The organism is Bacillus cereus group sp. MG4 (genome assembly GCF_040460055.1).
GTDB classification, from domain to species: domain Bacteria; phylum Bacillota; class Bacilli; order Bacillales; family Bacillaceae_G; genus Bacillus_A; species Bacillus_A wiedmannii.
Genome location: NZ_JARVGZ010000001.1, coordinates 173,015 through 230,685, shown reverse-complemented (window position 1 = coordinate 230,685; position 57,671 = coordinate 173,015). Strand labels below are relative to the sequence as shown.

Below are 57,671 nucleotides of genomic sequence, written 5' to 3'. Positions count from 1 at the left end.
AGCACTATTGAATATCATCTATAAACTTATATTAACGAATACAAATAAAAAGATTGATGTGAATTTCACATCAATCCTTATTATTATTGTTGTTTCTCATATACATGATAATAGTACGTATACGGATTCTTTTCATCCGTTAAACCTTTTTCAACAAAAACTTCTTTCCAATTTGTCATATCCATTTCTGGAAAGAATGTATCACCTTCAAATGCGTAGTGGATTTTTGTTATATATAACTTGTCTACGTAAGGTAAAAAGAGATCATAAATTTGCGCTCCACCAAAAATAAAAATCTCCTCTTCATTTTTGCATAGTTCAAACACTTCCTCTACAGAATGTGCTACTTCACAACCTTCAACATGATACCCTTCATTACGAGTTACAATAATATTACGTCTTCCAGGGAGTGGTCTACCAATTGCTTCGTAGTTCTTTCTGCCCATAATAAGTGAATGGCCCATCGTTGTTTTCTTTACATACTGCAATTCACTTGGTAAACGCCAAGGTAAATTATTATCTTTGCCAATTACTCTATTCTCGTCCATTGCGACCATAAATGAAACAATCATTTTTTCATCTCCTCTACAATTATACTGCAACCGGTGCTTTAATTGCTGGGTGTGGATCATATCCTTCAATCGTTAAATCTTCCATTTCAAAATCGAATACAGATTTCACATCTGGATTTAATGTAAGTTTCGGGAATGGACGTGGTTCACGTGCCAATTGCTTTTCTACTTGTTCAAAATGATTCGTATAAATGTGTGCATCTCCAATTGTATGAACAAATTCTCCCACTTCAAGACTACATTCATGTGCAATTAAATGTGTTAGCAGTGAATAACTTGCAATGTTAAATGGAATTCCAAGGAATATGTCACCACTTCTTTGATATAGCTGACAAGAAAGTTTGCCATCTGCTACATAAAATTGGAATAGCGTATGACAAGGCGGTAATGCCATACTTGGTACATCTTCAGGATTCCAAGCAGAAACAATAAGGCGACGGGAGTCTGGCGTTTTTTTAATCATTTCAATTACATCTTTTAATTGATCAAGTGTCTCACCAGCTGTCGTTTTCCAAGCACGCCACTGCTTTCCGTATACGTCACCTAAATAACCATATTTATTTGAGAAATCATCATCTTCTAAAACGTTCTTTTTAAACAATTCCATTTGCTCATCGTACTGAACTTTAAATTCCTCATCTTGTTGTGAGCGAAGACCGAAATCAGTCATATCAGGACCAGTATACTCATCGCTTTCTACCCAGCTCTTAAATGCCCATTCATTCCAAATATTATTATTATGCTGCAATAAATAACGAATATTTGTATCACCTTTCATAAACCAAAGCAGTTCACTTGCTACAAGGCGAAAAGGCACTCTCTTTGTCGTTAATAAAGGAAAACCTTTACTTAGATCAAAACGCATTTGATATCCAAATACAGATACAGTGCCTGTCCCTGTACGATCTTCTTTCTTCGTACCATGCTCCATTACATGGCGGCATAAATTTAAGTATTCATATTCAGCATGTTTCATATGTAGTAAAACCTTCTTTCAATCTTATATGAAATTTATCATAACATGAAAAACAGTGAATTAAATAATCCTAATGAATAAAAATATATTTCTATATAAACAGAATTCTACTTCAATATATTTTTACAAAATGTAAATTTATAATCACCTGATCCTAAATCCCTTCCAACGTCATGTTCTGCTTTCCAATTTGTTTCGTCTATCCGTAATGTAGCACTTGTATTAGGTGGTACAGAAATATATAAAAAAGCTTGTTCCTTTTCTACCCGCCACTCAATCTTAATTTCTCCATAAGCTGTCTCACGTTTTACTTTAACCCATTCTATATTCGAATCAAAATGTGGTTGTACATAAAAATGTTTATATGCAGGTTTTGTCTCATCCATTTCTAATCCAACAATATATCGGTATATCCATTCAACGATAGAGCCATATGCGTAATGATTGTAAGAATTCATGCTATCATTCCAAAATGTTCCATCCTCTTTCACGCCATCCCAATGTTCCCAAATCGTTGTGGCACCTTTTTTCACTTGGTATAACCATGATGGATAATCTTCATAAAATAGAAGCTTACAAGCAAGGTCATGCCGGTTAAACTTGCTTAATATTAAATTCAAATACGGTGTTCCTATAAAACCTGTTGTTAAATGATTTTTATTTTCTTTTAATAACTCAATTAAGCGATTAAATACTTTCTCATTCACATCATCTTTCACTAGTTCAAAAAGAAGTACTAATATGTGGGCTGTTTGTGTATTTGAAATTAACCTACCATTTGGTGTAACGAATTCATTTTGAAATGCTTGAACAATATTCCCATGTAACTCTGCATATAATTTAGCATCTGTATTTTCACCTAAAATCTCAGCAATCCTTCGTAAAAGCGATGTAGAATAGGCATAATAAGCTGTCGCAATAAAATGCTTGTCTGTTCCGCCTTCATATACATCTGGTTTCGTATCTAATGCGAGCCAATCCCCTAAATGATAGCCTGTATCCCATAAATACTCGTTCTCACCTTGTGAACGTATGTAATCTATATACTTCTTCATACTGTCATATTGTTCTTTTAAAATCGATACATCTCCGTAATGTAAATAATGAACCCATGGGCATATAATTGCTGCATCGCCCCAACCACCAGAAGTATGTAAATCAAAATCCGCTCTTTTCCCAAAAGCATCTGGAATAACTAAAGGCACAGCTCCATTAACATTTTGATCTAATGATAAATCTTGGAGCCACTTTTTAAAGAACAATTGTACATTCATAATTTGCGTAGCTGTCCCAATGAACATTTGTGCATCTCCGGTCCATCCAAGTCGATCATCTCGCTGCGGACAATCTGTTGGCACATCAAAAAAGTTCCCTCTTTGAGACCATTCCACATTATGATGAAGTTGATTGATTAATGGATTAGACGTTTCAAATTCAGTCGCTTTTTCCATATCCGTATGTAATACAATCCCTTCAAAATCTGCTATTTGAGGCGGCTGGGTTAATCCACTTATTTTCACATACCTAAAGCCTTGATATGTAAAATGAGGTTCAAACGTTTCCTCTTCTTCTCCTTTTGCTATATACACTATTTTTTGTTTTGCCTTTCGGAGATTTCCGGTGTAAAAACTACCGTCTTTATTCAATATTTCAGCATGATGCAATTCTATCTTTTGGCCAATATAAACATGACGGACTGTAAATTGAACCCAACCTACCATATTTTGCCCCATATCAATGAGCCATTCGTGATTCGGTAGTTTTGAAATAGAAATCGGTTTAATAATTTTCATTTTACGAATTGCTTCGTTTTCTTGCGCAACAATTATTTGTTTGGAATGCTCAATTACTTCAACATCTTCTAGCCCTTGCCCACTTTCTTCTAGCCTAGCGTCGTAAACCTCCCCTTCATAAATTTCTGAATACAAAATTGGGCTTGGAGTTACCTTCCATGTTTCGTCTGTGACAATTTTTTCTTTCGTTCCATCTTCATACGTTATATGTACTTGAGCAATTATCACACGTCTTCTACCGTAATAATTACGTACATGATGCACGGTAAGTGGTCCCTTATACCAGCCATTACCTACCAGAACCGAAATAGTATTCTGCTCACCCTTTAATAAATGCGTTATATCATACGTTTGATACAGTACTCTCTTATCATAACTTGTCCATCCAGGGGTAAAATAACAATCTCCAATGCGCTCTCCATTTATAGAAGCCTCGTATAATCCTAAACTTGTGATATATAAACGCGCTTTTTTAACTACTTTTTTAATAGTAAAATTTTTATTAAAGGACATAACTTGCGCTCGTTCTTTTTTCGCAGCAATCCAGTTACCACTCCAATTGTCTTGCCCTTGTAACCCAGTCTCCCAAAATGCTACTTCTGACCAAGACGACTCTTCTTCATGATTATCCCATGCCTTCACTCGGTAAAAATAGCGTGTTTCCTTACTATATGAAAACGAATTGATTGGTATATATAAACTTTGATCTGTTTCTACCTTCTGCGAATCGAATACTATAGTTTTAAACTCTCTATCCTTCGCAACCTGCAATTGATACGCAAGTTGTTTTACATTTCGCTTACTCGACTCGAGTTGCCAACTAATTTTAACGACTTTCGAATCTATACCTATCGGATTATTTTTATTATCACAGAGCAATTTCTTTATTGTTAGCACACTTCTTCACCGTCTTTTCTAAATTTTAATTTAAATTAATTATAATAAAAATAAAATTCTAAATAAATAATAATTTCATTCATCCTTACAAAATTATTAACTTTCCATAATTAAAAAGGTTTTCATTTTCTATTACCGAAAGTATAGTGCGGTAGAACAAAAATTATATTTGGAGGTTAAAAGTATGTCTAAAATTGAAACTCCTGTTATGACTTCTTTACAAACAACGGTTGAAAAAATGATGCAGGATTTAAATGTTCCTGGTGCTGCTGTAGCTGTTATAAAAGACGGTGAAATGATTATTTCAGAAGGTTTCGGCTATCGTAATTTAGAGACAAAAGCCCCTGTTACACCGCGTACCTTGTTTGCAATTGGTTCCTCAACGAAAGCTTTTGGCACACTTTCATTAAGCTTATTAGCGCAGCAAAAAAAGTTTAATTGGGATGCTCCTGTCCAGTCTTATATACAAAACTTCTCTTTATCTGAACTACTTGCTAGCTCACAAGTTACCGGACGAGATTTAGCTTCTCATCGAACTGGCGTAAGCCGCCATGAGGCTCTTTGGTATAGCTCTTCCTTATCTCGAAAAGATCTCGTTGAAAAAATAAAGCATTTACCACTTGATGCACCGTTTCGGACTTCATTTCTATATAACAACTTAATGTATGCGACAATTAGCTATATTGTAGAAAACATCACAAATCAAACGTGGGAGCAATACGCTACAGAACATATTTTAGAACCTTTAAATATGAGACACACAAATTTCTCTGTTACAGATTCACAAACTACAGATGATTATGCTTTACCCTATATTGAAAATGAAGGTGAAATAAAAGAAGTTCCATTCCGTAACATCGATACAGTCGGCGCTGCTGGATGTATTAATTCTACAATTGAAGATATGGCAAATTGGGTACTTCTTCACTTAAACAATGGAAAATTTGGAGATCATGAATTAATCTCCTCTGAATTATTACAACAAATGTATACACCACACAATTCAATTCCAGATCAACCAGTTTTATCACTTCCTGAATCTCCATTAAATAGTTACGGCCTTGGTTGGTTTATTAGCGCTTATCGTGGTAATAAGGTGGTTCATCATGGCGGTAATATTGATGGATTTTCAGCGCTCGTTTCATTCATACCAAATGAAAACATAGGCCTTGTCATTTTAACAAATGCTGGAGGTACATTACTTCCTACTTACCTCGCTAATCAAATCTATGATGAACTACTTGAATTAGAATCCATTGATTGGCATAAACGTGCTATAGAAGATACTGAAAAAATGAAGGAAATGATGAAAGAAGCAACTGAATCACTTCCTGAACAAATTAAAGGAACTACACCTTCTCACAAGTTAGAGGATTATACTGGTACGTTTGAACATCCTGCATATGGAACATTACAAGTATATAAACGAGATGATTCGTTATTTGTACAATTTATGGAGATGGAAATTCAATTAGGGCATCATCACTACGACATTTTCTCTGCAGAAGTTGATTTATTCCAAATGAAGATGAATCTATTATTTGCATATGAAATGAATGTGAGTGGCGAATTCCCATCCCTTCAGTTACATGTGCCCGCTATGTTAAGTACTCAGCCGCTTACATTTAAGAAAATTAAATAAATATTTTAATAGAGGGATGATAACACATCCCTCTATTTCCTTTTAAATTCTTTATCCAAAAAAGGATAATACGTAAAGGATACAGAATTCTATTATCCAACTAATTAAATTATCAGGAGGAAAAGCCGTGTACGTAGAAATTTTTAAAGAAGTTGTTTCGATTACTCATCACGATTATTCAGGCTGTATAGATAAAGAAGGATGGGACGATCCAACTACTTATTTACAAATAGTTGATAAACTAGAGAGACAAGGAGAATTAACACCAGTAAAATTTACTGAAATTGTACGTGATTATTTACTAGACTTTAAAGATAATCATATGTTTTTCAAAATGTACTCTAACAATCAGCCTCTTAACAATGTTGGCTTCCAAGTGAAAAGATATGAAGACCGCCTTTTTATTACATCCACTTCACAAGAAATAAGAGTGAAAAAAGGACAATCTATTTTAGCATTAGATAATATGAAAATTCCTGAGCTATTATTAAAATATAAGAAGTATTTAAATGAATCTACATATGAACGTGAAAAATGGGATTATGTTTTATCAAAATCATCAAATTTTACACTTTTAGATGAAAATGGCGTAACCGAAACCATTACTTTACAAAAGTATACACAAATCGAATACACGCCTATTTATTCATTTAAACAGTATGATAAAGATACACTCTTAATTACTTTGACCGATTTCGCAAATACTGAAGCAATTAATAAATTATTAGACTCACACAAAGATGAGCTTAATTCTTTTCCTAACTTAATTATAGATGTGCGATTGAATCGTGGTGGTAGTGATGATGCATTTTTTAACCTACTCCCTTACTTATTCGAAGACAAAGAGATTTCCCTTATAGATTCTTCAGATACAATGCAATTAAATCATACAGAACGCAACTTTCATTTACGTATGAAAGACATCGAAATGGAAGATTATGATTCTTTAGACGAGCTTTCCAAATTATTCACTGATATATTTATTCAAAATTTTAAAAAGAATTATAAAAAAGGATTCGTTACATTTGAAACGTCTGGGTTACCAAAAGAACTTCAATCATTAAAAATACACGGACGAAAATCACCTAGTAGAGTAGTTATATTAACAGATGTTACATGCGGAAGTTCTGGTGATTCTTTTGTAGAAGTTGCAAAAAAATCATTGAAAGTAAAAGTAATAGGTCGTCCTACTGCGGGTTTAAATGACTATTCTAATTTAGCAGTAATGGAATGGGCTGATACATTCGCACTTTACTATCCTACTTCACGGCTTTCTATTATAGATAAAGGCGAAGGAATGTCTGGAATTGGTATACAACCACATATACATATCCCGTGGACTCCGGAACATATACAAGAAGATGTAGATGTAAAGTTAGCCTTACAACTGCTTCAAAACGAAGAATGGTAAAAAATAAAGGTAGATGTGAATCACACCTACCTTTTCTATTTCATATCAATCTTTTCTGGTTGAAACCAAATTGGCTTTAATAACTCAAAGTTTTTATGATCCTCTAAAACGATAGTAAGGCGTTCTAACGTATCATCTAACATATGTGGTGCTGCTCGTAATGACCAGACAACTGATGAGAAAACCGTCATACCAACATATACCGCATATAAATTCCAGAACTCCTCTGGTATTTTCCCATTAAAGTAGCCTTCTATTTGTCCGGTTGAATACGGAATACTAATGTCTCTTGCAAATAGTGCAATCTTTACGAAATCATGAAGTGGGTCGCCCCAGTCATAGCCATTAAAATCAACAACACCTACATATTTCCCATCTCGCACAATTATATTTTCTAAATGAAAATCATCGTGTTGAAATCGATTTGGGCGGTTCTTTAAATATTTTTCATTTTCATCTATAAACTTTATGATTTTATCATCATTTTTTATTTTTATTCCACATGTTTTATATGCCTCTACATATTTTTGGTGTTTTTTCATTGCTCTTTCATACCATGGAAGGATATCATTAGGAGCTTCATATGTATGCATTTTTGCTAGATCTTTTCCTGCCTCTATACCAATCTCATATTGTTCTTTTGGTGAATACGTAGGCAATAGTTTCTTCGCATCTTCCCCTTCTATATATGAGAAAATACTATATACACCTTCTTCTTCCAATATACCTATTTCAATCGGCCTTTGTGCCTGTACGTTACGTTTTACCATTTCATTTATAATTTGAAATTCTATTTTCCTTCTTTCATACTCTTGTATATCGCCAATTCGTAACAAATATTTTTCATTATCAATTGTCGTAACTATATATTTCTTATCAGGAGAGAAACCTTTAGAAATTTCTTCAATATTTGCTGCATCTTTTATTATTTGTATATTGTTTTGCCATGCTGTAATTGTTTTCACTTTTATTCCCCTTACATTTCTACATTTGGTCTATACGCTACTTCTCTATTAATAGCTTGTTATCTAGGCCCTAACGTCCTTACGATTTCCTCGTCTACTTCCTTAAAATATATTTCACTTTCTCCCGTACTATATGATACTATATTTACCTTTCTTCATCCAATTATGGAAAATAACATATCATAAAAAATGGACTCTTCTAATTTGCTACCCAAAATTCAATATGATGAATACCTGCTCGAAGTATATTCATATTAAGAATACGCCCCTTGTACTACTTGCACAATTTCCATCGGTGTATCGACCATATAATCTGGTGCATCTTTTTTCACTGTTTCAATAACATCATACCCCCAAGATACCCAAATTACGTTCACCCCAGCCTTTTTACATGCTGCTACATCTCGCTGTTCGTCACCAACGTATAACATATCTTTCTCTGTTATCTTTTTAGATTTTAAAAACCTTTTTATCATTTTATCTTTCCCGAACAAATTTTTTGAACAATACACTTCTTGAATATTTTCTATATCATTATTGTGTAAAAATGCCCGAATATGCTCTTCTGAGTTCGATGATATGACTGCAATTCCGTAACCTTTTTTATGTAGTTCATCTAATACATCCTTCATCCCATGGAACAAAATAAGATCTTTTATAGCAGGTTGATACAATTTATAAAACTCTAATGCTAATATCGGTAGTTTATACAGTGGTACATCGAGTTGTTTACATCGCTCTGACATCGTTAATTTACGTAAATACTCAATTTCTTCTTCCCTTACTGTTTTATACCCGTGCTTTTCAGCAAGTTGATTATAAATTGGTACAAATATATTTTGTGAATCTACTAATGTGCCATCAAAGTCAAAAACAATATACTTTTGCATTCCCATACTCCCTTTGCTTCTTTTATCTAAACCTATCTTATTCAACAACGTAGTTGTCTTACCCTTCTACAAAAATAAAAAAGAACAAGATATTCTCTTGTTCTTTTAAGAAAGCCATTTTGGCGGTACATTCGTATTCCAATAAATATTTCCTAACTCATGGTGTCCTGTGTACCCATCATCAAATCGATGATAGTGGAAATTAAAATAGTAACCATCTTGCGGTGGATGATCCCTTCTTACATGAAATCGCAATAAGTCATTTCCAGATTTCGTGTCATACACATGAAAAATCTTTTCATTATTTCCACCAGCTGGTCTTTGAGAAATCGCTAATGATTGTAATGACTCCTCTGGTACATCACTTGCAAGCTCAGCAATTGCCTCTTCAATTTTCGGTAATATTACATCTTTAAACTCATCTTCAATTACTGGACCAATTTTAGTGCCAAACTTTTGCATCGACTGCTTCTCTGCTTCTTGCATTGCGTACGTAATAAAGGTATCAGTGGTTAACCTGTCATTCGTTTCTTCATATGTATAGGACGTACTCTCCAAATTTTGTTGCCCAGCTGTGCTCGTAGGCTTGTCCGCAGCTTTGGCATTATCAAGCAATATGGAAGGAGGCGTCACTAAACCAAATGTAAATACGGTAATTAATGCGACTAAGGTTTTTCTAAACCAATTTGGCATGTATGTTCCCTCCCCTTTCAATCATTATGTTTTATATAACGGTTGTTCCTTCTATTATACAAAATGATTGTAATTTTTGCACTTTACAATTTTGTTAACGTTCACATATTTTTCACTTGAATATGAAATTGTAAGATTTCATACAATATAAGTACAACAACAATGAGGAGGCAATCAGATGACTTTAGATGTCATGTATTCCGCCGCAAGCATACTCGTTTTAGTATATTTTCTTTATCAATGTGTAACAGATTAAAAAAAGAGCCGTTTTTCGGCTCTTTTTCTATGGTAAAAATACAATCCAACCCATCCATATTATAAAAATAACCCCGGCAATTACAGCTGGTAATAAATAAAAATGAGAAAGGATAACTATTCCATACAAAAGGAGTACTGGAAGTAATAAATAACGATCTGCCTTCCATCTTAACAATAGTAATTTTCCTTCATCACAATATAAATGAAGAAACATTTTTTTCGTAAATTCATTCCAATAATCGCGCGCATAACGAGAAATTGCAACTAAAGTAAATGCAAGAATAATAGCTGCAATCCACCTTGGACTCATGATAATACTGACAGTGCTTATACATAGAATTTGAATATAGAATATTCGTGCACTACTTGTACGGAAAAATTCTTTTAAAAAGGATTCAACAATACGAGATTCCTTTTTCTTCCCTAAAAACTTTTTAGAACGTGGAAACATCCACGGTTTTTTATTCGAACTACTCGGTTTAGCTGTATGACCACCAACTTGCATAATCCCACTTGTCCAGCGCATACTTTCTTCTTTCTCTTTCTCAACTTCTTTAAAAAAGCAATTTTTATAATTCAATTTTTCTTTTATCAATGCGATAATTAGAAAAACTGCTAGACCGATACTTAGTATAGAATATAATGGATTTTTATAAATAAGAAACAGACTTACTCCAAAAAAGGTTAAACTTATAGAAAACATTACATTCTTTATAATCCATAGTAGCCATCGTTTCCCCACACGTACATGAATAAATCTCGTTAATAACGACAACAAAAATCGAAATATAGTAAAGAATAACCAAAATAATAAGACTTGTATCTTCGTCACTCCAATACTTTTCATCAATACTGGTAACATAGCAACTACTACTATTACATTCGTTATAGCTATTCGAATAAATGTATATGTCATGCCATACTGGATTAACTTTTGCATGTGAGCGGGATACGAAATTAAAAATAAACTATCCGCTTGTTCAAAAAATGAACGAACTCCTCTTGCATATGTAATCACATAAAATGCGAATAGACCTAATCCGAAATAAACTGTCTCTTCCATCGATAATTCTTCCGTCCATAGTGAACGATAATAAATTCCCATAAATATAAGTGCAGGAATAATAATATATAGCGCAACTGTCCAATCAGTTATAGAACGTATGGACTTCCATTTACGCCCCAGTTCATGGCGCAATCTTTTATAAAATTGTTGTTTAATCATGCTGTTCACGCCTTACGATTACATCAAAACAGTCTAATAATGAACTCTCTGGCATTTCCGCTAACGTTTGAATTGCCTCTAAATGGCCATCTGCAACTAATGTACCTTGCGAAATGAGTAAAAATCTTTCGCAAATTCTTTCAGCAGTATCTAATACGTGCGTACAAAGTAAAATTCCTGCCCCTCGTTCTTTTTCTTTATACAAATAATTTAAAAACTCTTTCGTAGCTACTGGATCTAAGCCGATAAAAGGTTCGTCAATGATATAAAAATCTGGCTCAGTTAAAAAAGCTAATATGAGCATCGCTTTTTGTTTCATCCCTTTTGAAAACTTTGATAAATACTCATGTTTATGTTTATCCATTCGAAACATATGTAATAACTCTTCCGCTTTCCTTTCCCAGCTTCCTACTTCGTTCTCGCGAGCAGCCATTAACAATTCAATATGTTCCCAGAGCGTCAAATAATCATAATATGTCGGATGTTCTGGTACATATGCATAAGGATTTTTCTTTTCACCGAATGATATTTCACCATTCATATTTACAAGTAAACCGAGCATCGTTTTAATCGTCGTACTTTTCCCGGCACCATTTGCGCCAATAAGAGCAACTAATTCACCTTTTTCAATAGAAAAAGCGATATCATGGATTGTTTTTTCTCCTATTTCATATCCGGCAGAGCGAATATTCACGTCTAACATACATTCCCCTTCTTTCCATTTCCAATACAATCAAGGAAAAGAATAACATATAACTATCTATATATCATTATAAAATATTTATTTTCGTAGCAGGAATACATATTTTTTTACAGAAATACTTTATGTTTGATTACATTTTATTGGAGTGGATAATATGTCTTTTCATATTCGTGAAGCTACGATAGACGATATAGATGCACTTTGTTCTTTAACCATAGAATTAAAAGGTTCCTCTATTTCTTATGAAGATATGAACAACCGATTGCAATTCGTACAAATGAGTCCTTTTGATTTTTTATATGTTTATGAGGAAGAAGAAACTATATGTGGATTACTTGGGTTTCGTATACGTGAAAATTTAGAAGATGTAACTCGTTATGGGGAAATTTCAATTATTAGCGTTGATTCTACAATACGACGAAAAGGCATTGGGCAAGTATTAATGGATTATGCTGAGCAATTAGCCAAGACACATAATTGTATCGGCACATGGCTAGTCAGTGGAACAAAAAGATTAGAAGCACATCCTTTTTACAAAAAATTAGGATATGAAGTGAATGGATATCGATTTGTGAAACATTTTTAAACTACTTATAAATGGAAAGGACTATAACTATGACAAACATTAAAGCAATATTCATTGATCGTGACGGTACAATTGGTGGCGACACTACAATACATTATCCAGGATTATTTACATTATTTCCTTTTACAAAAGCAGCCTTGCAAAAACTAAAAGCTCAAAATATAAAAATTTTCTCTTTCACAAATCAACCAGGTATTGCGGATGGGATAGCAACTGTAGAAGATTTTGCACAAGAATTAGAAGGTTTCGGTTTTGATGATATTTATGTATGTCCTCATAAGCACGGTGATGGTTGTGAGTGTCGTAAACCTAGTACAGGTATGCTATTGCAAGCAGCCGAAAAACATGGGCTTGATTTAACAAAATGCGCTGTAATTGGTGATCGCTGGACTGATATCGTTGCAGGAGCAACTGTACATGCGACGACGATATTAGTTCGAACAGGCGCTGGATATGATGCTTTACATACGTACCGAGACAAATGGGCACATATTGAGCCAAACTACATTGCAGAAAACTTTGAAGATGCTACAAATTGGGTTTTAAATCAACTATAATGCAAATTAAAAGAGACGCCTTCAAAATGAAAGCGCCTCTTTTAATCTAATATTTTTTAAAACGTTAATTCATAATGGAAATAACGATTATCTCTCAAATAGCCATTTTCAGCGTATAATCGCTGCGCTGATAAATTATCAATCTCTGTTTGTAATTTTACACCTTTTGCACCATTTTCTAAGGCAAATTCTTTAGCAGCTTCTAATAATTTTTTTCCTGTTCCTGCTCCGCGCTTAGCAGCTTGTACAAATAAATCATTTAAGATCCATAATTCTTTCATCGAAATAGAAGAAAATGATGGATATAATTGTGTGAATCCAATATATTCACCGTCTTCAACTGCCACGAAAATAACGGATTCTTTTCTCTCAATTCGATTTCGTAAAAATACTTTTGCTCCTTCTATATCGGAATCTTGTCTATAAAACGTACGATAGTTATTAAAAACTGATGCTAGTCCATCTAAATCTGCAATTGTTGCCTCATATATTCTCATTTTACTCCATTCCCCTTCCAATACTGTCTCATTATATCCGTTGCCCATTTAGGCTGTAGAATTTCTTCGTTCGGCATAAACTCTTTCATTATCGGCTTTATATCCAATATAGGTGTGCCATCAATAGCATCTAACCCCTCAACAATAATTGATTTACCTTCTCTTTTGATCACCTTTACAATTGTTGCTCCTATGCGATTCGGGCGATTTTTCCCGCGCTGTGCAAAAATGCCTACTTTAGGATAATCATTATTATTTCTAGGATGTCTAGCAACATATTGAATTTGTTCATCCGTTACTTTATGAAAATAAAAAACAACTTCAATATGAGAAAAATCTTCAATCCCTTGTATACTTTCCTCTGTATACATTTCAGTTAAATTAATATAGGATCTTACTTCTCCCCACTCATCATCTTTTATTTCCTTTCTTTCATTATGTACAAATGCGATTGGTTGAACTGAAAACATACGCATTCCCCCTTAAATGTAACCACTTACATTATAAAATATTTTCTGAATGTTTTCCAGATACACGAATTAAGTTTACATAATACATTTACAATCTACTTTCTAGAGCGACATTTATCGCTTCAATTGCGTGGATATAAGTCGTATCAAATATCGGAACTGCTACGTCTTCCTGCTTTATTAATAATCCTATTTCTGTACAACCTAATATGATTCCTTGTGCCCCTTCTTGTACTAGCTCTTCTATAACTCTTTTATAATACTCCCTAGATTGAGATGTTATCTTTCCTAAGCATAATTCTGTATATATTACTTCGTTTATTTTTTCTCTATTTTTTTCTGATGGTACTATGACTTTTATATCATTCTCTTCAATACGTGACTTATAGAAATCTTGCTCCATTGTATATTTAGTTCCAAGCAAACCAACCGTTTGAATATCTTTCCTTTTAATTTCTTTTGCAGTTGCATCTGCAATATGTAAAACTGGAATATGAATATTCTCCTTTATTTTCTCAACTACTTTATGCATTGTATTGGTGCAAATAATTATAAAATCTGCTCCTCCCCTTTGTAGCGAATATGCTGCATTCCCTAATACTTCTCCTGCTCCATTCCAATCTCCGTTAGACTGGAATCGTTCAATCTCTTCAAAGTCTACACTATTTATCATACATTTTGCTGAATGTAACCCTCCCAATCTCTCTTTTATTTCTTCATTTATGATTCGATAATATTCAGAAGTTGATTCCCAACTCATACCACCAATTAAACCTATTGTTTTCATTACACCAACACCCACCTTATACTGTTTTTTAAAACTAATCATAACATTTTATTATGTATATTATACATAATAAAACAAGACTTTACGTTTATAATATAAAGTCTTGTTTTAACTATTTCCAAGGAAATTTTATAAGAATATTCTGAAATTAATTATCAAATGTTTTTATAGAATCTTCATATTGATAATGAAAACATTCTCGATACAACTGTTTAATTTCATCATATGATGGCACACGTGGATTATTTGCTGGACTTCCACTTTCAATTGCATCTGATGCCATTTTAGAAATAGCTTTTTCAAATTCAACCTCACCAATTCCGTATTCTTTTAAATTTGGAATACGAAGATCAAAACAAAGTTTTTTTATTTCTCCCAGCGTGTAGTCGGCTACTTCTTCATCACAATAGGAATACAAATCTTTATTTATACAACGTCCAATTTCCGCTAGTCTTTCTACTGCACTTAATTCTACTTTTCCAAATGCTTTCATACCAATTTCAGAAAAATCAAAACCATCCGGATACCACTTCGGTATCATAATAGTAAAAACTTTATTCATTACACCTACTAAAATAAGTGGTATAAAAGCAATCACTTGCTGAACTCTTGTAATTTCAATACTTTTAAGCACCGGCATATCTTTTTGTTCTACTTGCAAAGAAGCTGCCATTTCAGTATCTCCATCGTTAAAACCAAAATACCCTTCTCCTGCCGCCTTCGCCTTCTTACGTCTACTCTCTAAATATAGTAATCCTAACGTCAGTACAAAAATTGCCCCTACAATACCAAGTACCGGTGCAGCATAAATGTCCGTTTTAAAAAATGTTGTAGGTATTACGTTTTGAATTTGTGGTGTTCCAGGTAGCGCATCCATCGTAAACGTGACGGCTCCAAGTACAATCGTTCCAGGGATTAAACGCTTCGGAATATTCGCTTGTCGAAACAGCTTAGCTGCGAACGGATATACAGCAAACACTACTACGTACACACTAACGCCACTATACGTTAAAATAGCACCCATTAATACAATCGCTAAAATCGTACGTTTTTCACCAACTAACTCTATAATTGTCTTTGCAATCGAGTCTGCAATTCCTGACATTTCTACTACTTTCCCAAATATTGCCCCAAGTAAAAATACAGGGAAATATAGTTTAATAAACCCTACCATTTTCTCCATAAAGATATTCGAAAAGAAAGGTAATACAAAACTAGGCTCTGTCAAAAATACCGCAAATAATGCAAATATCGGTGCAAATAAAATAACAGAAAACCCTCTATATGCTACAAACATAAGTAAACTAAGTGCTAATAATATAATAACTAGCTCCAATCATACCCCTCCTTTAAACAGAAAATTCAAACTTTTACAAATAAACTTCTACTAATCTTTTGATTCTGACATCCCTCCTCTTATTCATACAAACTTTTCATGCTAAAAATGTCTAATTATACATATTCGATTACATATGAAAAATCCCTTTAAGCAGAAACGATTTCATCGTCATACATTATAAAGGGATTGTTAGTCTCAATATTTACTTCTTTATCAAACTATTTTCTAAACAAAGATGATGTAGTTCGTTTACATCGTTTACTATATGAGTCGCACCAACTTCAGTCAATTCTGTTTCACTACCATAGCCATATAAAACGCCAATTGAAGCAATTTCATTATGATTTGCCCCTATTATATCGTGTTTCCTATCTCCAATCATAACAATTTCTTCTTTATTAAGTTCTTCATTTGTTTGTAAAATATGAGCAATGATTTCTTCTTTTTTTATTCTCGTACCATCTAAATTACTTCCAATTATACCTTCGAAATAATTCGTTAGTTGGAAATGATCTAGTACTTTTTTTGCAAATACAGTAGGTTTTGAAGTTGCTATAAATAAACGATTTCCGGTATCTTTTAATTGTTTTAAGAGATTTGGAATACCCTCGTAAACATTATTTTCTAACAATCCACGCTGCTTTACATACTCTCTGAAATAAAAGACAGCTCATTCAACTTCTCCTTCGTTCATATTGTATCTCTCTACGAATGATTGCTGAATGGGTGGACCAATAAATGAATCTAACTCGCTTACATGTAATTCTTCAATTCCAACCTTTTTTAATGCATATAATACTGAATTTATAATTCCTTCTTTCGGATCCGTCAATGTTCCATCTAAGTCAAATAGAAATGTTGTGTACACATTTAATCCCCCGCTCCTATTTACTTTACATATTATATAGAAGGCTTTTTCATGCCTACCTTTTACTATACTACCATTATTTATCTTTTCAAAAAATTACCTCTTCTATGTCACATACGTTCAGTTACAAAATGGAGTACATATGATAAAGTAAAAAAGTTATAATTATTTTAATAGAAACTGGTGAATCTAATGTCAATAACGTTAATTGTTATAATGGTTTTCACAATTGTTATTCACGCGGTTGAAACAAGCTCTTATAGTATTCGATTAGCTGGAGTGCGTTTAAAGAGAATTGCTGTTGCTTTGTCTGTCGTAGGCATGGTGTTACTTATTTCAAGAACATCTAACATGTTACAAGCCTTTTTAATCGGCGGGATTGTCGATGAGGCAAAACGAGACGCTTCCATTAATTTAGAACATATTATACGGCTCGTTCTATTATCTGCCTCTGTCGGTACATTGATTGCGATTATACTATATCCAACTTTGACCAAATTATTTGGATATGTCATTCAAAACTTTGAAACAGACGGTTCTTTCATTCGAATGATGAAAACAAATAACATTCAAAAATTAAAGTACACAAAAAAATACGTACGCTTTCCAAAATTAGAAATGATTCATAGACTACGTATCGGTGGTATTCCAAAACGTATTATGCTTATTAATATGTTTGCTACTGCAATTTATACAGCTGGTGTTCTTTCAGCCCTATATGCTTCTTTTTTACTTCCAGCTTACGCAACAAAAGCTACTACAGCTTCTGGCCTTATTAATGGTTTTGCTACTATTTTATTAACAGTGCTGCTCGATCCACGTATCGCTCTTTTAACAGAGCGAGCTCTTCAATCAGAAGAAGGTGCAGAAGTAATGAGTAAAATGTATGGTTGGCTAATGATTTCTAGACTTTTTGGTACGTTATTAGCACAACTGTTATTCATACCAGGTGCTTACTGGATCACATGGATTATTAAACTGATGAATTAGTCCTCTATAAAAATAGTAGGTGGGATAACAAATGACTATACAAACAGAGCAAGATATAATTCGATTAATTGAAAACGACGAATGGATGATGAACGTATTACAAATGGCAAAATCACTAGAGCTACCTGATTGGTGGATTTGTGCCGGGTTTGTTCGCTCTAAAATTTGGGATACTTTACATGACTACGAAATACGAACGGCCACACCAGATATTGATGTCATTTATTTCGATCAATTACATACAGATGATGTATATGAGCAATCACTAGAGAAAGCACTGGTAAATATGGATGCTTCTATACCTTGGTCGGTAAAAAATCAAGCTCGTATGCATGTAGTGAATAATATGCCACCGTATTCTTCTTCTGTTGATGCTATTTCTAAATTTCCTGAAACAGCAACCGCTTTAGGAGTTACGCTTGACGAACTAAACAACGTCATATTAACAGCCCCATGTGGTATTGAAGATGTTCTTTCCTTACAAGTGAGGCCAACAGCTCATTTTCTTGAAACAAAAGAACGTATACATATGTACAAAAACAGAGTTATTAAAAAGAATTGGCAAAGTAAATGGCCAAACATAACAATTACATATCCAGAAATTTAGAAAGGGTGCTTCTCATTTATAGAAGCACCCTTTTCTTCATTTCAAAAAATGCATGACTGTTTCTGCAAATCTATCTGCTTCTTCATAATGCGGTGTATGACCACTCTCTTCGAATACAATATACCCCCCATTTTGAGCATCTTTATTAAACGTTTCAATTTGTTTTTCACATGTTACTACATCATGTTTTCCTACAATTAATAACATTGGATTTTGTATATCTTTTATTTTTTGTAATAATGAAGTATGAACTGCTCCTTCTACCTTTAATCTATCAAAATGAATTTTGGAGCGATTTGAAAATACTTCCCACTCTTCATCACTATATAAACTCTCGTCTGTCACATCTTCCTTATAGTTGTAAATCTCCATTCTATTTTCTTCTAATTCATTGCTTAGTCTTATATAAGCATCTAGCAACTCTTCTGAAGTAGCATTGCTAGATGAATAAGTAAGGGACTCTTCTGCTACTTCTTCTTTTCCATACTTTTTTAATAAATGCCCTGTCTTTTGTAACAAAGCTTTACTTGTTAATGCAAAATCGAAAGTTGGCGCTTCAAATATGATTTTCTCTATTGAACTTGGATATATCGACGCATATAACAATGCTACATATCCACCGAAAGAATGTCCAATGACAGACCATTTCTCAATTTGTAATACTTTTTTTAGTTCCTCACAGTCTTCAATCAAATCATGTAATCCAAAAGCTTCGTCCTCAGTAATTTCTTCTGAGCGACAAACACCTCTTTGATCTATCATTATTACATATAAAGAATCTTTTAAACGTTCCGCTTGATGAAATGAAAAATCATAGCAACTTTCTCCTGGTCCACCATGCAAGTATAAGACTGGATTATTTTTAGGATTTCCATGCGTTTCAACGTATATCTTCTTCCCTCTAATATGCATGTATTTCCCAGTTTCTATCAAATTCGCCTTTATAATCATCACCTTCTTTTTTACTGAATATCATAACATTTAATGTTAAATAATTCCTATTACATTTAAAAAGACGATGATTATTGCAAGTGGCGCTACAAATCGAAGTAAAAACGCCCAACAAGTAAATACTTTCTTTCCATAATTTCCACCTACAAAAAACTCTGCTTCTAGCACCTTCTTTTCCATTTTGAATGAAACGAAAATACTAATAAATAGTGCTCCAAGTGGCATTAATATATTACTAGATAAGAAGTCTACTGCATCAAAAATATTCTTTCCGAAAATCGTAATATCACTCCATATTCCAAATGATAACGCGGATGGTATACCTACTAAGAAAATGCCGAAACCGATTATCCATGATAATTTCGTTCTCTTTTCTTGTTCACCATTTGCTAATGCTGAAACAACTGTCTCTAGTAGAGAAAATGCCGATGTTAATGTTGCAAATGTAAATAGTGCAAGAAATACTGTTAAGAACAACCCACCGAATGGAATTTGACTAAATACAGATGGTAATACGATAAATAGTAATCCAGGCCCTTCTGTTGGCTCCATTCCTAATGAAAATACGGCCGGAAAGATAGCAAGACCCGCAAATAATGAAACAAATAAATTCAATGCAACAATTGTCACTGCTGATTTTGGTAAACTTTCTTTTTTATTTAAATAAGAACTATACGTAACCATAATGGAAATCCCGATACTAATCGCAAAGAATGATTGGCCCATTGCAAACAAAATACTTTCTGAAGTAATCTTTGAAAAATCTGGTTGTAAGAAAAACTTCACACCTTCCATTGCATTATCAAGTGTTAGTGAGCGAACAATAAGAGCAACAAATAATACGAACAATGCTGGCAACATATATTTACTTGCTTTTTCAATTCCATTTTGTACACCTTTTGATACAACCCAAATTGTAATGAACATAAAAGCGAAATGTCCCACAATCGCCCAAGCGGGATTTCCAATTGTTTCATTAAATAATGCTCCGTAATTTTGTCCTGGAGTAATAAGTTGTCCCGTTACTCCTCTGAATAAATAAATGAATACCCATCCACCTACAACGCTATAAAACGAAAGTAATATAAAACAAGTTCCAACACCAAGACGCCCAATCCAGTGCCATCCTGTATTTGGTGCAATACTTTTAAATGCTCCAACTGCTTGTTTCTGCGTACTGCGTCCAATCATAAATTCAGCTATAAGTAGTGGTAGTCCAATTAATAGAGTAAATAATATAAAGATTAAAAAGAATGCTCCTCCCCCGCTCTTCCCAGCGATATAAGGAAACTTCCATATTGCACCTAGTCCAATTGCTGATCCTGCTGCAGCCATTATAAAACCTAATTTCGAAGTCCATTGCTCCGTCTGTTTCATCTTATTTTCCTCCTAATTAAATTAATTTATATAAATAATTAAATTTTATAAACCAATCCGAATAAACCCTCCATTTCTATTTCCATAAAATAAAAAAATGGCTCAACGTCTCTATATAAAGAGACGCTAAGCCATTTACTTAACGCGGTACCACCCTTATTGATTCCATTATGAATCCACCTTAGTAGTAATCGTTTGATTACAAACCTAATATCGAAGGTTAACCGTTAAGATTTACTAAGAATGTGATTCCGTTCCACCTTACTGCTCCTAGGCGAGTTCAGGATGTCATTTGACTATGTCACACCAACCCATAGCTCTCTGTACAAATATACGACCTTACTACTCCTATTCAACACATTTTAATATTTAGAATATATTTTCTTTTGAAATTAATATGAAGTATATCGGTTATATTTATAACTGTCAAGAGCTATATTAAAATTTGATGAGAAAATGCGGAATTTTCTTCCCCTATTATTAAGGGATAAGTCTTGTACAGTCCCTTGGAAAAGCACTCGCCTCTCGTACATTTGTTAATTCTAATAGTTTGTATATAACTCTCTCTAATCCAATTCCAAAGCCACCATGCGGGGGACAACCGTATCGGAATGTATTTAAATAAGATTGAAATTTATCTGGATGTAATCCTTTTTCTTTAAAAGAAGCGAGTAACATTTCATAATCATGAATTCGCTGTGCCCCTGAAGTTATTTCTAGTCCTTTATATAGTAAGTCGAACGAATCAGTAATAGATGGATTCTCATTATTCGGCATCGTATACATCGGCCTAGCTTCTTTTGGATAATGTGTAATGAAAACAAACTCACTCTTATATGTTTCCTTCACATATTTCCCTAATAGCTTCTCACCTTCTGTATCTAAATCTCCAATTGGCGATTCTTTTCGGTACTTACTTTTCAAAATTTCTTGCGCTTCTAACAATGTAATTTTCGGTATTTCTGTAATAACAGGTACTTCTATTTGTAAAAGTTGTATTTCTTTTTCACAGTTTTTTGCTACTTGTTGAAACATATATCGTAAAACATCCGTTTCTAATTGCATCACTTCATAAAAATCATGAATAAATCCAAGTTCTACGTCTAACGATATATATTCATTCAAATGACGGGAAGAATTATGATGTTCCGCTCTGTAAACAGGTGCAACTTCAAAAACACGTTCTAACCCTCCAGCTACCATCATCTGTTTATAAAACTGTGGTGATTGTGCTAAATAGGCTTCTTTTTGAAAGTATGGAAGTTTAAAAACATTTGCTCCTCCTTCTGCCCCTTGTGAAACAATTTTCGGAGTAAATATACGTGTGAAATCGTTCTCTACAAGAAATTCACTAAAGCTCTGAACGAGTGTAGATTTCACTTTAAATATCGCCGCGGTTCTCTCATGTCTTAATGATAATACCCGCTCATTCAGTAGTTGATCTAAGCCAACTTGCAATTTCTTTTTATTTATTTCAAATGGAAGTGGTTCTGCGCCATTTAATATTTTCACTTCGTGAGCAAGCACTTCGACCCCTAATTCTGTTTTCGAAGTCTCTACAATTTCACCAACGACTTGAACGACACTTTCCACATCTACCTTATATCCAGCTAACTCATTTTCTAATACACATTGCATAACTCCCGATCGATCCCTTATTAATAAAAAACTAACATTACCTAGATGACGAATCTTTTTTACCCATCCTTGAAGTAATACAACCTTTCCGCTTTGTACCGTACATTCTTTTGTGAGTGAACGCTTCATTATTAACTCCATTATTTTTCCCTCCAGTAATTTTATATTTATTTACGTTATTGTTGTCATCGTCATCATCCACGGTCACTCACCTCCTTTCAAAGAATACAAAAATCCGCCCCTATAAATAGGGACGGATTTTTCCGCGGTACCACCCAAATTGTCATAATGACCATCTTAGCCCTGATAACGGTAGGTACCGTTTGCTTTTACTAATTATCACGTTCAAAGCAACACTCACAGGTGTCTTTCCATCATGCGGTATCGCAATCTTCTCAGCAACCGATTGCTCTCTGTAGACCTTTGCATCATGTACTTTTCCTGATCCTCACTTTTTATATTTACAGAGTATTCTATCTCTTTGTTTTATAAAACGCAAGCCTTTTTAAATATATTTTGATTTTTCATATCCAATTTTGTACAATCTCCTCTAAAGCCATTCCACGTGAGCCTTTCAATAATATGATATCCTTATTCGTAATAACTTTTAATACTTTCTCTGCTATCTTGGTCTTATTATTAAATGACTGTACTTTTCCTGTATCATATTTCTTTCTTGCTTCTTCCGCTACAATTTCAGCTAACTCTCCATAAGTGAATACGTATTGAATGCTCTCTTGATTTAACATTTTACCAATTTCTCTATGATATGTTTCAGCTTTCTTCCCTAACTCCAACATATCCCCAATTACTATCATTTTTTTCTTATAGGCATTTAATGTCTGTAACGTTTCAATTGCTGCCTTCATTGAAGAGGGACTGGCATTCCATGCATCGTTAATAATTGTAAAACCTGTTTTTGCAGTTAAAAATTGAAAGCGCATATGAGTAATATTTACTTGCCGCAATGCTTCCTGTATTTTTTCTGTAGGGATATTATAAAATTGACCTACGGCGATTCCGACAATCGTATTTAAAATATTATGTTTTCCATGTAAGGGAACATCGTACTGGATATTTGAATCATTTAATTTAAAATGAACACCATACACATCTAATTGCACGTTTGTTGGAAACAAATCATTTGTATACTTTTCACCAAATGACTTACATTCTATACCTAGCATATTATTATTTTGAGAAAGTAATGCCTCATCACCATTATATAAAAACAGTCCATCGTCTTTTAATCCGTCTACAATTTCGAATTTAGCCTTCGCAATCTCTTCTCTTGATCCAAGCGTTTCTAAGTGTGACTGTCCAATCATTGTAATGATCGCTACATCCGGCTGCGCTATTCGTGATAGATTTCTAATTTGTCCTTTTTCACTCATTCCCATTTCAAGTATTAAAAACTCTGTATCTCGTTTCATTTCTAGAATTGTTAACGGCAAACCGATTTGACTATTTAAATTCCCCTTCGTTTTATGCACTCTATAAGTTGAACTTAAAATGCCTCCTATTATATCTTTAACTGTTGTCTTTCCGTTACTACCTGTAATACCAATTACTTTTACACCTACTTCATTCCGATAAAATTGTGCCAATTGTTGCAAAGCAAACAAAGTATCATCTACAAATATAATTGGCATCCCTTTTGGCGGAGTACCGTAAGACTTTTTCCATAAGGAAGCGACAGCTCCATTATCCATTGCCTCTTTCACATAATCATGTCCATCTTTCACCCTAATGATTGGAACAAATACATTTCCTTCTTTAATGCTTTTGGAATCTATGCAGACACCATGTATCTCTATATAATGAAACGATTCTTGTAACCCTTCTCCATCTACTACCTCTTCAAGTTTTTTCAAATTCATTTGAATCAAACCATCACCTTTTTTCCATTTTATTACATAATTTCCGTTTTATTTACGCATATTGATAAAGTGAAACTTTAATCAGTGGGGATTTTGTTCCTCCCCACTGATTATCAGCCCTCATCAATCGGGCTTTTACGGGCAGTTGATTCCCCACCTAACTGCTTTGCTTTCCCTGAATTTTGAGGTGGAGGGTCTTACTGCCCGCTAATGCGGGATAAAAATTTTATAGCGAGGTGTTTATATGAAAAAAGCGATTAGTTTCTTTCTTCTTTTGTTATGCCTAATTGCAGTGAATGAAACATACGCCTATTCACCAAAATCTTTACCAATCTCCCAAAACTCTGATCAATGGCAAGTGAATATTGATGAATCGAAGAATATAGGTAAAAATATGCTTCAAGCTAAAAAAGATGAATTTCAAACATATCAATTTTCAGTAAAAAATGTTGGAAACAGTGAAGTATATAACGTACAAGTCGAAGTATTCCGCAACGAGCCAAAAACGAAAACGAAATATGAACTTTTCTCACGAAAGGAAAGTCGCTTAGCAAGTGGAAAAACTGGATTTGAACATACTAATTTTCCAGTTGCGACAAAAGCAGATGAAGTTGATGTAATCATTACTTGGCAAGAACACCCTTTCCGCTCCATGAGAAATGGTCAAAAAGTTGATTCTAGAAAATTTAAAGAGCATTTTGTTTTTAAAGACGAAAAAAACAACTAGAATGCGGATGAATTTACATTAGCATTCCTATAGCTTACTTTACTAGTACCAGTGCTTAAGCAAATGAAAAAGTCGTGGCTTATAAACGCCACGACTTTTTATATTAATTCGTATTAATTCCTCTTGCTGCCCAAATACGATCGATATCAGCAGCATGTTGTCCGCCATATAAAAGAGCATCCGCTTGCTTAATCGCTTTTGCTCCATCACTGAATTTAGAGTTTGGTGTTAATGACCAGTGCGATTGTAAAATAATTTTCGTTGCTACATCACGTCCAAAAGCTTGTGCCATCTCATATTGACCTTGTGCCCAAATTTCCCCATCATCATGTACCTCATTTGTAACATCTTTCGGATACACTTTATTCGTATCTAATCGGCGCAAGCATGTCGGATCTGAACTAGAATAAGCAGTCGCATCCCATTCTCCAACACATGCTTTTCCGTAGCCTGTTGTCGATACTGCATCTTCATACGTAGCACCTAAGAAGTCACCAAATCCTTCTCCCATCGCTCCGCCTTCTGCTGAACTACCAAAGCCAGGAACTTGGTTATCTTGAATTGAATGTCCGTATTCATGTGCGATTATACCAGCATCTTCTGCATCATCTACTCCGCCAGTACCAAAAGTTAAAGCTTTCGTTGTCGGAGAATAAAATGAGTTATCCGCCGTCGTTCCATTCACATTCACTTTAATAGAGCGATTATTAATATTTTTAAATCCTAACCCTTGAATGTAACGCTGTAATGTATCGATATGATAATACGACATAACATCTTCAAAGCTATCATTTGCACGTGTATAGTTAAATTGTAAATTTGTAGATTTTGTTTTTGCTTTTGAAGAAATCGTTACATACTCTCCAATTAAAAATCCTGTCCCATCTAAACCTTTTAACGTAACAGTCTTCAATTGATTCGTTAACGCTGTTGAATCTGCATCATTATTATCTTTTAAACCTACTTTACTACCGCTAGATACGACTGGGTTAGGTAAAAATACTTTTCCTGACCCTTCAGCTTTTCGGTTTATATCAACCTTTTTAATTAACTTTCCATTTTCGGCATCAATAAATGTTTCCCATGCACCAAATGGATTATTAGAATGGACTACAACTTTGTATACTGGACGAGCAATTCCCTCTTCAACAATATATCCGAATTCTTTCTCTGTAGGAGCCCATAAGTTTTGCTCACTTGCTTCTCCAACATACGCCATTGATTTTTGTATTGCATCTTTTTCACTAATTTTTGTCGTTACTTCCTTCACACCTTTGACGGATTGATAATCAGAAACAGCAAGTACTCCCTTTCCCTCTCCGTTAAGTGTAACTGTAATTTGTTTTGAAAATACAGGTGCACCATTAACAACTTGCTGGAACCTAACATATGAAGCTACTGACGTTTCTGTTGTAGAAATATATTGTAAGTCTGAAAGGTCTGTTTTCAATCCATACTGTGCAGCATTTTCTTTTAAATATTCCGTTGCTTTTTTCTGCGGCGAATAAGCTTCTAGCTTTACTTGCTGCTGTTTTTCCAATGCCGAAACCGTAGAAATCGTCCCCATTACTAACGGCACAGTCATTGCCATTGCCACCATTTTTTTATTAAACATAGAACCACTCCCCCTAATAAAGTAGCTCAACCTTATCCCATTACCACTAGGCAATCATTCCCCACAAAATGGGGGGATAAAAATTGAATCTACGAGTAATTCTCTATAAACAATTCTATTACCTTTCCATTTAAGGTGAGTGAAATTTTCTCAATATTTATGTATAAAATGAGAAAAATACTGTAGAAATATATTTCTACAGTATTTTATTTAGTGTGCTATGAAGAAAGACATTTGCTAGAGAACCTATCGAACGGATTATGAAAAAATTCTACTCATACAAAAAGGAAGTTGGAATCATTCCAACTTCCTTTCTTCTTTAATGAGCCGCGCTTAATTTAATTCGAACTTTCGCTTCACCTAAAGATAGTTCATCGTCTTCATTCGTTAAGTGATCAAATGTAAATTGCTTAACGAGTAAATTTTCTTCTAATAAATCTTTATGGTTCGTTAATGTTCGTTGTAGTTCTTCCTCTGTATCAAGAATAACATCGACTCGTAAATTAACCGGTAAATTCAACTGTTTACGATATTCTTGAACCGCTCGAATGAATTCGCGCGCTAGTCCTTCTTGTAACAATTCTTCCGTCACATTCGTATCTAACATAACTGTATATTGTCCATTAGTCGTATTAGAAAATCCTGATTTCGCAACTTTCTCTACTAGTACATCTTCAGCTGTTACAACTACTTCTTCTCCTGGTGCTGCTTCGTAAACTGCTCTTTCTGTAGATACAAAATGTTGCACTTCTTCTTTTGGTAATTGTTTTAGCCATGTATTTACTGCATTCACATTTTTACCAAACTTCGGCCCAGCTGTTTTAAAATTCAGCTTTAATTGATAGGACGTATATTTCGTTTCATCGAGTTCAACATGGAACGCTTTGACATTTAGCTCATCCATGACGATATCACGATAAGATTCCCAATCCATATCATTCCCATTATGTGCTAGTAATACAAGTTCTGCTAACGGCTGTTTTACTTTTAAAGAATGCTGATTACGATTACTTCTTCCAAGTTCAACAACTTGTAAAACTGCATCCATTTCCTCTTCTAATTTCGGCTGAAGTAGTGATTCATTTACAACTGGATAATCCTCTAAATGAACGCTACTTCCAGTTAAATTTAAATGAATATCTTCAGCGACAAACGGTGTAAATGGTGCAATTAATTTACTAATTGTTACAAGTACTTCATGAAGTGTCTCATACGCAGCTGCTTTTTCAGCATTCATACCAGACTCCCAGAAACGATTACGTGATCGTCTTACATACCAGTTACTTACTTCATCTACAAGTGCCGCGATTTCACGAGCTGCATTCGTAAATTGATAATCATCAAGTGCAGTTCTCACTTTTTTCGTTGTGCTATGCAGTCTTGATAATACCCATTCATCCAATTTCGTCCGCTTTGCATCATACGTTTCTTTCGGATTATACTCATCTAAATTTGCATATAAAACGTAGAAACTATACACATTGACTAATGTATCTACAAATTTAGATTTCGCTTCCAGTACTGTTCTTTCAGAAAAACGCTTCGCATTCCACGGAGCACTGTCAACGAGTAGCGCCCATCTTAAAGCATCTGCACCAAACTGATTTACTAAATCAACTGGATCTAGTGCATTCCCTTTACTTTTAGACATTTTCTGTCCTTCTTCATCTAATACATGACCTAGTGATAACACTCGTTTATAAGGCACTTTTCCTGTATATAGTGCTGATACTGCTAATAAACTATAAAACCATCCGCGTGTTTGATCAATGCCTTCTGCAATAACATCTGCTGGAAACTGTTCTTCAAATAACTCTTTATTTTCAAATGGATAATGATATTGCGCAAATGGCATGGAACCACTATCGAACCAAACATCAATTACTTCTGGTGTACGATTCATTGTACTTCCGCATTTTTCGCAGCAAACTTGCATTTCATCTACATATGGCTTATGCAATTCCAAATCTTCAGGTGTTTCTTTCGTACTATGCTCTCTTAAATCAGCAATGCTTTTCGGCGCGAATTGATGATCGCAACTTTCACATTCCCAAACGTTTAATGGTGTTCCCCAATATCTATTTCGGCTAATATTCCAGTCCACCATATTTTCTAAAAACTTACCAAATCGTCCATGTTTCATATGGTCTGGATACCAAGTAACAGAATCGTTGTTTTGTAAAAATGTATCTTTAATTGCAGTTGTTCGGATTAACCAACTCTCTCCTGCATAATAAAGAAGTGGTGAATCACAGCGCCAGCAATGTGGGTAGCTATGTTCATACTTCTCTTTATGATACAGTAAACCTTCCTTCGCTAAATAACGAACGATATCCACGTCACAATCTTTTACAAATTTCCCTTTCAAAAATGGTACTGCTTCTGTATACTCACCTTTTTCATCTACAACATGCAAGAATGACAATCCTTCACTTTGCACGACTCTATAATCGTCCTCCCCATATGCTGGAGCGATATGAACGAGTCCTGTACCACTATCTGCCGTGACAAAATCAGCTGCGATAACTCGGTAGCCATTTGTAACTTCCTTCATTGGAAATGGCGGCATATAAGATGTGTCTACTAATTCTTCACCTTTATGAACAGATAATACTTCATAGTTTTCTTTTAATACATCTTGTACACGTTCTTTCGCAACAATGTATACATGACCTTCTTGTTTCGCTTTCACGTATTCCATATTTGGATGTACAGCGAGCGCAACATTTGCTGGAAGTGTCCAAGGTGTTGTTGTCCAACCTAGGAAATATTCATTTTCACTATCATTCACTTTAAACTTAACTGTTGCACTTAAGTCTTTTACTGTTTTATACCCTTGTGCAACCTCATGTGAACTTAGTGAAGTTTGACAACTTGGGCAGTATGGTGAAACTCTATGCCCTTTGTACAATAATCCTTTTTCATGAATCGTCCCTAAAATATGCCATACACTTTCGATATATGGATTCTCTAGCGTAACGTATGGATCATCCATATCTACCCAATAACCGATGCTTTCAGTGAATTCACGCCACTGCTTCTCATATGTGAATACGCTCTCTTTACACTTCTGAATAAATGGCTCAATTCCATACTCTTCGATTTCATGTTTACCAGAAATACCGAGTTGCTTCTCAACACCTAATTCTACAGGTAAACCGTGTGTATCCCATCCCGCTTTTCGTAGCACTTTATAACCAGCCATCGTTTTATATCTCGCTACTGCATCTTTAATTGTCCGTCCAAGTGCATGCCCGACGTGTGGTAAACCGTTCGCCGTTGGTGGTCCTTCATAAAACACAAAAGATTGTGCGCCTTCTCGATTCTGAATTGATTGCTTGAAAATGCTTTGCTCGTTCCACTGCTTACGAATACGTGTTTCTCTCCCTACAGCTGACTCTTTCACATCTACTTTCTTCATCTACAATCACTCCTTTAAATGTTTTAAAGCACACAAAAAACCCGTCCCTATGAAGTAGGGACGGGTTTAACCGCGTTACCACCCTAATTCTATTAGCTCTTCGCTAATAGCACTTAGCAACGTACTATCATACGTGTTCTTTGTAACGGTAGACATCCGTCCGGGCTTACTTATTTTCAGCCTCGGCTCCTCGGAGATGATTTTCAAATAACGTCTGCACACCGGCTTTCAGCTATACACCGGCTCTCTGGGGAACAATTCATTATTTTACTCGTTCTCGTCTTCAGATTTGTATACTTTATTAAAAGTTATTTTATGCCATTGGGCAATAAATTGTCAACTAATTCGAAATATATATTTAATTATACCCTTTTTTCACAATTCCTATACAATTATTTCTTAAATTCTTGTATTCCAGCTAAATCTTCATCTTCTTCAATAAGCTCAGCAAAGAATCCTGATTCATCCTCACGAAGAACAATTTCAAGCTCTTGCTTCGCCTCTTCAATTCTATTTAACTGTGCTAAATAACAAGCATGATCATATCTTGCTAACAAATCACTCGCATCTATTGTTAATACATCATTTGTTATTTTTTCTGCCTTTAGTATTTGTCCTGCACCATGATACGAAGATGCTAAAGAAAGAAGAATTGCTGTTTCATTTGGATGGTGTATTGAAGCATTTTCTAATACATGAATTGCCTCTTCAAACCTTTCTTGACTTTGATACATTTCTCCTAAAGCAAGAAACGCTCTACTTACAAACGGTGTTTGCTCCGTTAATTGTAAGGTAATCTTTTCTGCTTTTCTTTCTTCTCCTATTTTAAAGAATACTTGTGCTTGTAAAAGAAGCGTATCATAATCATCTGGTAACTCTCGAACCATTTGCTTCGTTACTTCTGAAGCATCCCGTAACATATCTTCTTCCTCACACTCTATGAAAAGATTTACAAGTTGCTTCGCTACATCGTAGTCCCATCTATTTTCTAACGATGTTTGCAATACATCTATCGCCTCTTTATACATCGTCACATTCTCGTAAAATAGTGCAAATCGCTGCGCTACCATACTATTTTTTTGATTTAACTTTAACGAAATTTCATACAAATCAATGATTGTAGTAATAATCGAAATTTCTTTCGCACGGTTTTTCATACGATAAAAAGCTCTCGTAATTATGGATTTCTTCGGCTGTTCGTTTTGTTGACGTTCAATCCATCTTTCCGTCACCGCAGATGCAGCATACATAAATGCCATACTTCTTTCTACCTTCTTCACCTTTAATGTATGAAGAAAATCTCGTATGTTAGACAATTTCTTATGTTGTTCTATCGCTTTTACATACACATCAAATATTCGTTCATTATTTGCATCTTTTTGTATCACTTTCATTGCAATTTCAATTGCTTTTGCATTTCTTTTTTTCACTAACACTTTTGCATAATGATATAGAACTTCTATGTGCTCACTATCTAATTGAAGTGCCTCTTCAATCTGCACTTGTTCTTTATCTATTTCATCCATCGCTCCGTACACATATGCAATCGCATCTAATCGCCATATTTCAGGTACTTCGTCCGCTAATTGTTTTAGTTCTGTCAGTAAATCTTCCTGAAGACTCATTTCTACTGAAAGCTGTGCCAAATATTCCATATTAATATGCATCGGCTCTTCTTTCATCGCCTGAACCATATGACTTTGTTCTTTAGAACGATTTTCTTCTTTTTCGTATATTTCTGCAAGCTGTAAATGTACACCTACGAAATTCTCATCCAGCTCTAAACATGTTTCATACGCTTGTTTCGCTTCCGTCAATTGCCCTAATGCCATAAGTGTTTCACCAATTCGGTAATACGGTAATGCCGTTTCCTTTTGTTCTATCGCCTTATTATACCTTTTCATTGCTTGGCCGTACTGCCCAATAGATTCATATAAAATACCTGTATAACAACCGTATTCGCTTATTTCATTTCTTTCTTTGTGTAACGTTCTTAAAAATGCTATACCTCTTTGTACAAATACCGTTCCTTTAATTCGATTCACATATTCATCTAACGCACTTGCCACATTATATTCGCTCTGCTTTATACCACTCTCTAACTTAGACAAAGCTACTTTAAACCCTTCTTCATTTCCACCAAGTTCAACCTCAGCATCCCATAGAACCATTCCCGCATTCATAAGAAAATCTTGGCTCTTTTCAATTTGTTTTTCAATACCGAGAATATATTGTTTCGCTTCCTTGTATTGTTCTTTCGCCATATAAACTTGCGTAAGTCCAAAGTGAGAATAAACATCATCATGATTTTCTTCTAAAGCACGCTTATACAATGTTTCTGCTTCTTCCAGACTATCATTTTGAAAATGATAGTCACCGAGTTTTACGTATAGAGGTGCCTTATCGTCACAATTCTCAATACCTTTTAATAAAATTTCTTCCGTACTTTCCTCATCCTTCAAATCAGACTCGTATATTTCCGAAAGTTTCGTATAGATGTAAGGTGCATTACTATCCAAATAAATCGCTACTTTAAGCCCTTTTATCGCTAAATGTAATTTCCCTAAATGATGCGCACATCTCGCGCGCTCATACCATACATGTGCCTCATTTTTATTCTCTCTTAACAGATCATTAAAAATTTCATACGCTTCTTCATATCTTTCTAAATCTATTAATATTAATCCGTGATTCGTTAAAGTGAATCGTTCTGGACTACGTTCTAAAGCAACTTGAGAAAACTGCAACGCCTTTTCAGATTGGTCGATGTACATATATGATAAAGCGAGAAAACTCCAAGCAATCGGCTGATCTGCGTCTATTTGTAATGATGAACGAAAACTTGAAATCGCTTCTAAATAACTTTCCTGTTCAAAAGCATATCTTCCGTTTATTAAATGATATAAAGCACGATTATTTTTCTTCTCAACACTCGCGAGCATTTGCCCAGCTTTTTCTAATTCTTGAAGGCGAATAAAGCATTGTGCACCATGCAATTTAACAAAATCTGAGTTTGGAAACTTCTCCATTAACTTTTCAATACAAGATGTAATAAACTCATTATCTACTTCAACATCTAAATGCTTAACCGTATATAACCACGTATTCGGATTTTCACCCGTCTCTTTTAAAAATTGTACTAAGTTAGTAATCCCCTCTTTATCATGTTCATCTAAATGATCCGTAAGAGAAAAAATAGATTTAAAATAATGATTCTCTTCTTCACTTAAAAATGCTAATTGCTCCTTCTTTTCTTTCGGAACAAACGTAATCGCTAAACACCCTGTGTAACGATATTTTTCTTGTAACTTACTATATTCCACAATAACTGGTTCGATAAAGTTCGGATCTTGAACATAAAAAGCTTGTAATGTATCATCATATCCAGCTAGCACTTGTACATGTGAAGCATGCTCAATATCTATACTTAATAAAACAGGAATCCCTTCATCCAGCAGTCTCTTATAATTTTCCTCATTACCTTTAAAATAACGATATTCATAACCTAATTCTTCTAAATAAGAAACAGTATCTGAAAACTTCGATCCTGTCATATCAAAAATAAACTCCGCTATTTCATCTTGTGTACGTTTTTCTCCCCATAACTGCAACATCATTTCTAAACTTGTCGGAACACAATAATTATCCTTTTGTACAATCGGAACTATCGGTAAATGAACCTTTTTGCCATCTGGATTTTTTTCTAAATTATGATATAAAGACTCTTTTAAACTTTTTTCTTCTTTTAATACCTGTTGTAAATCTACAAGTTTATTCATTTTGTAAAGCGCTTCTGCACGTAAATGTACAAAGTAAGTTTTATACGCATGATAAGGAAGCTGATTATTTATGTTATCTATTACCGCTAACATTTCTTCATACTTCCTTAAATCTAATAAATATTTTACCTTTTCAAAATGAAAATATGGTACTTGCGGGAACTTTACAATCGCATCATCAATTAGCTGTAAAGCACGTTTTTGTTCTCCTTGATTCGCATATAACTGTGATAATAAATAGGTAGATAACTCTTCACAATCTTTATGCTGCATGCCAGCTATAAATTGTTCTTCTGCTTTCTCCCATTCACCTGTATGCATATAGACGTAGCCCCATTTATCAAATACGGCACGTGCACTGTACGCCTCTGCCTTTTGCATATAGATTAGGGCTTCTTCATTTCGTTTCATTTCCAACAGACATCGTACTAATGTAAAATATGTTTTCGCTAAAAGATCAGCTTCTATCTCTTCTTTATTTACCTCTTCTAATGAGTCTTTTAATAACTGTTCTACTTCAAGTATTTTCCGCTCATCAATTAACTCATCACAATATAAAGAGAGCGTTCTCATATTTGGGAATTTTTTGTAGGCGTAGCGAATGAGGAATGAACTGTATTGGTGCATAAGCCCTTCATCAGTAAGGCGTATTAATATGTCAAACTCCTTATGCGAAGGAACATTAGCAAGCCAACTCTTCAAATAAGATAAAGCATTCTTTTCTTTTATATATGAAATTTCATTATTTATTTCCTGTAATCCATCTATAAATCTCTTGTCTTTCAAACAAGCATCTAACTGCTTAAAATCTAGCATGTATTCACCTCGAATAATTATTTGTACTGCTACTTGCTTAGATTTTACACATCATATTGTAGGTATTCAACTAAAATCTCTTATAATGGATGGTATTAATTAATATTATTCAAATTTATAACAAAATATAGTAAAAATGATTGTTTTCCCCCATATTTTGTTTAATTAAATGGAATAACGTAACATGAGGAGCTTATCTTTTGGAAGCTGAAATCCGTACATAAAATTATATCGGCGATAATTTAAATATATCAGCGATTTTTGAAATATATCGACGATTTTCAAAATATATCAGCGATTATACCGTGGATATCGACTTACCGACAAAAAATGACAATCCTCAAAATACCTCTACCTTTCAACATTCTATGTCACCAAATGTAATTTTCATATTCGGAGCATATACTAAAGAAGAATGTAGATGAAATGCCTTAAAAAATCGGAGTTCAGCTTCATATTGAGCTAGCGCATCATCATATGTTAATCCTCTAGTCATTAAACGATCTATAAATTGTTGCTTATCACCTGGATCTCCTGCAATCCCCTCTTCTTTTAATGAGTGATATAACTTTTCTTTACCATTATGATGCATATTAGAATCTAAAAAATTTACTTTATCACTTACTCTACATTGAATATTTTTTACGCCTAGTTCACTTAAAAATATCGGTATTTTCATACCAATATTTCCATCTTTTCCGCTTCTCTGCATGTCACTTTCAAATAACTTCTGCAAAGCACCTAGCCTAATAATTTCCGATTGATTCTCTCCATTTAAAGAGTATGAAGACATATTTGATATCCAATGTGGTTCAAAACAGATTATTTTTCCGTTCCTTTTAACTGAATGCATCATTTTTTGTAGCATCATTTTTGGCGAACTCATATGTAATAAGAAAGCATGACAAATTGCTATATCGTATGTATCTTTCAATTCAATTTCTGTAGCATCTCCCTCAAGAAATTCTGTCTCATACGGAAGTAAACGAAACAACTCTCTCGCTTCAGATAATAATGTTTCTCCACTATCAATGCCGGTATACTTTGATCCTTCTGGAAGTAAAGGCATTAATACTAAGCCTAAATAACCATATCCACAACCGTAATCAACGATATGTACGGGCTTAGTAATCTTCCAAACTATATTTACTAAAAAGCTTACATAATCGTCGTTGTAATATAAATCTCTTGTATTTTTTAAATATGTTAGCTTACTGTTCCAATCGTACGTTTCCAAGATTAACGCCTCCTTTTATATACACCTATTACAATTCTCCATTTAACAAAAACATTCCTACGCTTTAAACAATCCCCAAAAAATATAGTTTTAATAATATGAAAATACTGCTTACACCGTTCCTATACAAAATAAAAAAGGTATACATATCTGTAATGATACATACACCTTTTTATGTTACATCTCCTCAGGAGCCTCTACCCCTAGTAAACGCAATCCCTCTTTTAATACAACTGTCACAGCATAAACTAATGCCAGTCTACTGTCTTTCTCTTCGCTCTCTTCCAATATACGAACATTGCCGTAGTATTTATTAAACGATTGTGCTACATCTAATACGTATTTCGAAATGATTGATGGCTCATTTTTGTTGAAGGCTACTTCAATTACTTGTGGGAACTTATTCAGTAATTTTACGACGCTCCAGCTATGATCATCTTTTAATGCAAACGTACACGTTTCAAATTCTACACTTTCTTTTCTTAAAATAGAGCACGCACGTGCATGTGTGTACTGTACGTACGGTCCTGTTTCACCTTCAAATTTCAGCATATTTTCTAATGAGAATTCAATATTATGCATACGCTCGTTTTTTAAATCGTGGAAGATAACTGCGCCAACACCGACTTGCTTTGCTACTTCTTCTTTCTGTTTTAAGTTTGGGTTTTTCTCTTCAATATTTTGTTTTGCAAGGTCTATTGCTTCCTCAAGTACTTCTTCAAGTAAAATAACTCTTCCTTTACGTGTCGACATTTTCTTACCGTCTTTTAAAATGAACCCAAATGGTACATGTTCCATTCCATCAACCCAAGTAAAGCCTAGCTTTTTTAATACAGTGAAAAATTGATTGAAGTGTAAACTTTGTTCTGGGCCAACAACATAAAGTGCTTTATCAAATGCATATGTGTTTTGGCGATATAACGCTGCCGTTAAGTCACGTGTTGCGTAAATCGTCGCACCATCTGATTTTCTAATTAAGCAAGGCGGCATTCCCTCTTCTTCTAAATTTACGACTAACGCGCCTTCTGACTCTTCAAGCAAATCATGTTCTTCTAAAATCCCAATAAAATCTTCCATTAAATTATTATAAAAAGCTTCTCCTTGAAAATTAGTAAATTCAACACCGAGAAGTTCATAAATACGAGAAAATTCTTTTAATGATTCGTGACGGAACCAATTCCACAGCTCAACTGCTTCTTCATCACCTTCTTCTAATTTCTTAAACCAAGCGCGCCCTTCTTCTTCTAGTGCTTCGTCGTCTTTTACCTCTTCATGGAATTGAACATATAACTTAAATAGCTCACGTATTGGATCCTCTTTAACTACTGCTTCATTTCCCCATTTTTTATAGGCGGTAATTAACTTTCCAAACTGTGTTCCCCAATCTCCAATATAATTAATTCCTACAACTTCATAACCACATTTTTCAGCGATATGTTTCAGTGAATTTCCAATCATTGTAGAACGTAAATGCCCCATAGAAAAAGGTTTCGCGATATTCGGAGAGGAATAGTCGATAACTACAGTCTTTTCACATCCAAAGTGACTTTGACCGTACTCTTCTTTCTCCGCTAAAATCATTTTTAATACTGCATCACTTACAGTTTCACGATTAAAAAATACATTTACGTAAGGACCAACAGCCTCTACTTTCGTAAAAAATGGATCACTTAATTTCTCCGCAACTTCCTTTGCGATAATAGCTGGTGATTTTTTATATTGTTTCGCAAGTGAAAAACATGGAAATGCTACATCTCCAAATTCATCTTGTTTCGGCGTTTCAATTAAACCTAAAATTTGGTTTTGCGTTAATTCATTCGTGAAAATATTAGATAAACTTTCCGCAAACTGCGTTTTATAATCCATACTACAACCTCCTTAATTTTTAAAACACAAAAAACTCGTCTCTAAAAAGAGACGAGTTTGAACCCGTGGTACCACCCTTGTTGTTCATTACGAACCACTTTCCCGTTTATAACGAGGACAGGGGGCCTCGGCTTACTCTACTATTCGTTCAAGAAGCATCTCCGAAGTGCGCTTCATCTTTTTCTTCCGCACTAGGCTCACACCATCCCTAGCTCGCTTTCCTTCTAAAAAAGACTACTCTCTTCATCACCGACAGTATATTTAATTAATTATTGCTTATTATACATCTTTTCAAACAATTAGCAAGGGTCAATTACACCAAAGTGAAACTTAGCACTTTTTCTTTTGTATACGAGAAAATTATGTTTTTCAAATCTAGAACTACGAAAATGATCTTTCAGAACGACACGCTTTCTCGCCACACGCTTCGCTTCCGCAATTGTTTCGTCAGTAATATCATGATACAAAGCGAAGTGTTTTAATCCTTTTATTCCATCTGATTCTATAACAGTTTCTTCAAACATTGGATCAAGGTACACGACATCATAACTATTATCTTCACATTGTTTTAAAAATGAGTAATGCTCCGTTTGCTTCACATCGATTCGTTGCATTGCCTCATCAATTTCAGAAACAGTTGGAGACCATGTTTTTAAACCATTTTCCATAATATAAGCCATATACTCATTGCCTTCAAGTCCCATTACTTTTCCGCTTTCACCAACAATATAACTAGCTACAATACTATCTGATGCCATACCGAGCGTACAATCTAATACTGTCATTCCGCTCTCTAATTGCGCGGCTTGTACAAACGGATCGTGTTCTCCGCGCATTAACCTTTTCACACGAAACATCGCTGAGTTTGGATGAAAGAAAAATGACTCTTCCGTTCCTCTCGGATAAATAGCTAATCGGTTTTTCCCTACAACAAGTACATCTTGTTCATACTGCTCATGTAGTTTATGTACTGGTATGTCATTACGTTTAACGAAAGAACGATTTAATTCTGCTGCTACCTTGTTTGCATAATCTGTCATTTCTTTGTTCGTTCTTCCTGCTGTTGTTACGATCATTGTTTCACCTCTATATAAAGAAAAGAGGGAGATTTACTCTCCCCCTTCTTTAGCAATTCTTTTCAAAAGCTTGTTCTAAGTTCGTAATAATTTCGTCCATAGTTGCACCTTCAATTTCATGACGGTGAATGAAGTGAACAACTTCTTTTCCTTTTAATAATGCCATAGATGGTGAAGATGGAGGAATTTCTCCGAAGTATTCACGCATTTTTGCAGTAGCATCTTTATCTTGACCTGCGAATACAGTTACAAGATGATCAGGTTGTTTTTCAGCACGAACAACTGCTTGACCTGCTGATGGGCGTGCTAAACCAGCTGCACAACCACAAACAGAGTTTACAACTACTAAAGTTGTCCCTGCCGTGTTTTCCATAAATTCTGTTACAGCTTCTTCTGTAGTTAATTCTTCAAATCCAGAACGCACTAATTCTTGGCGCATTGGAATTACCATTTGGCGCATGTATTCTTCATAAGCATTTGACATCTTGTAATCTCTCCTTCAACTTTCATTCCAAATTCATCATATCACGCTCTATTACTAGGTGCAAAAGAAAGATAACGATGATTTCATTTTTTTGTAGGAATTTCACAAACCCCACCACGGCAATGTCCAACTGGGACAAGTTTTCTATTGTTAGCGATATAATCGTATACTTTAATTCCAAATCCAAGTACGATAGATAGTTTTATAAAAGGCACGGCAAACCAGTAAGATGGAACAGCCTTTGCTAATACATGTATGCTATGAATCCCGTCATACCACTTATTATTTTTTAAAATATACAATCTTTGTTCCATCTTGCTTTGTAGTTCTTGAGAGAGTTCATACTTCTCAACTACATCTTCATCTCGAAATGAAACAAATTTCATCTTACCCTTTTTATCTAATTTTTTCGTACGTTCTGCAACCGCCGTACACATCGGGCACCAACTATCATAGAAAACAATCATACATTATTCTCCTTTACGAGACTCCGTCATTTGTTTCCATACAGAACCTTTTGCTTCTTCTCCGCCTTCAATACGCTCTAATGCTAGACGCGCTTGCATCGCTACTTCAAACTCTGGATCATCCTGCGCTGCTTTTAATGCCGGAATCGCACTTTCATCTCCAAGTTCAAATAAGAACATCGCTGCACGCCAGCGTACTAATTTACTTGAATCTTTCAGAGATTTAATCATAACGAACATCGCTGCTGGATCACCTACGTCAGATAGGCAATCGCCCGCTGTACGGCGAACACTTACCGAACGATCTAATAACGCTTTATATAATAACGGCAATACTCCATCACCTTTTACCATACCTAAATACGCTGTTGCTAAACGGCGAATCGAAACTTTTTCATCATCTAACGCCATCTGCAACACTAGCATATCTTCTTCAGTAGGATCCATTTGTTCTAATGCCGCAAAACGGTTTTTCCAGTCAGCATCTTTCATCATCTCTTCTGTTACTTTATATGGCTCACGCTTTTGAATCGTTACTTCAACAGCACCTGCCTGGTTTAATAATTCTTTAACTGTTTCATTTACACGTTCTTCTGAATAAGCAGCAACAATCTCTTCCACTACTTCTTTCCCGATTTCTTCAAAGTTACCGTAACGTGTACTTTGTTCCACCCATTTACGTTCTTTTACAACGTTTGGTGCAGACATTTGAACTTTCATAATTGATTCTTTAAAACGATCTGGTAAACCAACACGTTCTTCCGTCGTCCCATCTGTTAACTTTACTTGCATTGGAATTGTAAAGAACATTTGAACAAACACTTTCACTTCTCCAAAATGAGCAAGTTGTTGTTCTTCACTCTCTTCTACTACCTCTTCGCCGAAAACAGCACGAACCTGTTGTAATAAAACTTTCCAATCAAACTTTGCATTTCGCTCTACTGCTAAAAAGTCGGCTACATGATATACACCTTTAATGCCTTCAATTTTCAAAATTTCTTGCACTTGCATTGGTGCTTGTTCTTTATTTTCATTTGTATAATTATTACGCGCTCCTGATGGTAATACTTCATTCAAAATAACTTTCATTGTATTTGGACTTGGCGTCGGTTCAATTGCTTTAATCTTCACGTAAAAAACTCTCCTTTATTGCATGTTCTTAGCTGTATTGTAACATGTTCCACCTCTCTAAACCTACTCGGATGCTTTATCTTGCTGATTTCTTTCCATCATCATACTTTTTCATTCTTTCTCTTTCCACCTAATTCCCCCAAACCATTGTTTAAAGTCCCCTCTTATTGTGATGCGCCCTCCCGCCTTCTCTCCAAAAATGTAATGCTCTCTATCACAACTTCAGTTCTATATATTCTCTTCCCCTGATCATCCTCGTAATTACTCGTATGAATACGTCCGGTAATTCCAACAAGTGACCCTTTCGTACAATATTCAGTTACATTCTCAGCCGATTTTCTCCATACGAGACAATTAATAAAATCTACTTGTTGCTCACCTAAACTATTTCGAAAACCCCTATTTACCGCAACACATACTCGTGCATAAGCGACGCCTTGCTTTGTGTAGTATAATTCTGGCTCCTTCGTCAATCTACCGATTAATACAACTCGATTCATCATAAGTTATACCACCTCACATATTTTTCTTCATTGTAAAGAAAAATGTATGCAGGGTAAAAAGCGTAAAATAATATATTTTAAAGTAAAAAATATTATTTTATATGCTATAAAAGAAAAAAAGAAACCTTACATATATTAAACATGTAAGGTTTCAAAATTTATACTTCACTACAGGAAATGTAATATCCACCGCGAGCCATCTTTATTTCAACGCGGTACATTACATTTTCTAAGTAAAAAGTAATCGGTTTAACTTTACTCTCAAAATTCAATTGTTCCTGACATTCAACCGCATACCTTTCGATAGTGGAAATAATAACTTGTGATGATGGATACGTTAAAGCATCTTCTAGTTCTATGAAAAAACTTTTAGAAAATAGTTTTTTCATAATCCCTTTCTTCTCTTTCATCACATTCCATCCCCCTTTAACTCAAGTTATCAACATCCACATTATACCATATCATCAATTTATCTTTAAAAATAAAAAAATCCTGCATTTTTCATGCAGGATTTTTTTATTAGTCATTTTTCGTAAAGTAAGAAACGAAACGAAGAATTTCTAAGTATAACCAAACTAATGTAAGCATTAGTCCCATTGCAGTGTACCACTCCATATATTTCGGAGCTTGACTACGTACACCATTTTCGATTAAATCGAAATCTAGTAATAAGTTTAATGCAGCAACTACGATAACAACTGCACTAATAATAATACCGATTGTACCGCCTTGGTGAATGTACGGAACAGTTACACCAAACATGTTTAATAGAAATACGACTAAATACATAACCATAATTCCAAGTGTTGCTGCCATCACGCCTGTACGGAATTTATCCGTTACCTTTACTACACGTGTTGCATATAACACTAACATTGCAAATAGAATTGAGATTGTTAGTAATACAGCATTTAAAACGATAGAATCGCCAAACTTCATTGTATAAACCGCTGAAATACTACCTAATACAACCCCTTCTACCGCTGCATAGATTGGTGCACCAAAAGGTGAAATACGTGGGAAGAACATAGACGCAAATGCGATGATTGCCGCAACGATTAAAGCACCAATTAGTACTGGCATCTTCATCGTCCCCTGCATCATTTGTATGTATGAATAGACAGACGTTGCAAGTAGCAAGATAAGCATAATAAACGTTTTGCCTACTGTTCCGCCAATCGTCATCGCAGAAGCGCTTGCTCCCTCTTTACGGAATGCCTCTTTTTTCAACATTGGATTAGATGTTCTCATTTTTTCCCTCCTAAAATAGGTTCTACCAATAGTGTAAAGTTTTTCTCTTTACTTTTCAATATATGCAGCTTGTTTTTATTTTAATCCTTCAACGATGTCTGATAGCTCACTCCATCTTTCCATCGTTTTTTCTAGTTCTTCTTCTGTTTTCTGCTGTGCTTCAGATAATTCTTGTGCCTTTGTGAAGTCAGATCCAACTTTCGCAAGTTCTTCTCCAATTGACTCAATTTTCTCTTCTAGTTCGGCAATTGTATCTTCAATTGTTTCCCATTCACGCTGCTCATTGTATGAAAGTTTACGTTTACGTTGTTGTTTCGGAGCTTCTTCTACTACTTTTTTCTCTTTTTGAACTTCCGCCTTCTCAATAAGTTCTTTCGTCTTTTCCATTTCTAAAAAGTCCGTATAACTACCTAGGAATTCACGCACTTCGCCTCCGCCACTAAAGATGAACAATTCATCTACTACTTTATCTAAGAAGTAACGGTCATGCGATACAGTTAAAACGACACCTGGGAAATCTTCTAAATAATCTTCCAGTACTGTTAATGTTTGTGTATCTAGATCATTCGTAGGTTCATCCAATAATAGTACGTTTGGTTCTCCCATTAAAATACGTAATAAATATAAACGTCTTCTTTCACCACCAGATAGTTTACCAAGCGGTGTACCATGTGAGTGCGTCGGGAATAAGAAACGTTCTAGCATTTGAGATGCACCAATTACTTTTCCGTCTGTCGTATGAATAACTTCTGCAATCTCTTTAATGTATTCAATCATACGCTGATTTAAATTCATCTCTTCATTTTCTTGCGTATAATAAGCAACTTTTACAGTTTGTCCTACTTCAACTTCACCACTATCAGGAGCTAACTTGCCTGCAAGCATATTTAATAAAGAAGATTTCCCACTTCCATTCGCTCCAATAATTCCGATACGATCTCCTGGTTTCACAATATGATTAAAGTTGTGTAATACCGTTTTATCACCGAATTTTTTCGTTACATCTTTTAACTCAAGTACTTTTTTCCCAAGGCGACTCCCGCTAAGCGCAATATCAACTGACTGTTTTGCAGCTGGTCCTTCTTGACCTTTTAGCTCATCAAATCGTTGAATACGTGCTTTTTGCTTTGTCGAACGAGCTTTTGCACCACGGCGAATCCATGCTAGTTCGCGGCGATATAAGTTTTGACGTTTTGATTCTTGCGCAATTTCTTGTTCTTCACGAAGTGCTTTCGCTTCTAAAAATGTACTATAGTTTCCTTCGTAACTATATAGTTTACCATTGTCTAATTCAAAAATGCGGTTTGTCACACGATCTAAGAAATAACGATCATGGGTTACAAGTAATACCGCACCAGTATATCTTGCTAAATATTCTTCCAACCATTCAACTGTCTCATGGTCAAGATGGTTCGTAGGCTCATCCAAAATTAATAAATCAGGTGTTTCAATAAAACATTGCGCCATTGCAATACGCTTTTTTTGTCCACCAGATAGGTTTCCAACAGTTGCTGTAAAATCAGTAATTCCCAATTTAGTTAATAACGATTTTGCATTCGCATTTGCTTCCCATGCACTCATCGCATCCATACGTTGCTGCACTGCAAATAATTGTTCCTGTACTTTTTCATTACTTGGATCTTTTTCGATATTTAATAACGATTGTTCATAATCACGAAGAAGACGAATTAAAGGTGTATCACCATGGAACACTTGCTCTAATACTGTTAGTTTTTCATCAAACTCTGGTTGCTGTGATAAATAACTAATTGTATAACCACGTGAATGCGTCATATCACCTGTATCAGGAGTTTCTAACCCTGCAATAATTTTTAATAATGTCGATTTACCAGTACCGTTTACACCAATAATTCCGACACGTTGTCCTTCTGTAATACTACATGATAATCCATCAAATAACGGTTTTTCTCCGTATGATTTCGATAAGTTTTCCATAGTTAACATTTTCATATTTGTGCATTCCACTCTTTCATAAATTGTTCAATAAACTGTTCCATATAACGATGACGAACTTCAGCCTCTTGTTTTGCTGCGTTCGTGTTCATTAAGTCTTTTAGTTTTAAAAGTTTTTCATAGAAATGATTTAAAGATGGATCGTTATTTTTTCTATATTCATCTTTCGTCATCACTTCACGCGGAGGAATAGTTGGATCATACATTAATCTCCCTTTCGCTCCACCATACGCAAATGTGCGAGCTATTCCAATTGCTCCAAGAGCGTCTAAGCGATCCGCATCTTGAACAAGCTTCCCTTCAAGTGAATCCACTTTACCGCCATGACCACCTTTATAAGACATATTGGCGATAATATGAAGAACATGTTTACTTTCCTCTTCTTCAACATGTAACTCTTCTAACCAATCAGAAACTTTTTTCATTCCTGCTTCTTCACTTTCATTTAACTTCTCATCTGCCACATCGTGAAGTAATGCTGCCATTTCAATTATAAAACGATTTCCCCCTTCTTGCTCGGATAAAGAAATCGCCAGTTTATGTACGCGTTCAATATGATACCAATCATGCCCACTCGCATCTTTTTCTAAAATATGTTTTACAAAAGTAATTGTTTTTTGAATCTTTTCTTGTTTTGTCATTTTATCTTCACCCAGTTACTTATTGTAACACGCCCGCATTTTTTCATCACATATTTTCTTGTCCGTCCATACACTGGGTGGTAGGCATCATCATGAAGGAGGAATAAATATGTTCTATAATAATCAACCGCCTTATCCACAACAACCATTTTACCCTCAGCAACAGGACCAAAGATACACAGAACAATATGAAGAACAAGAGCAACAATATGAACAAAATCCATACGCAACACCACAAAATCAAGAAGCTGAATATCAACAAAATCCATATGTAGCACGACAAAATCAAGAACAACAATATCAACAAAACTCATACGACATACGTCCTAATTATGAATATCCTCAAAACCCATATGCAGCACCGCAAAATCAAGAAGCTGAATATCAACAAAATCCATATGTAGCACCACAAAATCAAGAACAACAATATCAACAAAATCCATACGTAACTCAGCCACAACAACCGCAATACCAACAACAAATGTACCAGCCAAACTACGATGCACGTGTCTCACCGCCTAAACCACCAACAATTGATCCGACACAACCACAAATTTTACCCCCTGGACCAACATTTGATATTACACAACCGCAAATCTTACCGCCTGGACCAATTACAGAACCAACACAACAACAAATTCAACAAGTTGTCGGTACACAGTTTTTACCTTTAAAGAAACCTGTACTAGATTTCGTAAAACCTTGGGTAGATTACGGTTTAAATGAAGCAAAACATACATCACACAAACACGCTTTAACAGAAGTTGCTGCGATTATGTTTTTAGTTGGGAAAGGATTCAACCCGACGATTGCACATTATATTGTGGAATCTTGGGAGAAGAATGAGCAGTTTTAGAGGTTTTTATTCTCACAAAACTATAAAAGTGTCACAAATGCCTATTTCATAAGCATTTGTGACACTTTTTGTTTGTTATGTTAAATTTCATTTCAATACTGAATTACTGCAGTTACCTTTTCCTTCTAGGACCTACAATTAATTTAATCGCCGTTCTTTCTTGATCATTAATAGTAACCTCTTGAAATGCTGGAACAAAGGCCAAATCAATACCACTTGGAGCAACAAATCCTCTTGCGATTGCAATTGCTTTTATCGCTTGATTTATAGAACCTGCCCCAATCGCTTGAATTTCCACATTGCCACTTGTTCTTAGTACACCAGCTATTGCACCTGCTACTGAATTTGGTTTTGATTTTGAAGATACTTTTAATATATTTTCCATGTAAGTTGCTCCCTCTATTATTTAATCGCTCTTTTGTTACGGTTTAAAATATTTCAACGTATCTTTTACTACTATTCACACCAAAAGCAAATAATGCTACATATGTACATTCATTCGATACTTTTCGTCTTCTTCCTGCTCCACTACGTAAATAAAGTCCAAGGACTATAAACCCTAATATACAAACATTTAAAACACAGGGATTCACTTAAACGATTACATCATTGAAACTGAGGATACTGGTTTTGTTTTTGCAGGTTTAATTACAATTTAAATAGCACTCCTGCTACATTTCAAGAATTCCCCCACCAAATAATTAACCTTTGTGTCTTCAAAAACTGTTACAGCTATTATTCTATTACTATATTTCTTCATTTAAGTACTTTATATCCCAAATCTATCACCCTATATATAAGACAAGCATAAACTATTATAAGTATAAATTTTATTAATAATAGGAGGTAATATATTGGGTTCATACTATCATTCTTCAAACTCAAATAAACAATGTTCATGCAAATCTTCTTCCAGTTCATATAAAAAATGTTCATGCGACCATTCACATAAAAAAAGCTGTCCAGCATACGGCACTTTTTGGCAAACTGAGTTTATAACTGTTCCTTTCGGAGATCCTTTTCCATTTAATCACGTTGGCCCTATAGCAGGCGGAGTTTCCTTACTAAATCCTACTACTATACAATTTAGTCAAGCTGGTGATTATAGAGTTTCTTTCATTTCAACGATTAACACTACTTCAAACCCTGTCTTTCCACATATTCCAGTCATGACTATATTTTTAAATAATAATCCACTTGCTAATAGTCAAGGTGATTTCGCTTTCCAAATGAATACTTCATCAAATAACGAATGTCTTCAACTAGCTGGCGAAACGATTGTTACAGTGACAGCTAATTCCACTCTTCAACTGAAAAATAATAGTGGTTTTAATCGTCAAAGTATTGCAACTTGTGATAATGGTATTAATTCAGTTGAATTAACAGTTATAAAACTAAGTTAATAATCCTCTACACATTCAGATGCTATTTCAGCATCTTTTTTTATTGAATAATGCTCTTTAGATTCATATAATCAAACATAAATTCCATTGTACGTTTCTGTTAATCTAATAAACATGAAAAAAGCACCGAACTCTTCTACTACAAAAGTTCGGTACTTTTTATATTAAAAACTTCTCATTCTTTCTTACTTCTCCACATAAACCGACTTAACAATTGTACGATTATACGGTTGTCCTTCGTTATTCGTCCCTTTTATATCCATCGTAACGTTATATACTCCTGGTTGCTTTATGTCCTTCAAAGCACCAGTAAACGTATTGTTATTACCCTTTTGTAATTCATTGTATTCAGAGACTAGTTTCCCTTCTTTATTAACTACTCTTACTGTTATAGAAAGATCCCCTTTCATTTCAGGTGCCACAGGTGATTTTTTCAGTTTATACTCAGATTTATTCACTTTAACTTTTGTAGGCATTTGAAGAACAAATGGTGCACCACTATTGAAATCGCTTACAATTAGAAATGCATCTTTCGACTGCTTCGCCATCATTTTAACTTTCCATTCTCCTACATCCATTTTATCAAATTTAAATGTTCTAATTGTCGCACCACCAAAGAAAGATTCACCTTCACCAGTAGTAATAACGCTATCCTTATTTGTATACATTTTTCCTTCTGGAGATATCATTTGTACTTCTACATCAGAAGACGCTGTTAAGATAGAAACTATTCCTTCAGCTTTTTTATCAACCGTAACGGTTTGCTCTATCCACTGATTTTGTGGCAATTCTCCTCCTAAAATGTTTTGATTTGAAGTTGTATTTAGTTGTTCTATATTTTCATCTGAACTAGTGCTGGATGCTACTAAAGCTGGTACAGCTACATTTGATGTACGTAAATATGGTTCAATTCGAGAGAAAACAGCAGATCCCTTTCGTATATTATCATGATCAAATCTGGAATCTGTAAATAAATGCGTTCCATATGGCAGCTTAGCACTCCACTCATTTACTAGTCCATCATTTGAACCGTATGATGACAAATATAACCCGCCCATAGATAGCGCAGAAAATACTGGTCCCCAGCTAGTCCCAGTAGCCGTATAGTAACGGTTTAATTTAGCTGCTGGATTATTATCAATCGTTGAACGAAATTTTGCCATTTCGCCCATTTGTAATGAGTACGTACCATCATCTTTTTGACCTAATATAGAAGCCAGCCATCCTGCCCACCAACTATATGATAAGTCCGCTAAATTTGAGCCATGATGTGGCGTCGCAAGCGTAATAACATTTCCTACAAATCGATTTGCACCATATCCTACTAATGCAGCCTGTGTATCGATACCGCCTTTACTATGTGCTACAATATTAACTTTTTTACCGAAGTGATTATATATTTCTTCTAATTTTTGTGCTAACAATTTTCCGTTGTCCCACTGACTAGCTGACCCTTTCCCAGCAGCATCATATAATTGTATAAATACTGTTTGATAACCTGCTTTTAAAGCATAGTCATACATATCATTTATATCGTGATACACTGTCTTTCCATACCAACTATCAGCATTCCCATTCCTTCCTTGCACAAAGAGAATTGGAGGCTTATTTTCATCATAATTAGCAGGCTTTTGCCCTAAAAACCATTCTCCAGGTGTAAAGACTTCTTTATCTGGAAATCCCGTTTTAATTTCTTTTACTTCCTCCGCCTCTACCTTCGTACTAACAGCCATCGGAGTCATAATAAAAAATGCGAGAAGTAATAACATACACCTTTTCAAAATCCTCATTAACATTCCCCCTTTTTTGAAAGGAAGCACTATTTTTACTCTAGTTATTTTTGCAGGTGAAATAAATAGTAACTGTCCTTTCTTATGAAACGTTATTCTCTCAACATGTATTCATTCCTTTTCCTATTCAGCTCATTAAAAATTTCTCAACATATTTCTAGCTAAAAAAGCTGCGTATAAAAGGTCTATTTCATAACCTTTTATACGCAGCTTCTTTCTTATAAATCAATGATATACTCATCATCATATTTATCGTATTGGAGCCCTGATCCTATTTTTGATTCCGTAACTTGATCTCTTAAAAACGGTGCAGTTTCCATTTTGCTAGTTGCAATTTCAATTCCATATTTTTTCGTTAAATGGGCTAATTCTATTAAAAACCACTCTCTTCGTAATGTAACTGGAATATCAAATGTTCTTCTTTTCATATATAATAGCACCTCTTTAATTTCATAACTTAATGAACATCATTACATGCACGTGTGAAAACTACCTTTCATCACTAACATCCAATGAAACATTATAGGATATGCATGTCCATTTTAAACGTGCTATTGCAAAACAATATTTTAGTTTACATAATCATATTATGTAAGAGTAGAAGAGAAAGGTATATCCCTTCCCTTCTATTCTAGAAATTTAAATTAAGAACATCTTGGTACACCTAAAGCTAAGAATAAACCTGCTACTCCCGCAGTAATCGGTACTTTTAACGTAATAACATCGTCTACTTTCGTTACTAAAAAGAAAGCATTACCTTCTTGTAATATACAAGTTACCAATAATTGAAATTCCATTTAAACCCCCTCCTTTCAATCGATATATTATACTTTATGAATTCAATTTAAAAATGAAATAGGAAATATATCTATTTTTCCTTATATATAAAATAAATGTTTATAAGTCTATTAAAAATACTAATTTTCTAAATTTATATAAATCGTGTAATATCCAATAAGTTCCTATATAATCAATAGTGAAAATCTTACAAATGGAGGTATAAAAATGGCGATTTTGAGTAATATTGGTGCAGCTTTATTTTTTATTGCTTTTATTCTTTTAATACTATGTATCATTTCATTCTTTAAGAAAAATGGAAAAGCAAAACAATATGGTCGTCCTACTGTTATTCTTTTTATGATTTCAATTCTCTTAATAGGAATGGGCACTACAAAATCTGAACACCCAGTCATCAATTTTTTTGCTACTTTAAGTTTAATTTTATTTATTTTTTTCCTTATTCTAGCAATCTTATCCGTAATTAAAAAGACAGGTGTTGCAAAAAAACAATTTATTATCACTGCTATTTTATTTGTTATTTTTGGTGTGCTATCAAGTATTTCAAACCCTACTTCTGAAAAAACGACAGCAACTAGTAAAAAAGTTGCTTCTAACACTACAGAACGCAAAGATAGCGACAAAAAAGAACTAGAAAAAAAAGAAGCGGACGAAAAAACTCAAAAACAAGAAAATGAGAAGCTTCAAGCCGAGGAACAAGCTCGCAAACAAGAGGATGAAAAACGCCAAGCCGAAGAGCAAACTCGCAAACAACAAGAAGAGCAAAAACGTCTAGCTGATGAACAAGTTCGTAAACAACAAGAAGAGCAAAAACGTCTAGCTGATGAACAGGATCGTAAACAACAAGAAGAACAAAAACGTCAGGCTGATGAGCAAGCTCGTAAACAACAAGAAGAACAAAAACGTCAGGCTGATGAGCAAGCTCGTAAACAACAAGAGGAACAAAAACGCCAGGCTGATGAACAAGCTCGTAAACAACAAGAAGAGCAAAAACGTCAGGCTGATGAGCAAGCTCGTAAACAACAAGAGGAACAGAAAAAAGCACAGCAAGCTCAAACACAACCTGCTGTAAGTAACAATAGTAATGTAACTTACGCAAATTGTGCCGCAGTTAGAAGTGCTGGGAAAGCGCCTTTATATAGAGACCAACCAGGTTATAGTTCTAAACTTGATCGTGATGGTGATGGAGTCGCATGTGAAAAATAGTAATAAAAAAAGAAGCTTCTAGTAAGCTTCTTTTTTATTACATAGTATTGCAACTACTTACCTCCCCTCCCTCTTCCTTTTATAAAACTCATTTTATTATTCTCAAATCAGACACATAATAAGTGATTTCAATCACCACATTGTTTTTCATTTATCGCTATTCTTAATTTAGATATTACATTTAAACTTTATGGAGGCATTCATATGGAACATATATTTACTGAAACTTCAATTGTTGGTGAGATTGTTACACAATTTCCGAAAGCTAGTGATCTTTTTAAATCTTATAGAATAGATTTTTGTTGTGGTGGTAATAAGCCGCTTATTGATGCAATTCATGAAAGAAATTTACCGGCTTCTGAAGTAATTACAAAGTTAAATACACTTTATCATAATACGAAACGATTAAATGAATCTGAAATTGATTGGAAAAATGCTTCTTATCGTGAATTGATTGATTATGTAATTAATAAGCATCATCGTTATTTAAATGAAGAGTTACCGCAGTTAAGTCCATATGTGACGAAAGTATTACGTGTTCATGGAGTAAATCAGCCTCATTTAGCTCAAATTCATAAGCTATTTCATGAACTTAAAATGGAATTAGAACAGCATTTAATTAAAGAAGAAACGGAAGATTTTCCATTAATTTTAGAATTTGAACAAAATCCAACTGATGAAAACTATGAAAAGTTAAGCAAGGTAGTAGATGAGTTGGAAAATGAACATAGCCACGCCGGAAATATTATAAAAGAACTTCGTAAAGTGACAAATGACTTTACTCCTCCAGAAGGAGCTTGCGGCACTTATCGACTTGTTTATCAACGCCTTGAAGCGCTAGAGTCTGATTTATTTGAGCATATTCATTTAGAAAATAATATTTTATTTCCACGTGCCATTACGAGAGCATAAATCAAGTGCAGGACATGAGTATACATACTTATGTCCTGCTTTTTCATTTTGCGAAAAATATCCACGCCCCCTCACACAAATCCGAATTTTAACAATTTGTGAATCATTATAAAAGTGTGATAAATATCACATCTCCCCCTTTTTTGATTTTCTATAATAGAAATATAATCCTTTGTTCAACATTTCACATAAAAAGGGGAAACGAAAATGAAAAAACGTTTAGTGATGATCGGAAATGGTATGGCTGGCATACGCTGTATGGAAGAAATATTAAAACATGATAGTGATTCATATGAGATTACTATTTTTGGAGATGAACCGCATCCAAACTACAACCGTATTATGCTCTCTCATGTTTTACAAGGCAAAACAAATATGCAAGATATCATTATGAATGAATATAGTTGGTACGATGAAAACGAAATAACTTTGTATACAAACGAAAGAGTTCAAAGTATTAACCGAGAAGAAAAAATTATTACTACAGAAAAAAATCGTACTCTTACATATGACAAGCTCATTATAGCAACAGGTTCTAGTGCTTTTATTTTACCTGTTGAAGGTTCCACACTTCCTGGTGTAACAGGATTTCGAACTATTGAAGATACACAATTTATGATAGATACCGCTAAAGAAAAGAAAAAGGCCGTTGTCATTGGTGGAGGGTTACTCGGTTTAGAAGCCGCAAGAGGTCTAATTGACTTAGGAATGGACGTACATGTTGTTCATTTAATGCCTAGCTTAATGGAGCAACAACTAGATACGAAAGCAGCTTCTCTATTGCGTGAAGATTTAGAAGCACAAGGCATGAAGTTTTTAATGGAAAAGAAAACTGTAAAAATTCTTGGTACAGACTATGTTGAGGGCATTCAATTTGAAGATGGTGAAGTTGTAGATTGTGATTTAATCGTAATGGCTGTCGGAATACGACCAAATACGAAAATAGCAAGAGATGCTGGTCTTATTGTCAATCGAGGCATTGTAGTCAATGACTATATGCTTACAAATGATGAATCCATTTATGCAGTTGGCGAATGTGCAGAACATGATGGTATCGCATATGGACTTGTTGCCCCTCTTTATGAACAAGGCGCAATATTAGCAAAACATATAACGAATTTACAAACTGATGGATATACGGGCAGTATCGTCGGTACGCAATTAAAAGTTGCTGGTTGTGATTTATTCTCTGCTGGCCAAATATATGAAGATGATCAAACAAAAGCAATATCAATCTTTGATGAATGTAAACGTTCCTATAAAAAAGTATTGATTCGCGACAATAAAGTCGTTGGTATCGTTTTATATGGTGACACAGCTGATGGTACACGTCTCTTTAGCATGTTAAAGAAAGAAGAAGATATACAAGAATATACAGCCGCTTCCCTTCTTCACAAAGCTGGTGAAGAAAGTGAACTTGACGTTGCTACAATGAGTGCAGATGACACGATTTGTGGATGTAATGGTGTTACGAAAGGTACAATCGTTCATGCCATTTTAGAGCAAGAGTTAACTACTTTTGAAGAAGTAAAAGGCTGTACGAAAGCCGCAGGGTCTTGTGGTAAATGTCGTCCGCTTGTCGAACAAGTTTTATCACATACACTTGGAGATGCTTTTGATGCTTCTGCGCAGTCTGCTGGTATGTGTGGATGTACACCTTTATCCCGTGATGAAGTCGTAGCGGCGATTCATGAGAAAGGCTTAAAATCACCAAAAGAAGTACGAAATGTTCTTGGTTTTGCACATGAAGACGGCTGTTCAAAATGTCGCCCTGCTTTAAATTACTACTTACGGATGGCGATTCCAGAAGAATATGAAGATGATAAATCATCTCGTTTCGTTAATGAAAGAATGAATGGTAACATTCAGCACGATGGTACATTCTCTGTTATTCCACGTATGTACGGTGGTGTTACAACCGCAGACGATTTAATGAAAATTGCTGAAGTTGCGAAAAAATATGATGTTCCTCTTGTGAAAATTACAGGTGCGAGCCGAATTGGCTTATATGGTGTGAAAAAACAAGATTTACCTAACGTATGGGCTGACTTACATATGACTTCGGGGTATGCGTATTCAAAATCGCTTCGTAATGTAAAATCATGTGTTGGTTCTCGCTTCTGCCGTTTCGGTACGAAAGATTCATTAGGACTTGGAATGCTCCTTGAACAATCATTAGAAATGGTAGATACACCCCATAAAATGAAGATGGGTGTAACGGGTTGTCCGCGTAACTGTGCGGAAGTACTGACGAAAGATTTTGGCGTTGTTTGTGTCGAAAATGGATACCAACTTTATATTGGTGGAAATGGTGGTACAGAAGTACGCGAAGCTGATTTTGTAATGATCGTCCCTACTGAAGATGATGTCCTTCGCATCGCTACAGCTTACATGCAATATTATCGTGAAACTGGTATTTACGGAGAGCGTACTGCCTACTGGACAGAACGTTTAGGCTTCGATCACATAAAAGAAATACTACAAGATGCAAGTATGGTGACTACGCTAAATGAACGCTTCCAAACAGCTCGTAGCACATATACGGAAGCATGGGGACAAGCACTAGAAACGAAGTCATTAAAAGCGATGTATGAAGTAGAAACTGTGAAATAAGGAGCTGTGATCTATATGATACAAACGAAAGACAAAATAAAAGTTATGCGTGCAGAAGACCTTCCTATACAAATCGGTAAAGAGGTGCAAATGAAAGGTATGTCTATCGCCCTATTCCGCCTTTCAAATGGAGATATTCGAGCTGTAGAAAATCGTTGTCCTCATAAAAACGGACCATTAGCAGAAGGAATTGTATCTGGAGAATTCGTCTTTTGTCCACTGCATGATTGGAAAATTTCACTAATAACAGGTGAAGTTCAAAAACCTGATGACGGCTGTATCCAAACATACGAAGTAGAAGTTATTGATGGGGATATTTACATATACATGTAATTTAAAAAAGGAAGCCTTCCCCTGGCTTCCTTTCACATAAAAATAGACGAGGTGCGAATATGAACGGATATGTATATTTAGTTGGTGCAGGACCAGGTGATGAAGGACTTATTACAAAGAAAGCGATAGATTGTTTAAAGCGTGCAGATATCGTTTTATATGACCGTTTATTAAACCCTTTCTTTCTTAGTTATACAAAAGAAACATGTGAACTTATTTATTGCGGAAAAATGCCAAAGAATCATACTATGCGACAAGAAATGATTAACGCACACCTCCTTCAATTTGCGAAAGAAGGAAAAACTGTTGTCCGCTTAAAAGGCGGAGATCCATCTATTTTTGGCCGTGTTGGTGAAGAAGCAGAAACTTTAGTAGCAGCGAACATTCCATATGAAATTGTACCAGGCATTACATCTAGCATCGCCGCTAGTAGCTATGCAGGTATCCCCCTCACCCACCGCAACTACAGTAATAGCGTCACATTACTAACTGGACATGCAAAAGGCCCTTTAACCGATCATGGAAAATATAATTCATCCCACAATAGCGACACAATTGCCTACTACATGGGTATAAAAAACTTACCTACAATTTGCGAAAGCTTACTACAAGCAGGGAAAAAAGACGATACGCCAGTAGCAGTCATTGAATGGGGTACAACTGGAAAACAGCGCGTTGTCACAGGAACTCTTTCAAGCATTGTTTCTATCGTCAAAAACGAAAATATTTCTAATCCATCAATGACAATTGTTGGTGATGTCGTTTCCTTACGTAATCAAATCGCTTGGAAAGAACGTAAACCATTACATGGTAAAAAAGTTTTATTTGCATCTGCAACAAATAAAATAAGTTTAGCGAAACAAAAGTTACAAGAAGCCGGTGCAGAAATATATCAAATTCCTACTTTCAAAAAGGCAGAATACACATTAACACTTGAACAAATCAATGAAATTTTTAACGTTGATCGTCTTGTTTTTTGTTCATCTGAAAGTGTAGAAATATTGATGCGATCATGTAGTAAACACCAGAAAGATATTCGTTCCTTACATGCGACACTGCAGTATATGAACGTTGCCACTCAAGAAAAACTTATGCAATATGGGCTACTAAGTAAACAAGCAGAATTCTCTTCCGATACTACTGTTTATTTAGGCAGAAATATTAACCGAATTGCTTTTATTCAAGAAAAAATTGGTGCGGGTTCTTATATGATGACTCATGAATATACAATTGACCATCGCTTCGATGAAATTCACTCTCGTATGCTTTCTGAATTCTCATGGGATAGCATTGTATTTGAAGGACGTGCTTCTATTGATACGCTTCTAGCAGAAATAAAACGTCTTGGCTTTATCGATATTCTTACTCTCCCATTCTCCTACACTGATATTCCAACTTTACACTATGCAAATAAAGTCGGATTTCATAATGTAGATCAGCAATTACAAGAAATTATTATGAAGAAAGACATGGTGGGACAATGAAAGGAATTGTATATGTTGGACACGGTAGTCGCCTGCAAGAAGGTAATGAACAATTCATTCACTTTATTCAATCTGTTATGAAAGAACGTAACGAACAGATTCAAAAAATAGCTTTCCTAGAACTAACGACACCTACCATTCAAGATGCAGTTACAGAAACGATACTAGAGGGCGCAACTGAAATAATGATTGTACCTGTTTTATTATTTGCAGCAGCTCACTATAAACGTGATATTCCTTTTGAAATAGAGCAACTAAAAAAGAAATATCCACAAATAACATTTTCAGTTGTACCACCCTTTAGTACACATCCACATATGGTGGAACTTGTAGTAAAAAGAATACGTGCAACTATGCCAATGCAAGATAGTAGTATTTTACTCGTAGGAAGAGGTAGCAGTGATCCACAGCCGATACATGAGTTACAACAAATCGGAGCAGCGGTCGAACGAAAACTCGGTATGCCAGTATCGTGCTCCTTTTTAACGAAAGGAGCGCCCTCTTTTACTGCTGAGCTCAAGGCTATAACATCGACTGCCTCCCATGTTTATGTCATGCCGTACCTTCTCTTTACCGGATTGTTGCTTCAAAAAATTAAGTTGCATACAAAAAAATATGATCACATTACGACTTGTAATTGCCTGCAGTTTGATACATATATGAAATTAACATTATTAGAACGAATGGAGGAATGTGTGTATGTATAACATGTACCC

50 protein-coding genes, 2 pseudogenes and 4 other annotated features (1 of these 56 cut by a window edge) are annotated in these 57,671 nt (G+C 34.8%); of the genes and pseudogenes, 16 read left to right on the top strand and 36 right to left on the bottom strand.

Annotated features, from left to right (window positions below; all coding sequences use genetic code 11):
• Nucleotides 1-83 precede the first annotated feature (83 nt).
• The 3 genes from QCI41_RS01215 to QCI41_RS01205 form a co-directional block, all read right to left on the bottom strand.
• Complete coding sequence (locus QCI41_RS01215) at nt 84-572, bottom strand: dihydrofolate reductase (RefSeq protein ID WP_000637215.1); 489 nt, start codon at nt 570-572, stop codon at nt 84-86.
• Between the two features lie 19 nt (nt 573-591).
• Nucleotides 592-1,548, bottom strand: a complete 957-nt coding sequence (locus tag QCI41_RS01210; protein ID WP_353838632.1) for a thymidylate synthase — start codon at nt 1,546-1,548, stop codon at nt 592-594.
• A gap of 107 nt (nt 1,549-1,655) precedes the next feature.
• Entirely contained in the window at nt 1,656-4,238 is a 2,583-nt protein-coding gene (locus tag QCI41_RS01205; RefSeq protein WP_353838633.1) for a family 78 glycoside hydrolase catalytic domain, read from the bottom strand.
• Between the two features lie 184 nt (nt 4,239-4,422).
• On the opposite strand from QCI41_RS01205, the gene QCI41_RS01200 reads away from it, so the two are divergent.
• Both QCI41_RS01200 and QCI41_RS01195 read left to right on the top strand, forming a co-directional pair.
• Nucleotides 4,423-5,880, top strand: a complete 1,458-nt coding sequence (locus QCI41_RS01200) for a serine hydrolase (protein WP_353838634.1) — start codon at nt 4,423-4,425, stop codon at nt 5,878-5,880.
• 127 nt (nt 5,881-6,007) lie between these two features.
• On the top strand, nt 6,008-7,291 hold the full coding sequence (locus tag QCI41_RS01195; protein WP_353838635.1) for a S41 family peptidase: 1,284 nt from the start codon (nt 6,008-6,010) through the stop codon (nt 7,289-7,291).
• Between the two features lie 35 nt (nt 7,292-7,326).
• Here QCI41_RS01195 and QCI41_RS01190 read toward each other — a convergent pair whose 3' ends face one another.
• The 6 genes and pseudogenes from QCI41_RS01190 to QCI41_RS01165 all read right to left on the bottom strand — a co-directional run bounded on the left by QCI41_RS01190 (nt 7,327) and on the right by QCI41_RS01165 (nt 12,025).
• The gene (locus QCI41_RS01190) at nt 7,327-8,256 is read right to left on the bottom strand and encodes an aminoglycoside phosphotransferase family protein (RefSeq protein ID WP_353838636.1); all 930 of its coding nucleotides are present in this window, start codon (nt 8,254-8,256) and stop codon (nt 7,327-7,329) included.
• Between the two features lie 62 nt (nt 8,257-8,318).
• A pseudogene (locus tag QCI41_RS01185) lies at nt 8,319-8,509 on the bottom strand (VOC family protein); the annotation flags it as partial.
• A 1-nt stretch (nt 8,510) separates the two neighbouring features.
• Nucleotides 8,511-9,146, bottom strand: a complete 636-nt coding sequence (locus QCI41_RS01180; RefSeq protein ID WP_353838637.1) for an HAD family hydrolase — start codon at nt 9,144-9,146, stop codon at nt 8,511-8,513.
• 105 nt (nt 9,147-9,251) lie between these two features.
• Nucleotides 9,252-9,839, bottom strand: coding sequence for a YpjP family protein (locus QCI41_RS01175; protein WP_353838638.1), 588 nt, complete (start codon nt 9,837-9,839; stop codon nt 9,252-9,254).
• Nucleotides 9,840-10,122: 283 nt separating this feature from the next.
• Nucleotides 10,123-11,322, bottom strand: a complete 1,200-nt coding sequence (locus QCI41_RS01170; RefSeq protein WP_353838639.1) for an ABC transporter permease — start codon at nt 11,320-11,322, stop codon at nt 10,123-10,125.
• Entirely contained in the window at nt 11,315-12,025 is a 711-nt protein-coding gene (locus tag QCI41_RS01165) for an ABC transporter ATP-binding protein (protein WP_353838640.1), read from the bottom strand. The genes QCI41_RS01170 and QCI41_RS01165 overlap by 8 nt, the downstream gene beginning before the upstream one ends.
• 154 nt (nt 12,026-12,179) lie before the next feature.
• On the opposite strand from QCI41_RS01165, the gene QCI41_RS01160 reads away from it, so the two are divergent.
• A complete protein-coding gene (locus tag QCI41_RS01160; RefSeq protein ID WP_353838641.1) occupies nt 12,180-12,611 on the top strand; it encodes a GNAT family N-acetyltransferase in 432 nt (143 codons plus the stop codon).
• A gap of 29 nt (nt 12,612-12,640) precedes the next feature.
• Nucleotides 12,641-13,168, top strand: a complete 528-nt coding sequence (locus QCI41_RS01155) for an HAD-IIIA family hydrolase (protein WP_353838642.1) — start codon at nt 12,641-12,643, stop codon at nt 13,166-13,168.
• 56 nt (nt 13,169-13,224) lie between these two features.
• Here the strand turns inward: QCI41_RS01155 and QCI41_RS01150 are convergent, their stop codons facing one another.
• From QCI41_RS01150 to QCI41_RS01130, 5 genes and pseudogenes are all read right to left on the bottom strand, one after another.
• Complete coding sequence (locus QCI41_RS01150) at nt 13,225-13,665, bottom strand: GNAT family N-acetyltransferase (RefSeq protein ID WP_046955670.1); 441 nt, start codon at nt 13,663-13,665, stop codon at nt 13,225-13,227.
• Nucleotides 13,662-14,135, bottom strand: coding sequence for a tRNA (N6-threonylcarbamoyladenosine(37)-N6)-methyltransferase TrmO (tsaA, locus tag QCI41_RS01145; protein ID WP_087980969.1), 474 nt, complete (start codon nt 14,133-14,135; stop codon nt 13,662-13,664). Before tsaA ends, QCI41_RS01150 begins: the two co-directional genes overlap by 4 nt.
• 88 nt (nt 14,136-14,223) lie before the next feature.
• The gene (locus QCI41_RS01140; RefSeq protein WP_088080770.1) at nt 14,224-14,922 is read right to left on the bottom strand and encodes an aspartate/glutamate racemase family protein; all 699 of its coding nucleotides are present in this window, start codon (nt 14,920-14,922) and stop codon (nt 14,224-14,226) included.
• Nucleotides 14,923-15,070: 148 nt separating this feature from the next.
• On the bottom strand, nt 15,071-16,258 hold the full coding sequence (locus QCI41_RS01135; protein ID WP_353838643.1) for a GntT/GntP/DsdX family permease: 1,188 nt from the start codon (nt 16,256-16,258) through the stop codon (nt 15,071-15,073).
• Between the two features lie 205 nt (nt 16,259-16,463).
• Nucleotides 16,464-17,129: pseudogene (locus tag QCI41_RS01130) on the bottom strand (HAD family hydrolase).
• 192 nt (nt 17,130-17,321) lie between these two features.
• Between QCI41_RS01130 and QCI41_RS01125 the strand changes: the two are divergent.
• Nucleotides 17,322-18,119: a lipid II flippase Amj family protein gene (locus tag QCI41_RS01125; protein WP_353838644.1), complete on the top strand. Its 798-nt coding sequence runs from the start codon at nt 17,322-17,324 to the stop codon at nt 18,117-18,119.
• A gap of 31 nt (nt 18,120-18,150) precedes the next feature.
• Nucleotides 18,151-18,726 carry a nucleotidyltransferase family protein gene (locus QCI41_RS01120; protein WP_353838645.1) on the top strand — a complete coding sequence of 192 codons (576 nt, stop codon included), beginning with the start codon at nt 18,151-18,153 and terminating at the stop codon, nt 18,724-18,726.
• A 36-nt stretch (nt 18,727-18,762) separates the two neighbouring features.
• Here QCI41_RS01120 and QCI41_RS01115 read toward each other — a convergent pair whose 3' ends face one another.
• From QCI41_RS01115 to QCI41_RS01100, 4 genes are all read right to left on the bottom strand, one after another.
• Nucleotides 18,763-19,677, bottom strand: a complete 915-nt coding sequence (locus QCI41_RS01115; protein WP_353838888.1) for an alpha/beta fold hydrolase — start codon at nt 19,675-19,677, stop codon at nt 18,763-18,765.
• A 36-nt stretch (nt 19,678-19,713) separates the two neighbouring features.
• Entirely contained in the window at nt 19,714-21,054 is a 1,341-nt protein-coding gene (locus tag QCI41_RS01110) for a sodium-dependent transporter (protein ID WP_353838646.1), read from the bottom strand.
• Nucleotides 21,055-21,170: 116 nt separating this feature from the next.
• Nucleotides 21,171-21,419, bottom strand: a binding site (T-box leader).
• 115 nt (nt 21,420-21,534) lie between these two features.
• Nucleotides 21,535-22,833 (bottom strand): aspartate--tRNA(Asn) ligase, encoded by a 1,299-nt coding sequence (aspS, locus tag QCI41_RS01105; RefSeq protein WP_353838647.1) that lies wholly within the window; start codon nt 22,831-22,833, stop codon nt 21,535-21,537.
• Nucleotides 22,834-22,938: 105 nt separating this feature from the next.
• Nucleotides 22,939-23,150 (bottom strand) — a binding site (T-box leader).
• Between the two features lie 66 nt (nt 23,151-23,216).
• A complete protein-coding gene (locus tag QCI41_RS01100) occupies nt 23,217-24,572 on the bottom strand; it encodes a UDP-N-acetylmuramoyl-tripeptide--D-alanyl-D-alanine ligase (protein WP_353838648.1) in 1,356 nt (451 codons plus the stop codon).
• A 244-nt stretch (nt 24,573-24,816) separates the two neighbouring features.
• Here QCI41_RS01100 and QCI41_RS01095 point away from each other — a divergent pair, with 244 nt between their 5' ends.
• Nucleotides 24,817-25,299 carry a hypothetical protein gene (locus QCI41_RS01095; protein ID WP_353838649.1) on the top strand — a complete coding sequence of 161 codons (483 nt, stop codon included), beginning with the start codon at nt 24,817-24,819 and terminating at the stop codon, nt 25,297-25,299.
• A gap of 103 nt (nt 25,300-25,402) precedes the next feature.
• Here the strand turns inward: QCI41_RS01095 and QCI41_RS01090 are convergent, their stop codons facing one another.
• The 14 genes from QCI41_RS01090 to QCI41_RS01025 all read right to left on the bottom strand — a co-directional run bounded on the left by QCI41_RS01090 (nt 25,403) and on the right by QCI41_RS01025 (nt 45,560).
• The gene (locus QCI41_RS01090) at nt 25,403-26,914 is read right to left on the bottom strand and encodes a M36 family metallopeptidase (protein WP_353838651.1); all 1,512 of its coding nucleotides are present in this window, start codon (nt 26,912-26,914) and stop codon (nt 25,403-25,405) included.
• Nucleotides 26,915-27,233: 319 nt separating this feature from the next.
• Nucleotides 27,234-30,335 carry an isoleucine--tRNA ligase gene (gene ileS / locus QCI41_RS01085; protein ID WP_353838652.1) on the bottom strand — a complete coding sequence of 1,034 codons (3,102 nt, stop codon included), beginning with the start codon at nt 30,333-30,335 and terminating at the stop codon, nt 27,234-27,236.
• A gap of 53 nt (nt 30,336-30,388) precedes the next feature.
• Nucleotides 30,389-30,628 (bottom strand) — a binding site (T-box leader).
• 99 nt (nt 30,629-30,727) lie between these two features.
• Complete coding sequence (locus QCI41_RS01080) at nt 30,728-34,930, bottom strand: tetratricopeptide repeat protein (protein ID WP_353838653.1); 4,203 nt, start codon at nt 34,928-34,930, stop codon at nt 30,728-30,730.
• A gap of 358 nt (nt 34,931-35,288) precedes the next feature.
• On the bottom strand, nt 35,289-36,167 hold the full coding sequence (locus tag QCI41_RS01075; protein WP_353838654.1) for a class I SAM-dependent methyltransferase: 879 nt from the start codon (nt 36,165-36,167) through the stop codon (nt 35,289-35,291).
• A gap of 177 nt (nt 36,168-36,344) precedes the next feature.
• Nucleotides 36,345-38,033 (bottom strand): arginine--tRNA ligase, encoded by a 1,689-nt coding sequence (gene argS / locus QCI41_RS01070; protein ID WP_353838655.1) that lies wholly within the window; start codon nt 38,031-38,033, stop codon nt 36,345-36,347.
• Nucleotides 38,034-38,077: 44 nt separating this feature from the next.
• Nucleotides 38,078-38,292, bottom strand: a binding site (T-box leader).
• A gap of 40 nt (nt 38,293-38,332) precedes the next feature.
• Nucleotides 38,333-39,109 carry a class I SAM-dependent methyltransferase gene (locus tag QCI41_RS01065; RefSeq protein WP_353838656.1) on the bottom strand — a complete coding sequence of 259 codons (777 nt, stop codon included), beginning with the start codon at nt 39,107-39,109 and terminating at the stop codon, nt 38,333-38,335.
• A 49-nt stretch (nt 39,110-39,158) separates the two neighbouring features.
• The gene (locus QCI41_RS01060) at nt 39,159-39,593 is read right to left on the bottom strand and encodes a BrxA/BrxB family bacilliredoxin (RefSeq protein ID WP_000063705.1); all 435 of its coding nucleotides are present in this window, start codon (nt 39,591-39,593) and stop codon (nt 39,159-39,161) included.
• An 83-nt stretch (nt 39,594-39,676) separates the two neighbouring features.
• Entirely contained in the window at nt 39,677-40,060 is a 384-nt protein-coding gene (locus QCI41_RS01055; protein ID WP_353838657.1) for a thiol-disulfide oxidoreductase DCC family protein, read from the bottom strand.
• A 3-nt stretch (nt 40,061-40,063) separates the two neighbouring features.
• A complete protein-coding gene (locus tag QCI41_RS01050; protein ID WP_048560522.1) occupies nt 40,064-41,191 on the bottom strand; it encodes a conserved virulence factor C family protein in 1,128 nt (375 codons plus the stop codon).
• A 164-nt stretch (nt 41,192-41,355) separates the two neighbouring features.
• On the bottom strand, nt 41,356-41,694 hold the full coding sequence (locus QCI41_RS01045) for a single-stranded DNA-binding protein (protein WP_000982025.1): 339 nt from the start codon (nt 41,692-41,694) through the stop codon (nt 41,356-41,358).
• Between the two features lie 158 nt (nt 41,695-41,852).
• On the bottom strand, nt 41,853-42,107 hold the full coding sequence (locus QCI41_RS01040) for a DUF4318 domain-containing protein (RefSeq protein ID WP_353838658.1): 255 nt from the start codon (nt 42,105-42,107) through the stop codon (nt 41,853-41,855).
• Nucleotides 42,108-42,213: 106 nt separating this feature from the next.
• Complete coding sequence (locus tag QCI41_RS01035) at nt 42,214-42,945, bottom strand: Bax inhibitor-1/YccA family protein (RefSeq protein WP_001260655.1); 732 nt, start codon at nt 42,943-42,945, stop codon at nt 42,214-42,216.
• Between the two features lie 75 nt (nt 42,946-43,020).
• Nucleotides 43,021-44,916, bottom strand: coding sequence for an ABC-F family ATP-binding cassette domain-containing protein (locus QCI41_RS01030; RefSeq protein WP_353838660.1), 1,896 nt, complete (start codon nt 44,914-44,916; stop codon nt 43,021-43,023).
• Entirely contained in the window at nt 44,913-45,560 is a 648-nt protein-coding gene (locus QCI41_RS01025) for an HD domain-containing protein (RefSeq protein WP_087982623.1), read from the bottom strand. Before QCI41_RS01025 ends, QCI41_RS01030 begins: the two co-directional genes overlap by 4 nt.
• 109 nt (nt 45,561-45,669) lie before the next feature.
• On the opposite strand from QCI41_RS01025, the gene QCI41_RS01020 reads away from it, so the two are divergent.
• Nucleotides 45,670-46,416, top strand: coding sequence for a hypothetical protein (locus QCI41_RS01020; protein ID WP_353838661.1), 747 nt, complete (start codon nt 45,670-45,672; stop codon nt 46,414-46,416).
• Nucleotides 46,417-46,528: 112 nt separating this feature from the next.
• Here the strand turns inward: QCI41_RS01020 and spoVS are convergent, their stop codons facing one another.
• The gene (spoVS, locus tag QCI41_RS01015) at nt 46,529-46,801 is read right to left on the bottom strand and encodes a stage V sporulation protein SpoVS (protein WP_000427790.1); all 273 of its coding nucleotides are present in this window, start codon (nt 46,799-46,801) and stop codon (nt 46,529-46,531) included.
• A 469-nt stretch (nt 46,802-47,270) separates the two neighbouring features.
• Here spoVS and QCI41_RS01010 point away from each other — a divergent pair, with 469 nt between their 5' ends.
• Nucleotides 47,271-47,819, top strand: coding sequence for a preprotein translocase (locus QCI41_RS01010; protein WP_097918182.1), 549 nt, complete (start codon nt 47,271-47,273; stop codon nt 47,817-47,819).
• Between the two features lie 185 nt (nt 47,820-48,004).
• Here the strand turns inward: QCI41_RS01010 and QCI41_RS01005 are convergent, their stop codons facing one another.
• The 3 genes from QCI41_RS01005 to exsG form a co-directional block, all read right to left on the bottom strand.
• The gene (locus tag QCI41_RS01005) at nt 48,005-49,588 is read right to left on the bottom strand and encodes an esterase/lipase family protein (RefSeq protein ID WP_483299072.1); all 1,584 of its coding nucleotides are present in this window, start codon (nt 49,586-49,588) and stop codon (nt 48,005-48,007) included.
• 239 nt (nt 49,589-49,827) lie between these two features.
• The gene (locus QCI41_RS01000; RefSeq protein ID WP_353838665.1) at nt 49,828-50,037 is read right to left on the bottom strand and encodes a hypothetical protein; all 210 of its coding nucleotides are present in this window, start codon (nt 50,035-50,037) and stop codon (nt 49,828-49,830) included.
• Between the two features lie 216 nt (nt 50,038-50,253).
• A complete protein-coding gene (exsG, locus tag QCI41_RS00995; protein WP_000395678.1) occupies nt 50,254-50,406 on the bottom strand; it encodes an exosporium protein ExsG in 153 nt (50 codons plus the stop codon).
• A gap of 208 nt (nt 50,407-50,614) precedes the next feature.
• Here exsG and QCI41_RS00990 point away from each other — a divergent pair, with 208 nt between their 5' ends.
• From QCI41_RS00990 to QCI41_RS00960, 7 genes are all read left to right on the top strand, one after another.
• Nucleotides 50,615-51,613: an excalibur calcium-binding domain-containing protein gene (locus QCI41_RS00990; RefSeq protein WP_353838667.1), complete on the top strand. Its 999-nt coding sequence runs from the start codon at nt 50,615-50,617 to the stop codon at nt 51,611-51,613.
• A 204-nt stretch (nt 51,614-51,817) separates the two neighbouring features.
• The gene (gene ric / locus QCI41_RS00985; protein ID WP_353838668.1) at nt 51,818-52,525 is read left to right on the top strand and encodes an iron-sulfur cluster repair di-iron protein; all 708 of its coding nucleotides are present in this window, start codon (nt 51,818-51,820) and stop codon (nt 52,523-52,525) included.
• 207 nt (nt 52,526-52,732) lie between these two features.
• Nucleotides 52,733-55,138, top strand: coding sequence for an NADPH-nitrite reductase large subunit (nirB, locus tag QCI41_RS00980; protein ID WP_353838669.1), 2,406 nt, complete (start codon nt 52,733-52,735; stop codon nt 55,136-55,138).
• Between the two features lie 15 nt (nt 55,139-55,153).
• Nucleotides 55,154-55,471 (top strand): nitrite reductase small subunit NirD, encoded by a 318-nt coding sequence (gene nirD, locus QCI41_RS00975; protein WP_325806008.1) that lies wholly within the window; start codon nt 55,154-55,156, stop codon nt 55,469-55,471.
• 59 nt (nt 55,472-55,530) lie between these two features.
• Nucleotides 55,531-56,955, top strand: coding sequence for a uroporphyrin-III C-methyltransferase (locus QCI41_RS00970; protein ID WP_353838671.1), 1,425 nt, complete (start codon nt 55,531-55,533; stop codon nt 56,953-56,955).
• Complete coding sequence (locus QCI41_RS00965) at nt 56,952-57,662, top strand: sirohydrochlorin chelatase (RefSeq protein ID WP_353838672.1); 711 nt, start codon at nt 56,952-56,954, stop codon at nt 57,660-57,662. The genes QCI41_RS00970 and QCI41_RS00965 overlap by 4 nt, the downstream gene beginning before the upstream one ends.
• On the top strand, nt 57,655-57,671 hold the start of the coding sequence (locus QCI41_RS00960) for a precorrin-2 dehydrogenase (protein ID WP_353838673.1). 454 nt of this gene lie beyond the right edge of the window; 17 of the gene's 471 nt are visible here — the first part of the coding sequence; the start codon lies at nt 57,655-57,657; its stop codon lies beyond the right edge, outside the window. The genes QCI41_RS00965 and QCI41_RS00960 overlap by 8 nt, the downstream gene beginning before the upstream one ends.

What these genes read in the sequence shown, in the direction of transcription:
- QCI41_RS01215 (WP_000637215.1), bottom strand. Translation starts at nt 572, where the DNA reads ATGATTGTTTCATTTATGGTCGCAATGGACGAGAATAGAGTAATTGGC.
- QCI41_RS01210 (WP_353838632.1), bottom strand. Translation starts at nt 1,548, where the DNA reads ATGAAACATGCTGAATATGAATACTTAAATTTATGCCGCCATGTAATG.
- QCI41_RS01200 (WP_353838634.1), top strand. Translation starts at nt 4,423, where the DNA reads ATGTCTAAAATTGAAACTCCTGTTATGACTTCTTTACAAACAACGGTT.
- QCI41_RS01180 (WP_353838637.1), bottom strand. Translation starts at nt 9,146, where the DNA reads ATGCAAAAGTATATTGTTTTTGACTTTGATGGCACATTAGTAGATTCA.
- QCI41_RS01175 (WP_353838638.1), bottom strand. Translation starts at nt 9,839, where the DNA reads ATGCCAAATTGGTTTAGAAAAACCTTAGTCGCATTAATTACCGTATTT.
- QCI41_RS01170 (WP_353838639.1), bottom strand. Translation starts at nt 11,322, where the DNA reads ATGATTAAACAACAATTTTATAAAAGATTGCGCCATGAACTGGGGCGT.
- QCI41_RS01165 (WP_353838640.1), bottom strand. Translation starts at nt 12,025, where the DNA reads ATGTTAGACGTGAATATTCGCTCTGCCGGATATGAAATAGGAGAAAAA.
- QCI41_RS01160 (WP_353838641.1), top strand. Translation starts at nt 12,180, where the DNA reads ATGTCTTTTCATATTCGTGAAGCTACGATAGACGATATAGATGCACTT.
- QCI41_RS01155 (WP_353838642.1), top strand. Translation starts at nt 12,641, where the DNA reads ATGACAAACATTAAAGCAATATTCATTGATCGTGACGGTACAATTGGT.
- QCI41_RS01150 (WP_046955670.1), bottom strand. Translation starts at nt 13,665, where the DNA reads ATGAGAATATATGAGGCAACAATTGCAGATTTAGATGGACTAGCATCA.
- tsaA (WP_087980969.1), bottom strand. Translation starts at nt 14,135, where the DNA reads ATGTTTTCAGTTCAACCAATCGCATTTGTACATAATGAAAGAAAGGAA.
- QCI41_RS01140 (WP_088080770.1), bottom strand. Translation starts at nt 14,922, where the DNA reads ATGAAAACAATAGGTTTAATTGGTGGTATGAGTTGGGAATCAACTTCT.
- QCI41_RS01125 (WP_353838644.1), top strand. Translation starts at nt 17,322, where the DNA reads ATGTCAATAACGTTAATTGTTATAATGGTTTTCACAATTGTTATTCAC.
- QCI41_RS01120 (WP_353838645.1), top strand. Translation starts at nt 18,151, where the DNA reads ATGACTATACAAACAGAGCAAGATATAATTCGATTAATTGAAAACGAC.
- QCI41_RS01115 (WP_353838888.1), bottom strand. Translation starts at nt 19,677, where the DNA reads ATGATTATAAAGGCGAATTTGATAGAAACTGGGAAATACATGCATATT.
- QCI41_RS01110 (WP_353838646.1), bottom strand. Translation starts at nt 21,054, where the DNA reads ATGAAACAGACGGAGCAATGGACTTCGAAATTAGGTTTTATAATGGCT.
- aspS (WP_353838647.1), bottom strand. Translation starts at nt 22,833, where the DNA reads ATGGAGTTAATAATGAAGCGTTCACTCACAAAAGAATGTACGGTACAA.
- QCI41_RS01100 (WP_353838648.1), bottom strand. Translation starts at nt 24,572, where the DNA reads ATGAATTTGAAAAAACTTGAAGAGGTAGTAGATGGAGAAGGGTTACAA.
- QCI41_RS01095 (WP_353838649.1), top strand. Translation starts at nt 24,817, where the DNA reads ATGAAAAAAGCGATTAGTTTCTTTCTTCTTTTGTTATGCCTAATTGCA.
- QCI41_RS01090 (WP_353838651.1), bottom strand. Translation starts at nt 26,914, where the DNA reads ATGTTTAATAAAAAAATGGTGGCAATGGCAATGACTGTGCCGTTAGTA.
- ileS (WP_353838652.1), bottom strand. Translation starts at nt 30,335, where the DNA reads ATGAAGAAAGTAGATGTGAAAGAGTCAGCTGTAGGGAGAGAAACACGT.
- QCI41_RS01080 (WP_353838653.1), bottom strand. Translation starts at nt 34,930, where the DNA reads ATGCTAGATTTTAAGCAGTTAGATGCTTGTTTGAAAGACAAGAGATTT.
- argS (WP_353838655.1), bottom strand. Translation starts at nt 38,033, where the DNA reads ATGGATTATAAAACGCAGTTTGCGGAAAGTTTATCTAATATTTTCACG.
- QCI41_RS01065 (WP_353838656.1), bottom strand. Translation starts at nt 39,109, where the DNA reads ATGATCGTAACAACAGCAGGAAGAACGAACAAAGAAATGACAGATTAT.
- QCI41_RS01060 (WP_000063705.1), bottom strand. Translation starts at nt 39,593, where the DNA reads ATGTCAAATGCTTATGAAGAATACATGCGCCAAATGGTAATTCCAATG.
- QCI41_RS01055 (WP_353838657.1), bottom strand. Translation starts at nt 40,060, where the DNA reads ATGATTGTTTTCTATGATAGTTGGTGCCCGATGTGTACGGCGGTTGCA.
- QCI41_RS01045 (WP_000982025.1), bottom strand. Translation starts at nt 41,694, where the DNA reads ATGATGAATCGAGTTGTATTAATCGGTAGATTGACGAAGGAGCCAGAA.
- QCI41_RS01035 (WP_001260655.1), bottom strand. Translation starts at nt 42,945, where the DNA reads ATGAGAACATCTAATCCAATGTTGAAAAAAGAGGCATTCCGTAAAGAG.
- QCI41_RS01030 (WP_353838660.1), bottom strand. Translation starts at nt 44,916, where the DNA reads ATGAAAATGTTAACTATGGAAAACTTATCGAAATCATACGGAGAAAAA.
- QCI41_RS01025 (WP_087982623.1), bottom strand. Translation starts at nt 45,560, where the DNA reads ATGACAAAACAAGAAAAGATTCAAAAAACAATTACTTTTGTAAAACAT.
- QCI41_RS01020 (WP_353838661.1), top strand. Translation starts at nt 45,670, where the DNA reads ATGTTCTATAATAATCAACCGCCTTATCCACAACAACCATTTTACCCT.
- spoVS (WP_000427790.1), bottom strand. Translation starts at nt 46,801, where the DNA reads ATGGAAAATATATTAAAAGTATCTTCAAAATCAAAACCAAATTCAGTA.
- QCI41_RS01005 (WP_483299072.1), bottom strand. Translation starts at nt 49,588, where the DNA reads ATGTTATTACTTCTCGCATTTTTTATTATGACTCCGATGGCTGTTAGT.
- QCI41_RS01000 (WP_353838665.1), bottom strand. Translation starts at nt 50,037, where the DNA reads ATGAAAAGAAGAACATTTGATATTCCAGTTACATTACGAAGAGAGTGG.
- exsG (WP_000395678.1), bottom strand. Translation starts at nt 50,406, where the DNA reads ATGGAATTTCAATTATTGGTAACTTGTATATTACAAGAAGGTAATGCT.
- QCI41_RS00990 (WP_353838667.1), top strand. Translation starts at nt 50,615, where the DNA reads ATGGCGATTTTGAGTAATATTGGTGCAGCTTTATTTTTTATTGCTTTT.
- ric (WP_353838668.1), top strand. Translation starts at nt 51,818, where the DNA reads ATGGAACATATATTTACTGAAACTTCAATTGTTGGTGAGATTGTTACA.
- nirB (WP_353838669.1), top strand. Translation starts at nt 52,733, where the DNA reads ATGAAAAAACGTTTAGTGATGATCGGAAATGGTATGGCTGGCATACGC.
- nirD (WP_325806008.1), top strand. Translation starts at nt 55,154, where the DNA reads ATGATACAAACGAAAGACAAAATAAAAGTTATGCGTGCAGAAGACCTT.
- QCI41_RS00970 (WP_353838671.1), top strand. Translation starts at nt 55,531, where the DNA reads ATGAACGGATATGTATATTTAGTTGGTGCAGGACCAGGTGATGAAGGA.
- QCI41_RS00965 (WP_353838672.1), top strand. Translation starts at nt 56,952, where the DNA reads ATGAAAGGAATTGTATATGTTGGACACGGTAGTCGCCTGCAAGAAGGT.